Here is a 56,578-nt window from a genome sequence, read left to right as displayed (position 1 = left end):
TCTTTCCATGTCAAAAGCGGGCGCCCGGCGCATTCAGCGCGGCGCGCGCAAACGGGTGTCGAGAAGACACCTGCGTGTTTGGGGTGTCGGATGGCTTGGGAGATATGGGGCAAGCCAGAGGCCCGTAGAGGGCTTAAGAACACGCGGCTCGCAACGACCCCTTGATTCGCAAGAGGTCTCGACCGTCATATGGAACATTGAGCGGGCGCTTTCAAGGCAGGCTGGCCCTAAACGGCGATTGCAGTGCAGAAATAGTTATGCCGGAAATTTAGACAGAGGCGTCATTTTGCTCAATAAATGAACTGTCTGCCGCATTAGAATACAATTTCTTTGCACAAATCTTGAGCAATTAGCTCTCGGCGAAACTTCGATTTTTGCTAGATTATAAAGCAAAATCAATGCCTTGGTGCGTGTCTAGCCCATGGCATGGTTCTTGCGATTCCGTTAATCGCAGGCGGCCGTGGGGCCGTTTCGCAGCGTTTTCACGTCTGCGTCAGGGAGATGATACACAAATGCGCACCAAATCCACTCACGATATAGCGGCGTCATTTAGCCGCCGCGGCGTGCTCGCCGCGACCGCCGGACTGATGCTCGGTCTGGCCTCCATTTCCGGCGCGAAGGCCGCGGACGACACCATCAAGGTCGGTGTGCTTCACTCTCTCTCCGGCACCATGGCCATCAGCGAAACCACGCTGAAGGACACCATCCTCTTCCTGATCGACGAGCAGAACAAGAAGGGCGGCGTGCTCGGCAAGAAGCTCGAAGCCGTCGTCGTCGACCCCGCTTCGAACTGGCCGCTGTTCGCCGAAAAGGCGCGCGAGCTGATCACCAAGGACAAGGTCTCGGTCGTGTTCGGCTGCTGGACCTCGGTGTCGCGCAAGTCGGTGCTCCCGGTCTTCAAGGAGCTGAACAACATCCTGTTCTACCCCGTGCAGTACGAGGGCGAGGAGAGCGAGCGCAACGTGTTCTACACGGGGGCTGCGCCGAACCAGCAGGCGATCCCCGCCGTCGACTATTTGATGAAGGACGAGAAGGTAAAGCGCTGGGTGCTCGCGGGCACCGACTACGTCTATCCGCGCACCACCAACAAGATCCTGGAAGCCTATCTGAAGTCGAAGGGTGTCGCCCAGGAAGACATCATGATCAACTACACGCCGTTCGGTCACTCCGACTGGCAGACGATCGTGGCCGACATCAAGAAGTTCGGCTCGGCCGGCAAGAAGACCGCGGTGGTCTCGACCATCAACGGCGACGCCAACGTTCCCTTCTACAAGGAGCTCGGCAACCAGGGTATCAAGGCGAAGGACATCCCGGTGGTCGCGTTCTCGGTGGGTGAGGAAGAGCTCGCCGGCATCGACACCAAGCCGCTGGTCGGCCATCTCGCCGCCTGGAACTACTTCGAGTCGATCAAGACCAAGGACGGATCGAACGAGAAGTTCATCAAGGACTGGCAGGCCTACACCAAGAACCCGAAGCGTGTGACCAACGACCCGATGGAAGCGCACGTGATCGGCTTCAACATGTGGGTGAAGGCGGTCGAGAAGGTGAAGTCGACCGATCCGGACAAGGTGATCGACGCGCTTCCCGGCATCGAGGCGCCGAACCTGACCGGCGGCGTGTCGAAGATGCTGCCGAACCACCACATCACCAAGCCGGTGTTCATCGGCGAGATCAAGGGCAACGGCCAGTTCGACGTGGTCTGGAAGACCCCGGGTCTTGTCGCGGGCGATGCCTGGTCGAAGGAGCTCGACGGCTCCAAGGACCTGATCGGCGATTGGGTCGGCAAGAAGTGCGGCAACTTCAACACCAAGACCAACAAGTGCCTGGGTTCGGGCTCCTGATCCGGGCCTGACCGTATCTTGCACGCGACCGGAGAGGGCGGCGATCCCGCCGCCTTCTCCACTCATTTCTGCCGGGGTCATTCACAGTGCCAGCTAATTTGTCCGCCCGCCTCTGTTCGCTCCTGCTCTCGTTGTTCCTGATCGCGTTCGCACTGCCGGCCTTCGCCGGTCCGTTCGAGGATGCGGTCGCCAAATTCGCCAACGATGATTATTCCGACACGGAAGAGGCGATCGGCGTGGTCGCGAGCAGCGGCAATCCGCTGGCCTTCCCCATCATCAGCGCGCTCCAGGACGGCCGCCTCATGGCCGATCCCGACAGCAAGAAGGTTTACGTCACCGGCACCGACGGCAAGTCGATCGATGCCGCGACCGGCCAGGCGGTGGCCAGCGTTCCCGACAGTGCGAGCGCGGTCCGCCTCAACAACCGTCTTCGCCGCAGCGTCGATGCCGCGGTCGGCAGCCTGACGCTTCAGTCGCCGGACGTCGGAACGCGCCTCCAGGCCGCGCAATCCGTCTTCAAGTCGCATGAGGAGACCGCGCTCGACGCCGTCGATGCCGCGCTCGCCAAGGAAACCAACAAATCAGTCAAGGCTACGCTCGGCGAAGCCCGCGCGGCGATCCTGCTGTTCAAGCCGGACGCCACCGAGGTCGAGAAGCTCGAGGCCATCGCCACCCTCAGGGCGCGCGGCGACCAGGAGGCGATGGCGCTGCTCACCGGCATGGGCGACCAGCCGGCCTCGGTGTCCAAGGCCGCCGCGAGTGCGATCGGCTCGATCCAGTCTTCGCTCGCGGTCTGGTCCACGGTGCAGAATGCCTGGTACGGCCTCTCGCTCGGCTCAGTGCTGCTGCTCGCGGCGATCGGGCTCGCCATCACCTTCGGCGTGATGGGCGTCATCAACATGGCCCATGGCGAAATGGTGATGTTAGGGGCCTACACCACCTTCGTGGTGCAGGAGGTGATCCGCACCCGCTATCCCGGCCTGTTCGACTATTCCTTGCTGATCGCCGTGCCGCTGGCCTTTCTCGTCGCCGGCGCGATCGGCGTGTTGATCGAGCGCAGCATCATTCGCTTCCTCTACGGCCGTCCGCTGGAGACGCTGCTGGCGACCTGGGGCCTGTCGCTGGTGCTCCAGCAGGCGGTCCGCACCATGTTCGGCCCGACCAACCGCGAGGTCGGCAACCCCTCCTGGATGAGCGGCGCCTTCGAGCTCGGCCAGATCACCATTACCTATAACCGGCTCTGGATCCTCTGCTTCACGCTCGCCGTGTTCGCGATCCTGCTCGCGATGCTGCGCTACACCGCGCTGGGCCTGGAGATGCGCGCGGTGACGCAGAACCGGCGCATGGCGGCCTCGATGGGCATCGCCACCTCGCGCGTCGACGCGCTCACCTTCGGCCTCGGTTCGGGCATTGCCGGCATCGCCGGCGTGGCGCTGTCGCAGATCGACAATGTCAGCCCCAATCTCGGCCAGAGCTACATCATCGACAGCTTCATGGTCGTGGTGTTCGGCGGGGTCGGCAATCTCTGGGGCACGCTGGTCGGCGCCTTCACGCTCGGCATCGCCAACAAGTTCCTGGAGCCGGTCGCCGGCGCCGTGCTCGGCAAGATCGCCATCCTGGTTCTCATCATCCTTTTCATTCAAAAGCGGCCGCGCGGCCTGTTCGCGCTCAAGGGCCGTGCGGTGGAAGCATGACCCCTCACATGCTGACGCGATCGCTGGACCGCAGCGCGACGATCTTCCTGCTGGTTGTCGCCGCGCTGGGCGTGCTGATCCCGTTGTCCAACCTGCTGCTGCCCGCGGGCTCGTTCCTGCAAGTGCCGACCTATCTGGTCGCGCTCTGGGGCAAATATGTCTGCTACGCCGTCCTGGCGCTCGCGATCGACCTGATCTGGGGCTATTGCGGCATCCTCTCGCTCGGCCACGGGGCTTTCTTCGCGCTCGGCGGCTACGCGATGGGCATGTACCTGATGCGGCAGATCGGCACCCGCGGCGTCTACGGCAACCCTATCCTGCCAGACTTCATGGTGTTCCTGAACTATTCGAAGCTGCCCTGGTACTGGTACGGCTTCGACATGTTCTGGTTCGCCGCGCTGATGGTGCTGGTCGTGCCGGGCCTGCTCGCCTTCTGCTTCGGCTGGCTCGCCTTTCGCTCTCGCGTCACCGGCGTGTATCTGTCGATCATCACGCAGGCGATGACCTATGCGCTGCTGCTCGCCTTCTTCCGCAACGATTTCGGCTTCGGCGGCAACAACGGCCTGACCGACTTCAAGGACATTTTGGGCTTCAACGTGCAGGCGGAAGGGACTCGCGCCGCGCTGTTCGCGCTGAGCTGCCTGGCGCTGATCCTGGGCTTCCTGGTCTGCCGCGCCATCGTCTCGTCCAAGCTCGGCAAGGTGCTGATCGCGGTGCGTGATGCGGAATCGCGCACCCGCTTCCTCGGCTACCGGGTCGAATCCTACAAGCTGTTCGTGTTCACGGTGTCGGCCTGCATGGCCGGCGTTGCCGGCGCGCTCTACGTGCCGCAGGTCGGCATCATCAATCCGAGCGAATTCGCGCCGGGCAATTCGATCGAGGCGGTGATCTGGGTCGCGGTCGGCGGCCGCGGCACGCTGGTCGGCGCGGCGCTCGGCGCCGTCGTCGTCAACTATGCCAAGACGTTCTTCACCTCTGGCATGCTGGCGCCGTACTGGCTGTTCATGCTCGGCGCGCTGTTCATCCTGGTGACGCTGCTGCTGCCCAAGGGCATCGTCGGCACCTTCAACGCCTGGTGGGACGCGTCGAAAGAGAAACGCCCCGCCGCGACAACGGCGAGCGCCGCGGCCGAGGACGGCGTCACCGAACCCAAGATGGCGGAGTAGGCGCAATGAACGTCATGGACACCCGCGCGACCTCCGCAATGCTCTATCTCGACGGCGTGCACGTCTCCTTCGACGGCTTTCACGCCATCAACAATCTGTCGCTGACGCTCGAGCCCGGCGAGATGCGCGCCATCATCGGCCCGAACGGCGCCGGCAAGACCACGATGATGGACATCATCACCGGCAAGACCAAGCCGGACGAGGGCACCGTACTGTTCGACGGCGTCACCGACCTGACGCGACTGGATGAGACCCGGATTGCCGAGCTCGGCATCGGCCGCAAATTCCAGAAGCCCACCGTGTTCGAGAGCCAGACCGTGCAGGACAACCTGCTGCTGGCGCTCAATGTCGATCACAGCGTCAAGGGCACGCTGTTCTGGCGTGGCAGCAAGGCCGAGTCCGAGCGCATCGACAAGGTGCTGGAGACGATCCGTCTCACCGAGGCGCGCAACCGGCTGGCCGGCAGCCTCAGCCACGGCCAGAAGCAGTGGCTGGAGATCGGCATGCTGCTGGCGCAGGATCCGAAGCTCCTGCTGGTCGACGAGCCCGTCGCCGGCATGACCGACGTCGAAACGCTTCTCACGGCCGAGCTGCTGAAGGAGATCAACAAGACCCACACCGTCATGGTGGTCGAGCACGACATGACGTTCGTGCGCGAACTCGGGGTCAAGGTCACCTGCCTGCACGAAGGCTCGGTGCTCGCGGAAGGTACCATCGACCAGGTCTCGTCCAACGAGCGGGTCATCGAAGTCTATCTGGGACGCTGACCGATGCTCGAAGTCAAAGACATCAACCTGTTCTACGGCGCGGCGCAGGCGCTGCGCGGCGTCTCGATTGCGGCCGAGCCCGGCAAGGTGACCTGCGTGCTCGGGCGCAACGGCGTCGGCAAGACCTCGCTGCTGCGGGCCATGGTTGGGCAATATCCCATCTCCTCCGGCGCGATCGTGTTCGACGGCAGCGACATCACGGGCCTCAAGCCTTACGAGCGGGCGCGCAAGGGCATCGGCTTCGTGCCGCAGGGCCGCGAGATCTTTCCGCTGCTCACGGTCGAGGAGAATCTCAAGACCGGCTTCGGTCCGCTCAAGCGCGAGGACAGGCACATCCCGGACGACGTGTTCTCGCTGTTTCCGGTGCTGCAATCCATGCTCGGCCGCCGCGGCGGCGATCTCTCCGGCGGCCAGCAGCAGCAGCTCGCGATCGGGCGTGCGCTGGTGATGCGGCCGAAGCTGCTGCTGCTCGACGAGCCGACCGAGGGCATCCAGCCCTCGATCATCAAGGACATCGGCCGCGCCATCTCCTACTTGCGCAACCTCGGCAACATCGCCATCGTGCTGGTCGAACAATATCTCGACTTTGCCTGCGAACTCGGCGACAGTTTCGCCGTGATGGATCGCGGCGCGGTGAAGTTCACCTGCGACCGCACCAATCTCGACGCGAGCGAGATCAGCCGTCAGATGGCTCTGTAAGCCATTTGTGCCGCGACCGGCTGGGGAGGCGGATGCGCAGCGAACTATCAGTCACGTCCAGCATATTCGAGGCCAATCGCGCCCGCGGCGCGGTCAGGTTCGACGTGCATGCGCGGGACGGCGTAACACGGCGCGGAGTGTTGCATGAATCCGGCTCGCTGCGCGTGCGCTTTCCCTCGCCCGAGGATGAAGGTCTCTCCGGCGTGTTCGTCAACACGGCCGGTGGCGTTGCCGGCGGTGATCGCTTCGATGTCGAGATATCGGCGGCCGATGCCGCGCGGCTGACGCTGACCACGGCGGCCGCCGAAAAGGTCTATCGCGCTCAGGGCCCGGCGGCGGAGCTCAATATCGCCCTGAAGGTCGGCGCAGGCGCGCATCTGTCCTGGCTGCCGCAGGAGACCATCCTGTTTGATCGTGCCCGTGTCCATCGTCGCTTCGACATCGCGCTCGATGAGGCGGCCTCGCTCCTGCTTTGCGAGATCGTGGTGTTCGGACGCACTGCGATGGGTGAGCGGATGGAGCAGGGCGAGTTCGTCGACCGATGGCGGCTCTCTCGCGGCGGTCGGCTCGTCTTTGCTGAGACCGTCAGGCTGGGCGGTGATATCGGTGCGAAACTCGCGAGGTCCGCGGTGGCCAAGGGGGGCGCGGCAATCGGCACGGCCTTGATCGTGCCCGGCGATGAGGCACTCATCGAGCGCATTCGGGAGGCCTCGGAATCCTTCGCCGGCGAGGTCGGGATATCGGCCTGGAATGGCTTTGCAATGGCGCGGTTCTGTGCCCAAGATGCGGCGCGCTTGCGCGCCGACATGATGGCCGTGCTGGCGCGCACCGGTGCGGCGTTGCCGCGGCTGTGGTTGAATTGACGTGTTGAACGGAAGAGATTTCGCATGAACCTGTCTCCCCGCGAAAAGGACAAGCTTCTGATCTCGATGGCCGCCATCGTGGCGCGCCGCAGGCTGGACCGCGGCGTCAAGCTCAACCATCCCGAGGCGATCGCGATCATCTCCGATTTCATCCTCGAAGGTGCGCGCGACGGCCGTACCGTGGCCGAGCTGATGCAATCCGGCGCGCAGGTGCTGACCCGCGACCAGGTGATGCCGGGCATCCCCGAAATGATCCACGACATCCAGGTCGAGGCGACGTTTCCGGACGGCACCAAGCTCGTCACCGTGCACGAGCCGATCAGGTGATTTGAATTCGTCATTCCGGGGCGCGCGCAGGGCGAACCCGGAATCCAGAGATTGTTGATCGAGATTCCGGGTTCTCGTTCCGCGAGCCCCGGAATGACGGAGGAAGACAGAGATGATCCCCGGTGAACTCTTCATTCAGGACGGCGAGATCGAGCTCAATGCCGGCCGCAAGACCGTGACGCTGACGGTCGCCAACACCGGCGACCGCCCTATCCAGGTCGGCTCGCACTACCATTTCTTCGAGACCAACCCGGCCTTGAAATTCGAGCGCAAGAAGGCCCGCGGCATGCGCCTCGACATCGCCGCCGGCACCGCCGTCCGCTTCGAACCCGGCCAGACCCGCGACGTCCAGCTCGTCGCGCTCGCCGGCAAGAAGACCATCTACGGCTTCCGTGGCGACGTGATGGGGAAGCTGTGAGGCATGCTTTCCGCCGTCCGCCTCATCTCTGAAGCCGCTGACCTGGCCGCGCGCCGGCACAACGGCATGGCGCGCAAGGGGCGGGGGAACGAGCCTTACGTCAATCACCTTGCCGAGGTCGCGAACCTGCTCGCGAGGGCGACCGATGGCGCCGATGCGGAGCTGGTCGCGGCCGGCTGGCTGCATGATACGATCGAGGACACCGAGACCACGCGTGAAGAGCTCGCGCAGAAATTCTCCGAACGTATCGCATCTCTCGTCGTCGAGTGCACCGATGACATGAACCTGCCGAAAGCCGAGCGGCGCCGGCGGCAGGTGGTCGATGCGCCGAAGAAATCTGCGGGCGCAAAACTGATCAAGATCGCCGACAAGATCAGCAATGTCGGCGCACGCATTCATTCCGATCCGACCGCCGAAGAGCGTGACGATCTCGTCGACTATACCGGCTGGGCCGAGCAGGTGGTCGCCGGTTGTCGCGGCGGCAATCCGTGGCTCGATCAGAAATTCGACGACGCAGTGCGTACGGCGAGAGCTTCGCTGTGAGCACCATCAAGACATTCAAACGCAAACGGGGCCTGTGATGTCCGTCAAGATCAAACGTTCCGTCTATGCCGACATGTTCGGCCCGACCACTGGCGACAAGGTGCGGCTGGCCGACACCGATCTCATCATCGAGGTCGAGAAGGATTTCACCGTCTATGGCGAGGAGGTGAAGTTCGGCGGCGGCAAGGTGATCCGCGACGGCATGGGGCAGTCGCAGGTGACCAACAAGCAGGGCGCGGCCGACACCGTCATCACCAATGCGCTGATCGTGGACCACTGGGGCATCGTGAAGGCCGACGTCGCGATCAAGGACGGCATGATCTCCGCGATCGGCAAGGCCGGCAACCCCGACATCCAGCCGGGCGTCACCATCATCATCGGCCCCGGCACCGACGTGATCGCGGGCGAAGGCAAGATCCTCACCGCCGGCGGTTTCGACAGCCACATCCATTTCATCTGCCCGCAGCAGATCGAGCACGCGCTGATGAGCGGCGTCACCTCGATGCTGGGCGGCGGCACCGGTCCCTCGCACGGCACCTTTGCGACGACCTGCACGCCGGGCCCGTGGCACATGGGGCGGATGATCCAGTCGTTCGACGCCTTCCCGGTCAATCTCGGCATTTCCGGCAAGGGCAATGCCTCGCGTCCCGCGCCGCTGGTCGAGATGATCAAGGGCGGCGCCTGCGCGCTGAAGCTGCACGAGGATTGGGGCACCACGCCGGCCGCGATCGACAACTGCCTCTCGGTGGCCGACGATTACGACATCCAGGTCATGATCCACACCGACACGCTGAACGAATCCGGCTTCGTCGAGGATACGATCAAGGCGTTCAAGGGCCGCACCATCCACGCCTTCCACACCGAGGGTGCCGGCGGCGGTCACGCCCCCGACATCATCAAGGTCGCAGGGCTGAAGAACGTGCTGCCGTCATCGACCAATCCGACGCGCCCCTTCACCCGCAACACCATCGACGAGCATCTCGACATGCTGATGGTGTGCCACCACCTCGATCCCTCGATTGCGGAAGATCTTGCGTTCGCCGAAAGCCGTATCCGCAAGGAGACCATCGCGGCCGAGGACATCCTGCACGATCTCGGCGCGCTCTCGATGATGTCCTCGGACTCCCAGGCCATGGGCCGCCTCGGCGAAGTCATCATCCGGACCTGGCAGACCGCCGACAAGATGAAGAAGCAGCGCGGATCGCTGCCGCAGGACAAGGGCAAGGACAACGACAATTTCCGCGTCAAGCGCTACATCGCCAAATACACGATCAACCCCGCGATCGCGCATGGCGTGTCGAAGCTGATCGGATCGGTGGAGAAGGGCAAGCTTGCCGATCTCGTGCTGTGGTCGCCGGCCTTCTTCGGCGTCAAGCCGGACTGCATCGTCAAGGGCGGCACGATCGTCGCCGCGCCCATGGGCGATCCCAACGCCTCGATCCCGACGCCGCAGCCGGTGCACTACCAGCCGATGTTCGGCGCCTTCGGCAAGGCGCGCACGGCGTCTTCCGTGGTGTTCACCTCCAAGGCCGCGATTACCGGTGGGCTGGCGCGCAAGCTCGGTATCGAGAAGAAGCTCTATGCCGTCCAGAACACCCGCGGCAGGATCTCCAAGAAGAGCATGATCCACAACGACGCAACGCCCGATATCGAGGTCGATCCGGAGACCTATGAGGTCCGCGCCGACGGCGAGCTCCTGACCTGCGCGCCCGCCGAAGTGCTGCCGATGGCGCAGCGATATTTCATGTACTGAAATAGCGCCCCGGTCCCCGGAGCCTGTCCGGGGACGGTTTTACGGTGTTGCGTTCGATCCCGCCTGGTCTAATGTCCCGCCCGGTATCTTGAACCCAGAAGAAAAGCCGGGAGGATTTCTCGTGATTTACGTCGTTGCCACCTTGACCATCAAGCCCGAGACGCGCGCCGAATTCATTGCAGGCGCCACCGCCTGCATCAAGGAGACGCGGAAAGAGCCCGGCAATATCGCCTATGATATGCATGAAAGCGTCACCGATCCGACCAAAATGGTGTTCGTCGAGCAGTGGGAGAGCGCCGAGGCGCTGGTGCCGCATCGCGCCATGGAGCACATGAAGACGTTCGGCCGCATTGCGGTGAAATGCTTCATGGCGCCGCCGAAGGTCGAAATCATTACGCCCGAGAAGGTCGAGACACGGTAACAGGGTAGAAGCCAATGATCCGGGCGACGCAGGTTAGGGGACAGCACCGCTTCACCGAAGCACCAGCGGACACGGTCGTGCTCGATTTCGACGATCGGCACCGCCGCCGCATGGCGATGACGGGGACGCGGGGGCTCGAATTCCTGCTCGACCTGGAGAACGTCGTTGCACTGCGCGGCGGCGACGCGCTGGTGCTGGAGGACGGCCGGCTGGTCGAAGTGGTTGCGGCGCCCGAGCCGCTGCTCGAGATCCGCGGCCGCGATCCGCACCACCTCATCCGGGTCGGCTGGCACCTCGGCAACCGTCATCTGCCGACGCAGATCATGGCCAAGGCCCTGCGCATCCGCCGCGACCACGTCATCGAGGCCATGGTGAAGGGCCTCGGCGCGCGTGTCGTCGAGATCGAGGCGCCATTCGATCCTGAAGGTGGCGCCTATGCCGACGCCGGTCATGCGCATGGGCACGATGACCATGCGCATCATGATCACGGCCATCACCACCACGATCATGGCGACGATCATCATGATCACCACGGAAACGATCATCATGGCCATGATCATCACGGCCACGACCACCATGATCATGCCGCGCATGACCATGGGCACGATCATCATCATCACGACGAGCATTGCGACCATCCCGACCACCACCACGGCCACAAGCATGCTCATGACCACAAATGAGCCGGTCAATGCCGGTGACCTCGCCGCGCGCGAGGCGGCGGCGCTGTACCGGCTGATGACCTGGCTGTCGCCGGCGTTTCCCGTCGGCGGCTTCTCCTATTCCAGCGGGATCGAATGGGCTGTCGAGGCGGGCGATATCACCGACACGGCGACGCTCGCCGACTGGCTCGATGCGATGCTCGGCGACGGTTCGGGCTTCTGCGATGCGACGTTCCTGGTCCAGGCCTATCGCGCCACTGAGGCGGGCGAGGAGACCTCCTTGCGCGACATCGCTGAGCTCGCGAGCGCCTTCGTGCCCTCGCGCGAGCGGCAGCTTGAGACGACGTCGCAGGGCCGCGCCTTCATCGACATCGCCCGCGCCGCGTGGGATGCGGAGGGGCTGGACGCCATGGTTGCGGCATGCCGCACGCCATTGGTCTATCCCGTCGCGGTCGGTGTGGTCGCCGCGATGCACGGCGTGCCGTTGGCGCCGACGCTGCACGCCTTCCTGCACGCTGTGGTCTCGAACTGGATTTCCGCGGCCAGCCGCCTCATTCCGCTCGGCCAGACCGACAGCCAGCGCGTGCTGGTGCGGCTGGAAGCTGCCGTTGCCGCGACCGCCAACCGTGCGCTGAGCGCGACGCTGGACGATCTCGGCAGCGCGACATTCCGCGCCGATCTCGCCAGCCTGCGGCACGAGACGCAATATACGCGGCTGTTTCGGTCGTGAGCGCGTTGCATCACATTCTGCCGTCGTCCTCGCGAAAGCTAGGACCCATTACCACGAATGCCTGTGGTCATGGAGGGATGTGGCCTCAGTCCGCCGCGACAATGAACTTCGGTGGTAATGGGTCCTGGCTTTCGCCAGGACGACGATAGGAAAGAGTCAATGGCTACGTCTCACGGCCCCCTGCGTGTCGGCGTCGGCGGTCCGGTCGGATCGGGCAAGACCGCGCTGATGGATCTGCTCTGCAAGACCATGCGCGAGCGCTACGACATCGCGGCGATCACCAACGACATCTACACCAAATGGGATGCCGAATTCCTGGTGCGCTCGGGCTCGCTGACGCCGGATCGCATTGCCGGTGTCGAGACCGGCGGCTGCCCGCATACCGCGATCCGCGAAGATGCCTCGATGAACCTCGCGGCGGTCGCGGACATGCGCGCGAAATTCCCCGGCCTCGACCTCGTGCTGATCGAATCCGGCGGCGACAATCTCGCTGCCACTTTTTCCCCGGAGCTTGCCGACCTCACCATCTACGTCATCGACGTGGCGGCGGGCGACAAGATCCCGTCCAAGGGCGGCCCCGGCATCACCCGCTCCGACCTCCTGGTCATCAACAAGATCGATCTTGCGCCCCATGTCGGCGCCTCCCTGGAGAAGATGGAGACGGACGCCAGGCGCATGCGCGGCACGCGCCCCTTTGTCATGACCAACCTGAAGAAGAGCGAGGGGCTCGACCGCATCGTGGGCTTCATCGAGGCCAAAGGCGGCCTGAAACGGGCCGGCTGACGGACGCGACGACTTGGCACAGGCGTTTTCCGCCGTTAACGCCTGAGGCAGGACCGTATCCGCGGAACAAATTTCGGACACGGCGATTAATTACCTCCGGTACCCGGGGCAAATTCATTCCGGCCGGACGACCGGCCGGGCGGATTAAGCTTCTCAGGCGACCCAAGTTGCGTACTGATGCCTCCTCCTTCATTATCTCCGCCATCGGGGTTCATCCTGTTTCGGCACATGGCCGTTCGAGCTGCGTTCATATGCTCCGTGTTTATTGCCGACCTCCTGCTTCCGTCTGAGTAGTCGCGTGGTCCGGCTGGGTTTCATCATCGGCTTCATCGCTCTGCTCGGAGCCATGCTTTCCGGGCTTGCGGCCTATCGCGTCCACGACCAGGAGCTGGCGCTGGACCGGATCGCGCTCGCACGTGCGATCGACGTCCATGCGAGCCTGGTGCAGGACCGGCTGACCGAGCGCGAGCTGCTCGCGCGTGTCGCCTCAGGCCTGTTCCGCGCGCCATCGGTACTCAAGCCCAACATGCTGGAGCCGCTGCGCTCGGCGATCTACGCCTTCAAGACCGATTTCGTGGTGGCCGGCTGGGTCGCCCGGCTCCAGCCGAACGAGCTTGCTGCGGCGCAGGCCGCGATCGCGGCCGCCGGCTTCCCGAAGCCGCAGATCCGCGACTACGGCGACAAGCCGATCGATCCCGCAAGCCTCACCCAGCCGATCGACGTGCTGATGGATCTCGAGCCGCGCAGCGATGAGACCAAGGGGTTGCCCGGCCGCAGCTATGACCGGGACCCGGTGCGCAGCGCGATGCTCGCCCGGGCCAGGATCGAGAAGAGGTCGGTCGCCTCCGACCCGGTGCCGCTCCTGCGCAACAACGGGCCGGTCGGCGTCATCGTCGCGGCCCCCGTCATTCCCGAAGGCGCGACCGAGCCCGTCGGCTTCATCACATTCTCCTATGAGCTGGCATCACTGATGCTGACCAACGACGACATGTCGTTGTTCGCGGTCGCGCTCAAGGACCCGCGCAAGGACGGCGGCGAGCTCGTCGCCAACGACCAGGGTATCGTCTCCACGCGCATGACGGCGGCGGACGGGCCGGCGCCATCGGCGACGCGCACCGTGAGCTTCGGCGGCCGCGACTGGCAGCTCGGCTATTACGCAAAGACCAACTCGGCGCGACGCGCCGAGCAGACCGCGATCATCGTGGCGGCGATCGGCTTTGCGATCACCGCGATGGTGTGCGGCCTGTTTGGCTATGTCGCCTACAACAATCTGCGGCTCAGCCGGGAGATCCAGGTGCGGATCGGCTTCGAGCGCCGCCTGACCGCCGTCATCGACGAGCTCAACCACCGGGTCAAGAACATCCTGGCGGTGATCCAGTCGATCGTGACGCGCACGCTGCGCCACGGCGCGGACATCGACGTCGCGCGCGAGCTGCTGATCGGCCGCATCCACGCCATGTCCAACGTGGTCTCGCTGCTCAGCGAGAGCCAGTGGCAGGGCGTCAAGTTGAAGGGCCTGTTCGAGGCGCGCGCCATTCCGCATGCGGACCGCATCGCCGTCACCGGTCCCGACATCGCGGTGAGCGCGCGTGCGGCGCAGAGCCTGTCACTTCTGTTCTTCGAGCTCGCCTCGCATTCGGACGAAGGCCTGTCGCTGGTCGGCAAGCATCCGCACATCACCGCCAACTGGACGGTGACGGGCGAGGGGACCGACGAGGTCTTCCATTTCCGCTGGGAGGAGTTCAACACCAGCGAGGCGACGCGCCGTCCCGATTCCGATTTCGGCCTGATCCTGCTCGACCGCGTCGCGCCCGAAGCGCTCGGCGGCACCGCCAAGCGCTACTTTACCGACGTCTCCTATGTCTACGAGCTGATTGCTCCGATGGAGACGGTCGTCGACATGAGCGAGCGCGACCGCACGGACAAGCTCTCGGCCCCGGTGAGGCCTGTGCGATAAACCTCGCGCGCTTCAGCTCGAGGTCGGTCGAGCCGCGATTGCGGTCATCTCGAGCTTGACGCCTGAACCGAGATCGGCCACGCTGACGACGGCGCGTGCCGGCAGATGGGCTTCGGCAAAGTGCGCTTTCCAGGCCGCATTGAACGCAGCCTTCTCGCCGAGATTCGTAACGAAGACGGTCACCTGCAATACGTTGGCCAGGTCGGATCCAAGAGTCTTCAGCAGACGCGACAATTGGCCAAGCACGTCGTTTGCCTGACCTGACATGTCGAGGCTCGTGTCCTCGGCGACGATTCCGCCGATGTAAAGCACGCCTCCATGCTCGACCACTTCGTGGAGCAATCCTTCGTATGGCAAGATGCGTTTGATCATGATGAGACTGATGCTCCTGTGGGGAAAGACGTGAGATGTCCGCGCGTTCTAATCACCAAGGCGTAGAACTTGAGTCGGGGACGGACGGCGGGCATTTTCAGCGCCTGATCTAGCCCTTCGGCCGCAGCACGAGGTCGACCAGATTGCGCGCGTAAGCCGGCGTGATCGGCGCGATGCCGAAGACGTAGCGATAGAACAGGCCGCCATAGATCGCGTCGTAGAGGTCCTCGGGCGCCCCCTCGGCCAGGACGCTGCCGTCCTTCTGGCCTGCGGCGATCATCTCCACCAGCGCGTCGCGGCGGAATTGCAGGTAGCGTGCGTAGAACAGCTCCGCCGAGCCGGTCTTGGAGATGCATTCGGAGATGACGGCGAGCTGCACCTTGCCGAACTCGCCCTGGAGCGCCTCGGCATAGGCCGCGGCATGGCGGCGTGCGCGTGCCGCGGGCGTGCCGGAGCTCACCGGGGGCAGCGGCAGCATCTGCGCGGCATGGTGGAGAAAGGCGTCGATCAGCAGCGCCTCGCGCGACGGCCACCATTTGTAGATCGTCATCTTGGAGACGCTGGAGTGGCGCGCGACCGCGTCGATGGTGGTGGCGGCAAGGCCGGTCGCGGCCATCAGCGCATAGGCGCTTTCGAGGATGGCGTTGGTGGTCTCGATCGACCGCGGCCGGCCGCGCCGGGGCGCGCTGTCAGCCTCTTCACCCCCGCCTTTCGCCATCGCCACGCCCGGTCTCCTCACGCAGAGTCCCTCCGCATAGCGCAGCCACAGGTCTCGGCCTAGCAGAATCGCACGATTATGTTGTCAGGTCTGCTGCCGCAAGGCCGCAGGCAGGTCCTGCCGCTTCGACCAGGTGATGTAATAGGCGACCGCGGTCATCGCGGCGAAGCCAACGATGCTCACCGCGACCTGCATCGCCACCAGGTTCGGCCCGGTGATCAGGATGAGATGGCCGGCGAAGGAGAGGAACACCGCGACGCAGAACACCGCGAGCCATTCCTCGCCGCATATGATCACCGCCTGAAGCGGCCGCCATTTCAGGCCGGGATGATCGGCCGGAATGAGATGGGTTGCGATGAACGCGAGCGCGAGGAAGTGGACCACGCGATAGGGCGCGAGGTTTTCCTTGTCGGTCGGCGCGATGCTGTTGAGCAGCAGGTCCGGCAAATAGGCGGACAGTGCCGGCGAGTGGCGCATCAGGGTGACGGCCATCGCGAAGACGAGATAGGCGCCCGCGAGGATCCGCAACCAGGACATTCCGTGGAGCGCACGGCCGGGTGCGCCAGTCACGGCGAACCAGCCGCCCAGCACCATCAGCATCTGCCAGCACAGCGGATTGAAGGTCCACTCCTGGTCCGGATAGACCCGGAAATTCCAGTCGAACCAGCGCGCCGCGACGTACAGCGCGACCGATGCCGCCAGCGTCAGGTTCGGTCCTCGCAGCAGCCCCCACAGCACCAGCGGAAAGAACGCCATCAGCGGGATCATCAGTTGCAGCAGGTCGAGGTTCAGCGGCTCTTCCTGGAGCACCAGGCCGCGGACCAGGATTCGCAGAGGGTGCTCGAGAATGCCCGAGATGTTGTATTCGTGGATGATCTCCGGCGCCATCGATTGCGAGGCGACGTAGGCGATGGTGTCGATATAGATCACGAACAGCACGACATAGGCGGCGTAGAGCCGCCAGACGCGGCGAAAGATGCGTGTCGCCGCGACGACGTAGCCGCGCTCCAGCGCCATCCTGCCGTGGATGATGGCGACGCCATAGCCCACCACGAACACGAACAGGTCGGCGGCGCCGCTGAAGCCGAAATTGCGCAGCGTCAGCAGGTTGACGACGTTGTTCGGGATGTGGTCGACGAACACCGACCAGTTGGCGATGCCGAGCGTCAAATACAGCCTGGCGTCGTGATGGAATGCGGCGAGGTTCGCCTTGACGGACGGTTTCATGAGTAAAATAGCTTTGGGAATCAGGGTGATGCTTTTACCGGTAACCGCCTGCCTATCCGAGTAGCGTTTGCGTGAGGAGGGCCGGTTTGTCCCGACTGGCGAAAAATTACGCAGGGCGCGCCGGTGCGCTCGCGTGTCCGCCCTTGACCCGCCTGGCACGCAATTTTTGCAAAGACGATCTGCTTCGCAGCAGCTCGCGCTTCCGAAGCCGGCGACCTCTGGCGGTGTGAGATTCGCAGTCCGCGCGCCCGGACCGTTACTCGGCAGGTTCAGCCGATGCCTCGTCGGAGACGCTGGTCCTACTCGCCATGATTCCGAGTGCGACGCCGGCGATCGCCAGGATCGGCAACAGTCGCCTGACCCCGATGGCGCGAACGATCTGGAGTCCCGTGGCGAGCAGCATGGGATCGGCCAGCATGCTCGCGGCCGCCGACTTCGCGGCGCGCTCGGCCGCGATTTGGGCGCGCTTCTGCACCTCGCGCTTGTAGCCCCAATAGGTGCCCGCGGCGGTGAGCGTCAGCAGGAAGAAGATGCCGGCGCCGGCGAGGCAGGCCTGCACCGGGCCGTACTTATCCAGCACCGAGATGAACGCGGCCGCGCAAAGAAAGCACGTCGTGATGAAGAGCGCGAATGCGGCGGCTGCGGCGAGCGATGTCAGACGGACCGTCGTCCCGGTCGAGGCGCTGATGCCGTCGATAATGCGCTGAAACATGCCCTTGCTCCTCAATCCCCCCACAAGCCTGAGGCGGCGGCCGCGCGCCGCCGCGATCCCAGGGTAAGTCCCGCGCTTTACCGGCGCCAGGCGGCGCCGATCAGGAAGCCGATGCCGAGCGCGATACCGACGGTCGCGAGCGGCCGCGCGGTGATGGCGTCTTCCAGCGTCTCCTCGATCGAGCCATAGGCATCCTGCGCCGCGCCCATCATCGCGCTGCTGCGCTCGGACATGTCGTCGAGTGTCGAATCCATGTTCTCGCGCGCTTGCTTGTAGCCGCGCCGGGCCTGCTTTCCGGCCGAATTGGCGAAGGTATTGAGCGCGTCGGTTATCTGGTCGGTGAGGGCGGCGATATCGTTTTTCACGGCTGCTACATCCTTCTCGAGGCGTTCTGCGGTGGCTTTGTCGATCCAGTCTCTCATCCTGGTTTCGCCGTCGGCTATTGACATCGCAAACTCCGAACTGTTGGCGGTGAGATGGGCGGAAAACGTTTCGTCGTGACGGAAGTTCCGTTCGCGGGAGCCCGTCACGCCTGCGGGAGCTGCGGCGAATTCTCCGGCAACAGATGCTCCTTAAGGATGAGCCCCACGATCAGGAGTGGCGACGACAGAAACGCGCCCATTGGTCCCCACAGCCAGGTCCAGAAGGCCAGCGCGATGAAGACGGCGAGTGCGTTCAGCGACAACCTGCGACCGATGATGGTCGGCGTGACGAAGTGTCCCTCCAGGAAGGTGATGCCGCCGAAGGCGAGCCCCGCCATCAGTCCGCCGCCCAGCGTCGGGAAGGCGACGAGCCCCACCACGATCAGGACGATGAACATCGCGATCGGTCCTATGATCGGGATGAAGTTGAGCGCCGCCGCAAGTGCGCCGAGCCCGGCCGGATTTGGCATGCCGGTGATCGCGCAGATAATGCCGGTCGCGACGCCCACGCCGATATTGATGACGGTGACGGTCAACAGGTAGTTGCCGAGGTGAACCTCGATCTCGTTGAGAATCCGCAGCGTGCGCAGCCGCGCGTCGCGGTCGCCGAAATTCATGATCAGCGCCCGCCGCAGGTCGCGCCAGCTCGCGATGAACAGGATCAGGGTGGCGAAGAACAGCAGGAATTCGGCGAAGGTGGGCGAGAGGAATTCCAGCGTCGGCTGGACCCATTCGGCCTTCGGCAGCGGCAGGCTTGGCAGCCCCTCTGAGCCGCCGACCATGGTTTGCAGCTCCTTCCAGAGCGCCAGCGGCCGGTCGAAAACGTGCAGCTTCTCCTTCAACTGCGCGCCCAGCTCCGGCAGGCGCGAACTCCATTCCATTGCGGGCACGGCAATCAGCGCGACGACGAAGGCGACCACCGTCGTCACCGCGGTCACGATCAGCACGGCGCCAAGCGCGCGCGGCACGCCCCGCCGTTCCAGAAAGCTTGCGGCCGGCGAGAGCATGGTACCGGCGACGACAGCCATCACCACCGGAAGGAAGAACGCCTTGGCGAAATACAGCACCCCGATCACGGCGATCAGGAGCAGGCCGGCGAGGGCGTAGGCGACGAACTCGGTGCGGCGAATGACCGGCGGCAGCTCGCTATGGCTGTCGGGGAGTGGGGCGCCTTCGCCGTTGCCGGAAATCAGACGTTCACTGGGAAGGACGCGCACAATTTCTCTCCCGCACGGAGGTGTCCGGGCGCCCATTGGTCATCAGGAAACGCCGGAGGGGTGCTGCGGTTCCATCGCGGCTTCGTGAAGTTGCGCTCGCTTGACTGTGACGTCGACGCCGCAGAAGGCGGCGGAACTTGAGTCGGCCCGGCTGCGTTTGTTGGCAAGCCGCATCACCTGAGATGCACGCACCCAATGGGGCAGCACATGACAAAGGTCTCTTTAGTCCGTCGCAGCTTCTCGCCGCGCGCCGCCGCCGCTTTTGCCTTCGCAACCGCTCTGCTCGCGGTGTCCTTCGGCAGCGCAAATGCGCAGACGCTGGGCTATGCGCCGATGCAACCGCGGGCGTATCCGATGCAACCGCAAGCGTATCAACAAGGTCCAAGCTATTCGCAGGGCTATGTCAGCGAGCCCGCGCAGACGGCCGACGAGGATGCCCAGTTGCCCGATCGGCTACGCAAGCAGGTCGTCAGCTTCGACCGCAGCGAGCCGGCCGGCACGATCGTGATCGATACCGGCAATACATACCTCTATTACGTGCTCGGCAACGGCCGGGCGATCCGCTACGGCGTCGGCGTCGGCCGCGAGGGCTTCACCTGGTCGGGCGTCCAGAGCATCAGCCGCAAGGCGGAATGGCCGGACTGGCATCCGCCGGCCGAGATGATCGCGCGTCAGCCCTATCTGCCGCGCTTCGTCGCCGGCGGTCCCGGCAATCCGCTCGGTGCGCGCGCGATGTATCTGGGCTCGAGCGAATACCGCATCCACGGCACCAACGATCCCACCACCATCGGCAAGTTCGTCTCTTCCGGCTGCATCCGCATGACCAACGAAGACGTCACCGATCTGTTCAGCCGCGTCAATATCGGCGCCAGGGTCGTGGTGCTGCCGAAGAACGCGCCGCTGATGGCGAAGGGCGGCGACAGGGGGAGTGATTCTTGGCGCAAGCGCCCCGCGGCGACGACGCTGCCCTCGGGCCGGCAGGCCCTGAACATCTCGACGTCGGCCGTGAACTGAGAGTTGGGTGAGATCACATGAAGAGACGTTCGATCAGCAAACTGGCCGGTGGCGCCGCGGCGTTCTTCGCCGCCGCATCTTTCGGCCTCGCGCTGACGCCGGCGCATGCGGAGGATTTCTTCTCGGCGCTGTTCGGTGGCTTCCGGATGCGCCCGCCGCCGGAGATCCGGATGCCGTTTCCCAATGACGACATGCCGCGCTACGACACGCCGCGGCAGCGGGCGTCCTATGGCGGCGGCGCCGCCTATTGCGTCCGCGGCTGCGATGGCCGTTACTTCCCGGCGCAAGGAAACGATGCCGAGAGCAAGGCGCAGTCCTGCAAGAGCTTCTGCCCGACCTCGGAAACATCGCTGGTCTATGGCAGCAACATCGACGACGCCACGACCGAGGGCGGAAAATCCTATTCCGATCTGCCGAACGCGTTCCGCTATCGCAACGAGATCGTGTCGGGTTGCACCTGCAACGGCAAGGATCCGGTCGGCCTCGCCCAGATCAAGGTCGAGGACGACCCCACCCTGCGCAAGGGTGACATCGTCGCGGGCGCCGATGGCCTAGTGGTCGCCAGCCGCAACGCTGGCGATCGCCGCGGAGTCGCGATGAACTTCTCCCCGCTGCCGGACTCGGTCCGCGCCAGATTCCGCCAGGTGCCGGTGGTGGCGAAGGAGTAGCCCCTGTCGTCCTGGCGAAAGCCAGGACCCATTACCCCGAATGCGAGTTTGGCGGCACGCAGATAACCACCAGCCTGCCCATTGCGGTGGCCGGTGATTATGGGTCCTGGCTTTCGCCAGGACGACATCTCGCGTGATGCAATGCCCGTGCCCCAATCTCCGCTGTCGTCCCCGACAAGCGCGCCCAAAGCGCGCGTAGATCCGGGATCCATAGCCACAGGGCGTGGTTTGGCGAAGACTCGGAGTTGCCAGCTCGCATCCTAACTTCTCCTTGTGGCTGGGTCCCGGCCCCCCCGTGCGCGATTGCGACTAGGCCGGCACGACACCGAAGGAGCGGCTACGGCTTTCTCTCCAACCCGCAGCCCTACGCCGCGCGGATCTTGCCCAGGAAGTCGCTGACCTGCTGGCCGAGCTGGCGGCTCTGCGTCTCCAGCGTTTCCGACGCCTGCTTGACGTTGTCAGCGGCGCCGGCGGCGGTGTCGGCGTCGGCCTTCACGCCGGTGATGTTGTCGGAGACGTTCTTGGTGCCCTGCGCTGCATATTGCGTGCTGCGAGTGATCTCCTGCGTCGCCGCACCCTGCTCCTGAACGGCGGCGGCGATGGCGGTGGCGACCTCGTTGACCTCGCCGATGATGCCGCCGATGGCCTGGATCGCGTTGATGGCGTCGCCCGCGACCTTCTGGATGTCGGCGATCTGCCCGGAGATTTCTTCGGTCGCCTTCGCCGTCTGGCTCGCCAGCGACTTCACCTCGGATGCGACCACGGCAAAGCCGCGGCCGGCCTCGCCGGCACGTGCGGCCTCGATCGTGGCATTGAGCGCCAGCAAATTGGTCTGCGCCGCGATGGTGTTGATCAGCCCGACGACCTCGCCGATCCGCCCTGCGGACTGCGCCAGCCCCTGAACGGTGCCGTCGGTCTCGCGGGCCTGGTTGACGGCCCGGCTGGCGATGCCGGCGGCATGGGCCGCCTGCTGGCTGATGTCGTTGATCGAGGCTGAGAGCTCCTCGGCGGCCGCCGCGACACTGTCCACGCTGGTGGAGGCGTCGTTGGACGCCTTGCCGGCGACCTCGACGCGCTCATTGGTCTGGCGCGACACCGCGGAAAGGTCGCCCGCGGTCTTGCGCATCTCGCCGGAGGCCTCGCTCAGCTCGCCCAGCGACTTGCGCACCACGCCCTCAAACTCGCCGACATAGCTCTCCATCGCGCGCTGGCGCGCGGCGGCGCCGGCGTTGCGCTCGCGCTCCTGCTCCTCGATCTTGAGCTTGTCGATCGCCTGCTGCCTGAACGTCTCCAGCGCTCCCGCAAGCGAGCCGATCTCGTCGTGACGGTCGAGATAGCCGCTGTCGACGGCAAGGTCACCGCCGGCGACCTTGAGCATGGCGTCGCGAATCCGGTGCAACGGCGTGATCACACGGCGGCTGACCGCGAGCATCGCGGCGCCGGTCAGGACGATCGCGGCGAGGAGCAGGGCGGTATTGACGATCAGCGATTGCACCGCGGTCGCGCGCTGGGCCGCGGAATGGTCCTTGGCCGCCTCGAGCGCGGCGTCGGCGAGCTTGATCGCGCTCGCCATACGGCCAACCGAATAGGGGCTCCACTGGTTCGCCGTCATCGACGGTTTCTCGCCCTTGGCGACCGCGGCAATGATGCCGTCGCGCGTGGTGGCGTATTGCGGATCGAAATAAACCGCCTTGGCGTTCGCCATGGCCGCGGCGAGCGCCGGCGGCAATTGCATGCCGACCGTGGCGAGCTCGATCGCATTCCAGGCCGTATCGGTGCCGCCAACGAATTTGGTATAGGCGAGCTGAAGCTCGGGCGTGATCTTGCCGGTGCCGAGCGCGTTGCCGACGATCAGCGAGGACTCGCCGGCACTCAGGCGCAAGAGCCAGGCCATCTGCTTGATCATCAGGAGCTGGTCGATGACCGCGTCCTGATGATTGACGCTCGCGCCGAGCACCGGCACCAGCTTTTCGAGGATTGCCATCAGTCCATCCTCGGCGTCGGTATATTCCTTGGCGAGTGCTGCGCGGCGCGAAGCCTTGGGCTTGGCGACTTCGGTCCAGAATTCCGCCTGCTTCTCAAGCAACACCTTGTTCAGCCGGCCGAGGTCCGACACCATCGTCTCGCCCTGCGGCAAGTCGATGGAGGGAAGAATCTCGGTGGCGCGCGCCAGCGCCGGCATCAGGATGTCGCGGATTCCGCGGATATATCTTTCGATGTCCTGGTCCAACTGGACGTCCGAGGTGAGCTGGCGGCTGCTGGTCGAACGATCGGCACGGATGTTCGCCATCGCCTTGAACACTTCTGCCGATGCGGCCGAGACCGCGACGATCCGGTTGGCGGCTTGCAGCCGGCCCCATGAGCTCCATGCGCTGATCGAGAAGCCGATCACGACGACGAATGCGGTGGACAGGATTACCGCCTTCAGCAGTGCGGATACGGTCAGGCGGTTGAGCATCGGACACCCCGGTACGCGTTTCGAAGTTCGTGGCCCCGAACGGCAGCCCCCACGAACTTCGAAGGACCAAAGGGTTGCACGTGACAGAAGCACCTGCCTTGCGGCAGACGCTTGAGGCGCATTTGGCCCGAAAAGGGTAAAAACTTAGACAGTGGTGCTGCCGTAAAATTACTAGGGCATTGAGGGTTGGCACCCACCATCGTCGTCCTGGCGAAAGCCAGGACGACATAGGGGTGCGTGGTCGGCCACGCGCCTATGAAGCCTAAGCCGCGCGGATCTTGCCAAGGAAGCCGGTGACGTCCTCGCCGAGCTGTCGGCTCTGGCTCTCCAGCGTCTCGGAGGCGTGTTTGACGTTGTCCGCGGCGGCTGCGGCGGCATCCGCATCGGCTCTGACGCCGGTGATGTTGTCGGAGACGTTCCTGGTGCCCTGCGCCGCAAATTGCGTGCTGCGGGTGATCTCCTGCGTCGCCGCACCCTGCTCCTGCACGGCGGCCGCGATCGCGGTCGCGACCTCGTTCACCTCGCCGATGATGCCGCCGATGGTCTGGATTGCGTTGATGGCGTCGCCGGCCACCCGCTGGATGTCGGCGATCTGCTCGGAGATTTCCTCGGTGGCCTTGGCCGTCTGGCTCGCCAGCGACTTCACCTCGGAGGCGACCACGGCAAAGCCGCGGCCGGCTTCGCCGGCGCGCGCCGCCTCGATCGTGGCGTTGAGCGCCAGCAAATTGGTCTGCGCCGCAATGGTGTTGATGAGGCCGACGACCTCGCCGATGCGTCCGGCGGATTTTGCCAGGCCCTGCACGGTGCCGTCGGTTTCGCGCGCCTGGGTGACGGCGCGGCCGGCGATACCCGCGGCATGGGCCGCCTGCTGGCTGATGTCGTTGATCGAGGCCGAGAGCTCCTCGGCGGCGGCCGCCACGCTGTCGACGCTCATGGAGGCGTCGTTGGAGGCCTTGCCGGCGATCTGCACGCGGTCGTTGGTCTGGCGCGACACCGCGGACAGATCGCCCGAGGTCTTGCGCATCTTGCCGGAGGCCTCGCTCAATTCGCCGAGCGTCTTGCGCACCGCGCCCTCGAACTCGCCGACATAGACCTCGATCGCGCGCTGGCGGGCCGAAGCGCCCGCATTGCGCGCGCGCTCCTGCTCCTCGATCTTGAGTTTGTCGGTCGCTTGCTGCTTGAACGCCTCCAGCGCGCCGGCGAGCGCGCCGATCTCGTCCTTGCGGTCGAGATAGCCGCTGTCCACGGCAAGGTCGCCGCCGGCGACCTTTAGCATGGCATCGCGCATGGTGTTGAGCGGATGGATGACGCGGCGGTTGACCAGCATGATGGCACCGACGGCGAGGCCGACGGCGAGCGCCAGAAGTGCGAGCTGCATGACGAGTGCGCGTTGAGCTGCGGAGCGCTGTTCCAGCGTATGGTTCTTGGCGGCATCGAGAGCGGCTTCCGCCACCGCGACCGCGCTGGAGAGACGGCCGACGGTGACCGGGCTCCACTGGTTGGCGGTCATCTCGGCTTTCTCACCCTTGACCAGCGTGTCCGCGAGACGGTCTCGCAGCGCGAGATATTGCGGCTCGAAATAGGCGGTCTTCGCCGCGGCCAGGGCGGAGGCAAGCGCCGGCGGCAACTGCATGCCCGAGGTCGTCAATTCCAGCGCCTTCCACATCGCCGACGTGCCGCCGACATATTGGGTGTAGTTGTACCGGGCTTCGGGGGTGATCTTGCCGGCGGCAAGACCGGTCGAGACGATCAGCGAGGCTTCGCCCGCGGTGTTGCGCAGCAGCCAGGCATTCTGCTTGATCGACAGCAGCTGGTCGATCACGGCGTCCTGGTGGTTGACGGTGGCGGCGAGGACGTTCGAGAGCTTGTCGAGCGTCTCGAGCAGGTCCTGCGTCGTCTCCATGTATTCCTTCGGCAGGCCCGCGCGGCGCTGGTCCTTGGGCTTGGCCACGTCCTCCCAGAACTGCTTCTGCTCCTCGATCAGCAGCTTGTTGAGGCGCGCGAGCTCCGGCACCAGCGTGCCTGATTGCGAGAAGTCGATGCTCGGCAGCAGCTCCAGCGCACGTGCCATCGCTGGCATCTGCGCATCGCGCAGCGCACGCAAATACTTCTCGATCTCGGAATCCATCGGCTCGGTCGCGTTCAGGAGCCGGTTGGTGGTCGAGCGGTCGGTGCGCAGATTGTGCATCGCCTTGAACAGATCGGCGGAAGCGTCGGCGATCTGCGAAATGCGGTTGGCGGTCTTGAGGCGATCCCAGGATTCATAGGCGGTGAGCGAGAGCGCGATCACCACACAGACCGACGTGATCGCGATCACCGCCTTCAGCAGCGCGGATACGGTCAGACGATTGAGCATCGAAGTCCCCCCAAATTCCCATTGCAAATTTCGTGAAGACGCCCGGCAACATCGGCAAACGGGGGCGCGGCAGATCGGCAATCGCACGCCGTTTGCGCTTCAGGGGCTCAAACGGTTTCTGCATCTGAAAGGAAAAGGGTAAAGTTTTAGGCAGCCGGCCTGCCGGTAGAAGTACGCATTTACTAGAAGTTGCAATGGGTTGCCCGGGTGGAACCGTCGCGCGAGACAGGCGTTAGGTTATCGTTAGCAATCTGCCTGAAGGGGGCCTCGCGATGCTGGTCGGCGTACTCGTCACCTTTCTCGTCGTCATTCTCGTGCTCTATCTCATCAACATGTTGCCGATGGACGGCCGCGCCAAGCAGATCGCGCGCGTGGTCGTCATCATCATCGGTGTGGTGTCGCTGTTGAAATATCTCACGGTATTCTAGCGGACGCGTCGCTACGATGCTTCGAAATGGAAAGCCCCGGCGAAAGCCGGGGCTTGGTCTGCGTTCCCGAGCACGCTAGTGCAGCGTCTTGAGCCAGTCGTCGACGTCCTGACGAACCTGGTCCTTGGCCTTGCCGTAACGTTCCTGCAGCCGGCCTTCGAGCTGCTCGCGACGGCCCTCGATCAGTTTGAGGTCGTCGTCGGTGAGCTTGGCCCACTTCTCCTTGGCCGATCCCTTGAACTGCTTCCAGTTTCCTTCGATGCGGTTCCAGTCCATGACCATCTCCCGTTGGTTGATGGCCCGACAACGCGAGCGGTGCGCAGCCGTTCCTCCTCGCGCCGCGACGTTTCGCCCAACAAAAAAGCCCCGGCTCGCGCCGGGGCTTTTGACATTTCGGTGACCGGGCTTAGCCCGCCGCCTTCGCCTCGCGGCGGCGCGCGGTGAGGATGTACTCGGTGTAGCCGTTCGGCTGCTCGCGGCCCTTGAAGATCAGGTCGCAGGCGGCCTTGAAGGCGACGCCGTCGAAGGCGGGCGCCATCGGCTTGTAGATCGCATCGCCTGCGTTCTGCTTGTCGACGACGACGGCCATGCGCTTCAGCGATTCCATCACCTGCGCCTCGGTGATCACGCCCTGGTGCAGCCAGTTGGCGAGGTGCTGGCTGGAGATGCGCAAGGTGGCGCGGTCTTCCATCAGGCCGACGTCGTGGATGTCGGGCACCTTGGAGCAGCCGACGCCCTGGTCGATCCAGCGCACGACATAGCCGAGGATGCCCTGGCAGTTGTTGTCGATCTCCTGCTTGACGTCGTCGGGCGCCCAGTTCGACTTCGACACCGGAATGGTGAGGATGTCGGACAGCTTCGCGCGCGGTCCGCCCTTGGTCAGTTCCTCCTGGCGCGCGATGACGTTGACCTGGTGGTAGTGCAGCGCGTGCAGCGTCGCGGCGGTCGGCGAGGGGACCCAGGCGGTGGTGGCGCCGGCCTGCGGATGGGCGAGCTTCTGCGCAAGCATGTCCGCCATCTTGTCGGGCGCGGCCCACATGCCCTTGCCGATCTGGGCGTGGCCGGGAAGGCCGTCGATCAGGCCCATGTCGACGTTCCAGTCCTCGTAGGCCTTGATCCAGGCCTGCGCCTTCATCTCGTTCTTGCGGATCATGGGGCCCGCTTCCATCGAGGTGTGGATCTCGTCGCCGGTGCGGTCGAGGAAGCCGGTGTTGATGAACATGATGCGCTTGGAGGCGCGCTGGATGCAGGCCTTGAGGTTGACGGTGGTGCGCCGCTCCTCGTCCATGATGCCGACCTTGAGCGTATTCTCCGGCAGGCCGAGCATCTTCTCGACGCGGTCGAAAATCTCGCACGTGAACGACACCTCGTCCGGGCCGTGCATCTTCGGCTTGACGATATAGGCAGATCCCGTGCGGCTGTTCTTGACCTTCGAATTGCCCTTGAGGTCGTGGATCGCAAGCAGGCCGGAGACGGCGGCGTCGAGCAGGCCCTCCGGGACCTCCTCGCCCCTTTCGTCCAGCACCGCGTCGGTAAACATGTGGTGACCGCAATTGCGCATCAGCAGCAGGCTGCGGCCGTGCAATTTCACCTCGCCCTTGCCGTCCGGCGTCTTGTAGCTGCGGTCGGCGTTGAGCGAACGGGTCAGCGTCTTGCCGCCCTTCTCGAAGTCGGCCGAGAGCGTGCCATTCATCAGGCCGAGCGTGTTGCGGTAGACCAGCACCTTGTCCTCGGCGTCGACCGCGGCAACCGAGTCCTCCATGTCGAGAATGGTCGAGACCGCGGCCTCCATGACCATGTCGGCGACGCCGGCGGGATCGTCCTTGCCGATCGCGCTGTTGCGGTTGATCGTCACCTCGACATGCAGGCCGTTGTTGACGAGCAGCACCGCGCTCGGCGCGGCCGCATCGCCCTGGAAGCCGGCGAACTGCGCGGCGTTCTTCAGCGCGGTCGCATTGCCGCTCTTCAGCTTCACCGCGAGCTGGCCCGCGACGATGCTGTAGGCGGTGACGTCGGTGTGGCTGCCGGTCGCGAGCGGCACGGCGGCGTCGAGGAAGGCCTTGGCCTTCGCGATCACTTTGTCGCCGCGCGCCTTGTTGTAACCCTTGCCGCTCTCGGACGGATCGTGCGGGATCGCGTCGGTGCCGTAGAAGGCGTCATAGAGCGAGCCCCAGCGTGCGTTCGCCGCGTTCAGCGCATAGCGCGCATTGGTGAGGGGGACGACGAGCTGCGGGCCGCAGATCTTGCCGATCTCCTCGTCCACATTGGCGGTCTCGACCTTCTGCGTCGCCGGCTCCGGGACGAGATAGCCGATCTCCTTCAGGAAGGCGGTATAGGCATTGAGGTCGAACGCCTTGCCCTTGTTGGCGCGATGCCAGTCGTCGATCTTGGCCTGTAGCGCGTCGCGCAACGCCAGCAGCGCCCGGTTCTTCGGCCCAAGGTCCTTGATGATGGCGGCAACCCCGGCCCAGAACGCATCCGGCGCGATCCCCGTTTTCGGGGCCGCTTCCTTGGCGATGAAGTCAAACAGAACAGGAGCGATCTTCAATCCGTGGGCGTCGACGCGTTTCATGATGGGCTTTCTTGTTGGAAATGGCTGTTTTTTGGCTGCTTTTGACCCGACAGCAGCAAAATGCGCCCACAGGGGGCGGCTTTCGGGACCTATTAGCCCCAAAATCGGGGCGGTGAGAAGACCCCTGGGGGGTTGTCAAAATGTCAAGAAGCGGTGGGCGGGCCGGCTCGTTTTACAAACGCTTGAGCCCGGCTGGGCGCCAAGCGCACAACTGCGCTCCCTCCCCCCTTGCGGGGGAGGGCGGGGGAGAGGGGAAGCCCAGGTCGGCGAGAAGAACTTTCGCCCGCTGGAGGGAGTCCCTGTGTGGACCCCTCTCCCTAGCCCTCCCCCGCAAGGGGGGGAGGGAACGCGGGAGAGCGTGGAGACAGAGCGCGGCGTCTCGTGGAAAGCACTCGCCTCAAATATTCGCGGCGAGATCCACGACTTCGTCGAACAGCACGCCGGTGGTCTTCAGCATCTGCTCAATCTCGTCGGCGGCTTCAGTGACCGTCCGTGTCGACGTGTCGATCACGAGCTCGGCCGCTTGCGGCGTCTCGTAGTCGTTGCCGATGCCGGTGAACGACGCCAGCGCGCCGGCGCGGGCCTTCTTGTAATGGCCCTTCGGATCGCGCTCCTCGCAGACGCCGGCCGGTGTCGCGACGTGGATCTCGCGGAACGCGGTGTCGGCAATGCGGCGCGCGGTGGCGCGGTCCTCGCGGGCGGGCGAGACGGCGGCGACGATCGCGATGTGGCCGTTGCGGGCGAGATGCGTCGCGACCTCGGCGAGACGGCGGATGTTCTCGCTGCGGTCGGACGCGGAGAAGCCGAGATCGTTGTTGAGTCCAGCCCGCAGCGTGTCGCCGTCGAGCAGGATCGGCGAGCCGCCATTGGTGAACAGCCGCCGCTCCAGCGCCTTCGCCAGCGTCGACTTGCCGGAGGCCGGCAGGCCGGTGAGCCAGACCACGGCGCCGTTGTGCTGATAGCGCGCAGAGCGCTCGTCGGGGCGGAGCGCCGATTCCACCGGCACGATGTCGACCGGCACGGCGCGCTGGCCGGCATCGACCGACAGCACGAGACCGCCGCCGGCGATGCGCCCGGAGACCTCGATCACCAGACGTCCGGTGCGCGGATTCTCGGTGTAGGGATCGGTGGCGATCGGATTCGAAAAAGAGATGTCGATCTCGCCCACATGGTTGCGGCCGATCGCCTTGTTCTCGACGCTCGACAATTCGCCCGGGTCGACCGCCTTCTCGATCGCCACCACGGTGGCGCGGCTTTCCTTCGGCCCGCAGCGGACCAGGAGCTGGTCGCCCTTGGCCAGCGGCTTGTCGTGCAGCCAGAAGATGCGCGCGCGCAAGCGGCGCGTCTCGCGCGGGGCACTGCCCGCATGCGCGACGATGTCGCCGCGCTCGATGAACAATTCGCGGTCGAGCGTGATGCCGACCGAGCGGCCCGCGCCCTGCCGTCCGGCAATCGGCGTCGCCGGCCAGCTCTCGACCGTCTTGATCTTGGCGATCTTGCCGGCCGGCATGATCACAATCTCATCCCCGGCAACCAGGCTGCCGGATTCGATGCGGCCCGCCACGATGCGGCGGTCGTCGAACTTGTAGATCGCCTGCACCGGCAGCCGCAGCGCCAGCGCTTCCAGCGGGCGCGCCGGCTCGAGCTGGTCCAGCGCCTCGACCACGGTCGGTCCCTTGTACCAGCCGATGCGGTCGGTGCGCGTCGCGACGCCATCACCGTCGCGTGCGGAGATCGGGATCACGGCCGTCGGCGTCACGCCGAGGCCGTTGAGATGCGCGGAAATCTCGTCGCTGATCGCCTGGAAGCGATCGGCGGAGAAATCCACGCGGTCCATCTTGTTGACGACGATCGCAACCTGCTTCACGCCGAGCAGATGCAGGAGATAGCCGTGCCGCCTTGTCTGGTCGCGCACGCCCTCGAGCGCGTCGATGATCAGCACCGCGCCGTCGGCCTGCGAGGCGCCGGTGATCATGTTGCGCAGGAATTCGGCATGGCCGGGCGCGTCGATCAGCACGATGTCGCGCGAATTGGTGCGGAAGCGGATCTGCGTGGTGTCGATGGTGATGCCCTGGTCGCGCTCGGTCTGGAGCGCGTCGAGCAGAAACGACCATTCGAACGGCATGCCGCGCCGCGCGCTGACGGCTTTCAGCATCTCCAGCTTGCCGTCGGGCAGGCTGCCGGTCTCGTGCAGGAGGCGGCCGACCAGCGTCGACTTGCCGTGGTCGACATGGCCCACGATGACGATGCGGACCTGCGGGCGCGTGGTGCCGTTCGGGGTCGCGGGCGAAGCGGGGGTGACGATCATGTTCATGGCCGCGTTGCGTCCTGAGGTCAGAGATAGCCGGCGACGCGCAGACGCTCGAAGGCGTCTTCGGTCTCGTGGTCGAGCGCGCGTCCCGCGCGCTCCGGCACCTTGGTCTGCTCGAGCTCGACCAGGATCTCGTCGATGGTCGACGCAGTCGAGTGCACCGGGTTGGTGATATCCTGATCGCCCAGCGAGCGGTAGCGCTTGCCGTTCTGCGACAGATAGAGCGGGATGATCGGGATGTTCTCGCGCTTGGTGTAGGCCCAGATGTCGGCTTCGGTCCAATGCAGGATCGGATGGATGCGCAAATGCGCGCCCTGCGGCGGCGAGGCGTTGAAATGATCCCAGAACTCGGGCGGCTGGTCGCGCACGTCCCAATTGCCTTCGAGACCGCGCGGCGAGAACACGCGCTCCTTGGCGCGGGTGGCCTCCTCGTCGCGGCGGATGCCGGCGATCAGGCCGTCGAAGCCGTATTTGCCGAGTGCCATCTTGAGGCCTTCGGTCTTGCGCGCGGCGGAACGGGCGGCCGGCGGCAGCGTTGGGTCGACGGCATCGATGGGCGGGCAGGGCTCGACCCGCAGGTCGAGATCCCACTCCTTCCCGTAATGATCGCGGAAGCGATACATCTCCGGAAACTTCTTGCCGGTGTCGACATGGAGGGCCGGGAACGGCATGCGGCCGAAGAACGCCTTGCGCGCCAGCCAGATCATGACATTGGAGTCCTTGCCGAGCGACCACAGCAGGGCGATCTTCTTCAGACGGGCAAAGGCCTCGCGGAAAATGTAGATGCTCTGCGCCTCGAGCTGGTCCAGATGGTCCATGCTGGGCGCAACATCAGCAGAAAATTCTTGCGAGCCCGAGCGCCTGGTGAGGGCGGGGCTGCTCACTCCGACAGCTGCGGAATCGTCCTTGAGAAGATGCATCTCTGCCACTTTGCGTTTGGAGGCGAAAATTCTATAGTTGCAGCGCAGGAGAGAAGAAAAAATTTTCTCTTTGCGCGCTTGAAACGACACATATATAGAAAATAATTCCAGTCAACCCCGGATGTGGGGGAAGCGAGTATCGTATGCGGTTCTTGCCGGTGTTCCTCGATCTCAAGGCCGGTCCGGTGGTCCTCATCGGTGCGGGTGAGCTTTTGCGCGCCAAGCTGCGCGTGCTCACTGCGGCCGGTGCGCGCATCCGCGTGCACGCGATCGACGGCAATCAGGACATGGGCCTTAGCTCCGAGCACGCGGCGCGCGTCGACATCGCGACCGGCGATCCGCTCACCGCCGACCTCTCAGGCGTCATCGCGATCGTCTGCGCCGGGGCGGGCGATGTCGGCGTTGCGATGTCGGCGCGGGCGAAGGCGCTCGGCCTGCCGGTCAACGTCATGGACGATCTCGAGCATTCCAGCTTCATCTTCCCGGCCATCGTCGATCGCGGCGATGTCGTGGTCGCGGTCGGCACCGGCGGCACCTCTCCGGTGGTGGCGCGACGCGTGCGCGAGAAGATCGAGGCGCTGCTGCCCGCGCGCATCGGCGAGCTCGCCGAGTTCATCGGCGGCTTCCGCAAATCCATCAACGAGCGCATTGCCGAGTTTCCGCTGCGCCGCCGCTTCTGGGAGCGCGTCATCGACGGCCCGATCGGTGGTGCCGTGCTCGCCGGCCGTAAGGGCGAGGCGGACGCGGCGCTCAAGGCCATTGCCGATCCCGCCGCGTTCGCCCGTGCCGACAAGCCGGAAGGCTCCGTTGCGCTGGTCGGCGCCGGCCCGGGCGATCCCGATCTTCTCACTATCAAGGCGCTGCGCGCGCTCCAGGACGCCGACATCGTCTTCCATGACGAGCTGGTCTCGCCCGAAATCCTCGATCGCATCCGCCGCGACACGACGCGCGTTGCGGTCGGCCGCCGCGTCGGCAAGCCCGGCATCGGCCAGGACGCCATCAACACGCGCATGATCGAGGCCGCGCAGTCAGGTCAGCGCGTGGTGCGGCTGAAGGGCGGCGATCCCTTCGTGTTCGGCCGCGGCGGCGAAGAGGTCGAAGCGTTGCGCTCGGCGGGCGTTGCCTATTCGATCATTCCCGGCATCACCGCCGGGCTCGGCGGCGCCGCCGATTTCGAGGTGCCGCTCACCTATCGTCATGAAGCGACCCGCATCACCTTCCTCACCGCGCACAAGGCGCGCGATGCGGAAGCCGTGGACTGGTCGACGCTCACCGACACCAAGATGACCGTCGTGGTCTATATGGGCATGACCGCGGCGCCGGCCGTGCGCGCAGGCCTGTTCGCCGCGGGGCGTTCGCCCGAAACGCCGGTCGGTGTGTTCGCCCGCGTCACGCGGCCCGATGCGCAGGGCGCCATCGGCACGCTGCGCGACCTGCCCGAGCTCGTGCGGCGGATCCATGGCGGTCCTGCCATCCTCATCATCGGCGACGTGGTCCGGCATGCCGGCTCGCTTCGCCGCCAGACACCCAAGCAAATCATCTCCGACCTATTGGATGCTGCCGAATGACCTCTCCTCTGCAACAAAAGCTTAAAATTACGGGTCCCTCCGTTGTGACCGCCAACCGCACCTGGGACGGCGTCGTCGTCTATCGCACGGCTGCCAGGGGCTGGTCCGTGGAACTGACGGATGCCGCGATCGTGCGAAACTCGGACGAAGCGAAAGCGTTGCTCGCCGAGGCCGTGGCCGATGACGTCGGCGCGATCGGCCCCTATATCGCGCCGGTGCAGGTCGACGAGGCCGGCAAGATCCTGCCGGGTAATCTGCGTGAGCAGATTCGCCGCGATGGCGTGACGATCGGCTTGCCCGTCTGAATGTTGGCAGAGCTGTAAGGCATTCTTCATGTACGCTTACGACGAAATCGACCGCACGCTGGTCAACGAGCGCGTCTCGGAATTCCGCGACCAGGTGCAGCGCCGTCTCTCGGGCGAGCTCACCGAAGACGAATTCAAGATGCTGCGCTTGCAGAACGGCGTCTATCTGCAACTCCACGCCTACATGTTTCGCGTCGCGATTCCCTACGGCACGCTGGCGTCGAACCAGTTGCGGGCGCTTGCCCATGTCGCGCGCAAATACGACCGCGGCTACGGCCATTTTACCACGCGCCAGAACATCCAGTTCAACTGGATCAAGCTGTCGGACCTGCCGGACGCGCTGGCCGATCTCGCCGAGGTCGGCATCCACGCGATGCAGACCTCCGGCAACAACATGCGCAACGTCACCTCGGACCAGTGGGCCGGCGTCGCGCCCGGTGAGATCGAGGATCCCCGCATCTGGTCGGAGCTGATCCGCCAGCACACCACGCTGCATCCGGAATTCTCGTTCCTGCCGCGCAAGTTCAAGATCGCGATCACCGCGTCGGACCACGACCGTGCCGCGATCAAGGTTCACGATATCGGACTGCGCCTGATCAAGAACGAGAAGGGCGAAACCGGCTTCGAGGTCCTGGTCGGCGGCGGTCTCGGCCGTACGCCGTTCATCGGCAAGACCATCAAGCACTTCGTGCACGGCCGCGATCTCCTGAGCTACATCGAGGCCATCCTGCGCGTCTACAATCAGTACGGACGCCGCGACAACATCTACAAGGCCCGGATCAAGATCCTGGTGCACGAGCTCGGCATCGAGAAGTTCTCCCGCGAGGTCGAGGACGAGTGGCAGCACATCCGCAACTCCTCGCTCCAGATCGACGACGAGGTGATCGAGGACATCCGCTCGCGCTTCATCTATCCGGCGTACGAGAAGCTGCCGCACATGCCGGACGAGCTGCGGCAGGCCGCGGCCGACCCCGAGTTCGAGGCGTGGCGCAAGAACTCCGTCGCCCCGCACAAGAACCCGGGCTATTCCATCGTCACGATCTCGCTGAAGCCGATCGGCGCGCCTCCGGGTGATGCCACCGCCGAGCAGATGGATGCGCTCGCCGATCTCGCCGACAGATATTCGTTCGGCGAAATCCGCGTCGGTCACGAGCAGAACTTGGCGCTGCCGCATGTCGCCAAGCGCGACCTGCCGGCGCTGTGGAAGGCGCTCGACAAGCTTGGGCTGGCGACGCCCAACGTCAACCTGATCACCGACATCATCGCCTGCCCGGGCCTCGACTATTGCTCGCTGGCGAATGCGCGCTCGATCCCGATCGCGCAGGAGCTGACGCGGCGCTTCGCCAATCACGAGCTGGCCAATTTGATCGGCCGGCTCCACATCAACATCTCCGGCTGCATCAATGCCTGCGGCCACCACCATGTCGGCCATATCGGCATTCTCGGCGTCGAGAAGAACGGCGAGGAGGTCTATCAGATCACCATCGGCGGCCGCGCCGACGAGGGCGCCGCGCTCGGCAATCTGATCGGCCCCGGCGTCAAGTTCGACGAGGTCGCCGACGTCGTCGAGGACATCGTGGAAGCCTATCTCGCGCTGCGCGAGCGCCCGGAGGAGCTGTTCATCGACACGGTGAAGCGCCTTGGCGTCGAACCCTTCAAGGAGCGTGTCTATGCCACTCGTTAATGGCGGAAAAATCGTCGACGACAGCTTCGTCAAGCTGGCGGTCGACACGCCGCTGCCGGAGGGCGGCGACATCCTGGTGCCGGCCGAGCGTTTCGTCGGTGAGGCCGATGCGTTGCTCAAGCGTGCCGGCAAGGTCGGCGTGATCTGGCCGAACAATCGCGACATCGACGAGCTCGTGCCGTATCTCGGCAAGGTCGCCGCCGTTGCGCTGGTGTTCCCGAGCTTCCGCGACGGACGCGCCTACAGTCAGGCGCGTCTGCTGCGCGAGCGCTACAACTATCGCGGCGAGCTGCGTGCCACCGGGCAGGTGCTGCGCGACCAGTTCGTGTTCATGCTGCGTGCGGGCTTCGATTCCTTCGAGGTCAAGAAGCAGGCCGACGCGGAAGCCTTCATGCAGACCGCAAAGCGCTATTCGGTGTTCTACCAGCCGACCGGCGACGGCCGGATCACGGCGCTGCACCGGCGCATGCAGTTGCGTCATTCAGAAGGTGTCGGCACGTGAACGCAATCGCGCCTCAGGTATCTCCGGTGTCCGTTTCCGCGCTGCCCTCGGCCGCGGAACTCGATCGCGCCTTGCGCGATGCCTCGCCCGCAGAGGTCATCGCCGCGGCCCTGAAGGCGGTCGGCCGCGACAAGCTTGCGCTGGTGTCGTCCTTCGGCACGGAATCGGCGACGCTTCTGAAGGTGATGGCGGACGTCGATCCGTCGATCCCCGTGATCTTCCTCGACACCGGCTGGCTGTTCGAGGAGACGCTCGCCTATCGCGACATGCTGATCGCGACGCTGGGGCTCAAGGACGTCCGCTCGATCAAGCCGGCGGAGGAGACGCTGTCGCGCGAGGATCCCGATCGCGACCTCTGGTTCTCCGATCCCGACGCCTGCTGCCGCATCCGCAAGGTGGAGCCGCTGGCGCGCGCGCTGAAGCCGTTCGATGCCTGGATCAATGGCCGCAAGCGCTTCCAGGGCAATGCGCGGGCCGACATTCCGGTGGTCGAGGACGACGGCGCGCGGTTGAAGTTCAACCCCTTCGCCAACGTTTCGCGCGAGGAACTCGAGGCGATTTTCGTCCGCGCCAAATTGCCGCGTCATCCACTGGCCGCCTCCGGTTTCCTGTCGGTTGGGTGTATGCCTTGCACCAGCAGAACGGCCGAAGGCGAGGATGCGCGCGCCGGTCGCTGGCGCGGCCGGGCCAAGACAGAATGCGGCATCCACACGATGAAGACTTCGTAGCACAGTCAGGCTGCGACGCCGCGAACAAGAAAATCCGGTTCCGTTGACTTAGGAGCGGTTTGTCCCGAGTTATGCCCGTGTGCCATCGGCGACATCGACGTCGCTGAGGTGAATGGAGATGGACATGATGCGCCGTATCGTTCTGCTCGCGGCAGGCCTCCTGGCGACAGGCTTCTTGGCAAGCTCGGCTCTCGCTGCTGACATCAATCTTTTGAACGTGTCGTACGATCCGACGCGCGAGCTCTATGGCGAGTTCAACAAGGCGTTCGTGAACGCCTATCAGAAGGAAACCGGCAAGAGCGTCGAGATCAAGCAGTCGCATGGCGGCAGCGGATCGCAGGCGCGCGCGGTGATCGACGGATTGCAGGCCGATGTGGTGACGCTCGCGCTCGCCTATGACATCAATGCGATCGCGAGCAAGGGCCTCATTACGGCCGACTGGCAGAAGCGTCTGCCGCAGAATTCATCACCCTACACGTCCACCATCGTGTTCCTGGTGCGCAAGGGCAATCCGAAGGGCATCAAGGACTGGGACGACCTGCTCAAGCCGGGCGTCGCCGTGATCACGCCCAATCCGAAGACGTCGGGCGGCGCGCGCTGGAATTATCTGGCGGCCTGGGGCTTTGCGCAAAAGAAATACGGATCAACCGACAAGGCCAAGGACTTCGTCGGAAAGCTCTACCAGCAGGTGCCGGTGCTCGATACCGGCGCGCGCGGCGCCACCGTGACCTTCGTCGAGCGCGGCGTCGGCGACGTGCTGCTCGCCTGGGAGAACGAGGCCTATCTCGCGCTCAAGGAATTCGGTCCGGAAAAATTCGAGATCGTGGCGCCGCCGCTATCGATCCTGGCCGAGCCGCCGGTCGCGATCGTCGACAAGGTTGCCGACAAAAAAGGCACCCGCAACGCCGCCGATGCCTACCTTCAGTACTGGTACACCAGAGAAGGCCAGGAGATCGCCGCGCGCAATTTCTACCGTCCGCGCGATGCCGCGATCGCCAAAAAGTATGAAAACTCGTTCGCCAAGGTCGAGCTGTTCACGATCGACGACGTTTTCGGCGGCTGGACCAAGGCGCAGAAGGAACATTTTGCCGACGGCGGCATTTTCGATCAGATCTACAAGAACTGATCGGGCGCTGTCTTAGGAGGCTGTAGCAGGGGGCCTGGTGAGCGCAGTTGTAGCAGCACGACGCCGGACATTGCCGGGCTTCGGTCTCACCATGGGGCTGACGCTTTCCTGGCTATCCATCATCATCCTGATTCCACTCGCCGGCCTGTTCCTGAAATCGCTCGAGCTGAGCCCCGAGCAGTTCTGGAACATCCTCTCCAGCCGCCGCACCCTGAATGCGCTGCGGGTCTCGTTTGGGCTCGCCTTCGCGGCGGCCTGCGTCAATCTGGTCATGGGCAGCATCATCGTCTGGGCGTTGGTGCGCTACCGGTTTCCCGGCCGGCGCCTGTTCGACGCCATCGTCGACGTGCCGTTCGCGCTGCCGACGGCAGTCGCCGGCGTCGCGCTGACCGCGCTGTTTGCCGAGAAGGGCTGGCTGGGCGCGCCGCTCGCCGCGCTCGGCATCAAGGTGGCGTTCACGCCGGTCGGCATCTTTGTCGCCATGATCTTCATCGGCATCCCCTTCGTGGTGCGCACCGTGCAGCCGGTGCTCCAGGATCTCGACCCCGAGATCGAGGAGGCCGCGGGCAGCCTGGGCGCGAGCCGCTGGCAGACCATCATCCGCGTGATCCTGCCCTCGCTCGCGCCGGCGCTGCTCACGGGCCTCGCGCTCGCCTTCGCCCGCGCGGTCGGTGAATACGGTTCGGTGATCTTCATCGCCGGCAATCTGCCGAACGTCTCCGAGATCGCGCCATTGCTGATCGTGATCCGGCTCTCCGAATTCCGCTACGCCGATGCGACCGCCATTGCGGTGGTCATGCTCGTCGTCTCCTTCGTCATTATCTTCGCCGTCAACCGGCTCCAGCGCTGGGCGCAGAGCCGGATCCCGGCGCGCTGAGGGCGGATGCGATGACGATGCAGATGGCAGATTCCGTCTCGCTCTCGGCCTCGGACGCCAGGGCGCGCGCGCATGCGGCCGCCGCGCAGGACAACCTTCGCACCGAACCGCGCGCGGTGCGCATCGCCATCATCACGCTGGCGGTGCTGTTCCTCTCCGTCTTCGTCGTGCTGCCGCTGGTCGTCGTGTTCGCGCAGGCGTTCTCGAGAGGCATTCTGGCCTATCTTTCCGCGCTCGCCGACCCGGAGGCGTTGTCAGCGATCAAGCTGACGCTGCTGGTCGCCGCGATCTCGGTCGGCCTCAATCTCGTATTCGGCCTCGTCGCCGCCTGGGCCATCGCCAAGTTCGAGTTCAACGGCAAGACCTTCCTGATCACGCTGATCGACCTGCCGTTCTCGGTGAGCCCGGTGATCTCGGGTCTCGTCTTCGTGCTGCTGTTCGGCGCGCAGGGCTATTTCGGCGGCTGGCTTAGGGATCACGACATCCAGATCCTGTTCGCTGTGCCCGGCATTGCGCTCGCGACCACCTTCGTGACCTTCCCCTTCGTGGCGCGCGCGCTGATCCCCCTGATGCAGGAGCAGGGCACGCAGGAAGAGGAAGCCGCGATCTCGCTCGGCGCCTCGGGCCTGCAAACCTTCTTCCGCGTCACGCTGCCGAACATCAAATGGGGCGTGCTCTACGGCGTCCTGCTCTGCAACGCGCGCGCGATGGGCGAGTTCGGTGCGGTGTCGGTCGTGTCGGGCCACATTCGCGGCGAGACCAACACCATGCCGCTGCTGGTCGAGATCCTCTACAACGAGTACCAGTTCGTCGCCGCATTCGCGATCGCCTCGCTGCTGGCGATGCTGGCGCTGATCACGCTGATCGCAAAAACCGTTCTCGAACGTCATCTGGACGAAGGACAGGACGCAAGTGACCATTGAAGTCAGGAATCTCGTCAAGAAGTTCGGCAGCTTTGCCGCCCTCGACGGCGTCAACCTCAAGGTCGACAATGGCGAGCTGCTGGCGCTGCTCGGGCCTTCGGGCTCCGGCAAGACCACGCTGCTGCGCATCATCGCCGGCCTCGACTGGCCCGACTCGGGCGAGGTCTCCTTCAACGGCGAGGACGCGCTGGCGCAGGGCGCGCGTGAGCGGCACGTCGGCTTCGTGTTCCAGCATTACGCACTGTTCCGCCACATGACGGTGTTCGAGAACGTCGCCTTCGGCCTGCGCGTGCAGCCGCGCGCGGTCCGGAAAGAGGAAGCCAGGATCCGCGCCCGGGTGAAGGAGCTGCTCGATCTCGTGCAGCTCGACTGGCTTGCCGACCGCTACCCGAGCCAGCTCTCCGGCGGCCAGCGCCAGCGCATCGCGCTCGCCCGCGCGCTCGCGATCGAGCCGCGCATCCTGTTGCTCGACGAGCCGTTCGGCGCGCTCGATGCGAAGGTGCGGAAAGAACTGCGCAAATGGCTGCGCTCGCTGCATCACGAGATCAACGTCACCTCGATCTTCGTCACCCACGACCAGGAGGAAGCGCTGGAAGTCGCCAACCGCGTCGTGGTGATGGACAAGGGCAGGATCGAGCAGATCGGCTCGCCCGAAGACGTCTATGAAAGCCCGGCGACTGCTTTTGTCCACGGCTTCATCGGCGAATCCATCGAGCTCCCGGTCAGGATTGACGACGGCGTGGTCCGGCTCGGCGAGCGGCCGCTCCGGCTTGCGGCGGACGGACTTGCGCCTGGCGCGTCGCGACTGTTCGTGCGGCGACATGACATGCTGGTCGGTCCGCCCGGCAGTGGCGCCTTCGAGGGCGCCGTGCGGCATGTCCGGAATTTCGGCCCGGTGCAGCGGGCCGAGGTGGCGCTGTTCGGCGGCGAAACCATCGAGATCGACGCTCCCCGCGACAAGGAACTCCGCGCCGGAGACAGGGTCGGCCTCGAGCCCCGCCGCTACCGGATATTCGCGGGTTAACGCCCCGTCATTCCGGGGCGCGCGTCAGCGCGAACCCGGAATCTCGAGATGATAGAGCGAGCTTCCGGGTTCAGTGCCGCGCACTGCCCCGGCATGATGGGCACGATTTTCCTCAAAATTCACCTTTCAGCCACGGTTGGTATGCAACAACGGCCCTTCATTTGGGGGCCCCGATTCATGCGCGCTGCGGCCGCAATACTCGTTACTTTGCTGCTCGCCGGCTGTGCCGGCAACGAAGCGCCGGTCCAGCAGCCGTCGATGTATGTCGATATGGCGGTCCCGGGCGCCAAGCTCGACGCGCCGGCGGCCGCGGTGATGATCTCGCAATACCGCCAGAACAATGGGCTCGGCACCGTCGTGATCGACCCCGACCTGATGCGGCTCGCCGAATCCCAGTCCCAGGCGATGGCGGCGGCCAACAAGATGGACCATGACGTTCGCGCGCCCCTGGCCAAGCGCCTCAGTGCCGGCGGCTATCCGGCCAGCGTGGCGGTCGAGAACGTCTCGGCCGGCTATCATACGTTGGCGGAAGCGTTTTCCGGCTGGCGCGACTCGCCCCCGCACCGGGCGAACATGCTCAAGAGCGGTGTCACAAAATTGGGCATCGCGGCGGGCTATGCTCCAGGCACCAAGTACAAGGTGTTCTGGACCATGATCCTGGCCTCGACGGATCCCCGATAAGCCAGACTTGATCCCGGGATGCATTGACGCCGCGGCGAACTGTCGCCACGGTCGCTCGCCATCTGCTATTGTTCCCGCATGACAGATCATACCAGCCCGGAAACCGCCAGCGTCCCCGCAAATGCGCAACGTGTCCTGGTGTTGCAGGGCGGCGGTGCGCTCGGCTCCTATCAGGCCGGCGCCTATCAGGCGCTGTGCGGCTATGGCTTCGAGCCCGAATGGGTCGCCGGCATCTCCATCGGGGCGGTCAACGCCGCCATCATCGCCGGCAATGAGGGCCACACCCGCGTCAAGCGGATGAAGGAATTCTGGGAGATGGTCTCGGCGCCGGTGCCGTGGAAGCCGATCGGCAAGAGCGACCACAGCCGCGAGCTGTTCAACTCTACCAGCGCCGCGCTGATCGCGACCTTCGGCGTCCCCGGCTTCTTCGTCCCGCGCGTCCCGCCCGCGCCGATGTGGCCGCCGGGCCATCCCGAGGCGGAAAGCTACTACGATACGTCGCCCCTGAAGAAGACGCTGGAGCGTCTGGTCGATTTCGACCGCATCAACGACCTCAAGACGCGCTTCTCCGTCGGCGCCGTCGGCGTCACCTCCGGCAACTTCAAATATTTCGACAATTACGAGTTCAAGAAACTCGGCAAGAAGATCGGTCCCGAGCACATCATGGCCTCCGGCGCGCTGCCGCCGGGCTTTCCGTCCGTCGTCATCGACGGCGAGCATTACTGGGACGGCGGCATCGCCTCCAACACGCCGCTCGACTACGTGCTCGATGCCGAATTGGCTCGCGACATGCTGATCTTCCAGGTGGATCTGTTCAGCGCCCGCGGCGACCTGCCGAATTCGCTGTTAGAGGCCACCGAGCGCGAGAAGGACATCCGCTTCTCCAGCCGCACGCGGATGAACACCGACAAGAACAAGCAGATCCACAACGCCCGCAGGGCGGTGCGCGACCTGATTTCCAAATTGCCCGATTATCTCAAGAACGACCCTTCCGTCGAATTTCTTGCGAAGGCATCTCGTGAGAGCACGGTCACCGTGGTGCACCTGATCTACCGCAGCAAGAACTACGAATCCTCGTCCAAGGACTATGATTTCTCGCACGTGGCCATGGTCGAGCATTGGGAAGCCGGCGTGCGCGACGTGCATCTCTCGATGCGCCACAAGGACAGGCTCGATCAGCCGCAATCCGGCGAGACCATGGTGACCTACGATCTCACGGGGGACGTCTCCGCGCCCCCGGCAAAAAGGAGCGAATAGAATGGGTAGTCTGTCAGGCAAGAACGCCGTCGTGACCGGATCGACCAGCGGTATCGGGCTCGCCTATGCGCGTGCCTTCGCGGCGGCCGGTGCCAACGTCGTCATCAACGGCTTCGGCTCGGCCGAGGACATCGAGAAGGAACGTGCGAAGATCGAGGCGGACTTCGGCGGGAAGGCGATCTACTCGCCCGCCGACATGACCAAGCCGGCCGAGATCGCCGGGATGATCGCGCTCGGCGAGAAGACCTTCGGCTCGGTCGACGTCCTCGTCAACAATGCCGGCATCCAGTTCGTCTCGCCGATCGAGGAATTCCCGCCGGAGAAATGGGACCAGATCATCGCGATCAACCTGTCCTCGGCCTTCCATGCCATTCGCGCCGCGGTGCCCGGCATGAAGAAGAAGGGCTGGGGTCGCATCATCAACACGGCGTCGGCGCACTCGCTGGTCGCCTCGCCCTTCAAGTCGGCCTACGTCTCGGCCAAGCACGGCATCGCCGGTCTTACCAAGACCGTGGCGCTGGAAGTCGCGACCCACAAGATCACCTGCAACTGCATCAGCCCCGGCTATGTCTGGACGCCGCTGGTCGAGAAGCAGATCCCCGACACGATGAAGGCGCGCAATCTCACGCGTGAGCAGGTCATCAACGACGTGCTGCTCGACGCCCAGCCGACCAAGGAGTTCGTCACCTCCGAGCAGGTCGCCGCACTGGCGCTGTTCCTGTGCAGCGACGATGCCGCGCAGATCACCGGCACCAACCTCTCGATCGACGGCGGCTGGACGGCGGAGTAGGCACTCGATGCCGTAGGGTGGGCAAAGGCGCGTCAGCGCCGTGCCCGCCATACTTTCTCAGATTGACGAAAGGCGGTGGGCACGCTTCGCTTTGCCCACCCTACGACTTCTCGCACGACGTTTCCGTTCAATGCGTCCAGGCCAGCGCCGTCACGAACGCGGATGACAGGTTCAGCTCCGCAAACATGATCTTGCCGGCGACCACGAACAGCACGCTGGCAAGCGTCAGGCGCAGCACCGTCTCGGGGACTCGCGTCGCGCTGAAGCTGCCGACGATGATGCCGGGCAGCGAGCCCAGCAGCAGCACCCCCATCAGCCCCCAATCGACGTCACCAAGCGCCCAATGTCCGATGCCCGCGACCAGCGTCAGCGGCACCGCATGGGCGATGTCGGAGCCGACGATGGTCGCCATCGGCAGGCGCGGGTAGAGCAGCAGCAGCACGGTCACGCCGACCGCGCCGGCGCCGACGGACGAAATCGACACCAGCACACCGAGCACGATTCCCGTGACCACGGTCGCAATCGCCGTGGTGCGCTCGTCGACGCGCTCCCGCTTCCTGCGGTAGCGTTCCATGATCGCCTTGCGGAAGATCAGGGACGTTGCGGTCAGCAGCAGGGCGAAGCACAGCACCAGATTGACGAGGCTGCGCTCGGCATCGCTCCTGAGATCGAGCTGCCACAGCACGAGCAGCGTCAGCGCGCTTGCCGGAAGGCTGCCGCAGGCGAGCCGAAGCACCGCCGGCCAGTGCACGCTGCGCGACCAGCCATGCACCACGCTGCCGCCGGTCTTGGTGGCGGCGGCATAAAGCAGGTCGGTGCCGACAGCGGTGGACGGATGGACGCCGAACAGCAGGATCAGCAGCGGTGTCATCAACGAGCCGCCACCCACGCCGGTCATCCCGACAAGCAGGCCGACGCCAAAACCCGAGGCGACGTAAAGCGGATCAATCATGGTCTGGGGAATCTTAGGTTTATCTCGTCAGTTGGGCAATATGACGTAGAATAAATTTTCCCTGGGAGGCAACCTCTTGGACCAAATAAGAAAAATCATGCTACCGGCCGGCGAATGGCAGTCGTTTCGCCTCGTTTCCGAGCCTGTCACGCAATAGGCGTTCCCCAAGGGGCAGGGCAGGCGAGCGGTTATTTTCCAAACGCCAGAACATGCAGGCCGAGGCGCTGCCGCACGATCCAGAACAGCAGCACCGTCTCGAAGCTGAGCGAGATCGAGGTCGCGGCCGCGGCGCCATGGCCGCCGAAGCGCGGCACCAGCGCGACGCAGAGCACGACGTTCATCACGAAGGCCAGCGCATAGGCCAGCGCGCAGATCTTCTGCTGCCCGAGCATGTTGAGCAGCCGCTCCACCGGGCCGATGGCGGCGCGCACGACCAGCCCGATCGCGGCGACGAACATGATGTCGTAGCCGACCGTGAATTGCGGCCCGAACAGCCAGAGCAGCGGCTTGCCGAACGCGAGCAGCACGATGGTCGCCGCCAGCGACGGCCAGAACGTCCAATTGATGGCATGTGCGACATAGGCCGACAGGCGCGCTTTGTCCCCCAGCGCATTGTATTCGGCGAAGCGGTGCGCGGTCGTCGCCGACATCGCGTAGTGGATGAACGAGACCAGCGCCAGCGTCTTCACCACCGCGAAGTAGACGCCGACCTCGTCGGAGGGGCGGAACTGCTGAAGCACCAGCACGTCGGTGTAGGACAGCAGCAGATAGAAGCTCTCCACCAGCAGGATCGGCAGCGAGACGGCGAGCCAGCCGCTGATGTCATAGGCCTTCGGCCCGGGCTCGATATGGCCGGCGAGCTTACGGTTCAGCACCACCATCTGCCCGGTCATTGCGATCCACACCGCACCCAGGCTCGCGACCATCGCGGCGACCGCGCCGATATGATAGCCGAGCAGGAAGGCAGAAGCCGTGATGCCGATGATCAGCGCCTGGCGGATGATGAATTGCGGCATCAGGCCGAGCTGCATCCAGTCATGCGAGCGGGCGATGCCGTCCTGGGTGTTGGCGACGACGAAGGCGGGCAGCGTCATGCAGCCGATATAAAGCGGCAGCGCCTCGGCCGGATCGATCCAGGGCGACAGCAGCCTGACGATGCCGGCGAGGCCGAGCGACACCAGCGCGGAGACGGCAAAGGTCAGCCAGCGGCTGCCGGAGAGAAAGCCGCGCAGCAGCGCATGCTCGCCGTCGGTGCGATACTCCGGAATGATCTTCTGTGCGGAGGCCGAGATGCCGAAATCCATCATGCTGCCGAGCAGCAGCACCCAGGTCCAGACATAGACGTAGATGCCGTAGTCGGACGTGCCCATCCAGCGCGCGAGCAGAACCTGCGAAAAATAGGCAAGGCCCGCGCTGATGACGCGGATGATGAAGATGGTGCCGGCCAGCCGCCGCGTCAGCGACGCTTCGCTCGATCCGCCCGAGAGCCTAGCCCGCAGCCGCGCGATCAGCCCGTCCGGTCCGGTCGTTGCGGGTTGTGCATCCATCACGGCCAATTCGAAAATCCCCAGGGCGTTCCGCATGCCACGGCAGCCTTGCTGCAGCAGCCTTGGGAATTAGCAACCATTCGTTAAGATTCGGTTGGGTGCTTTCCGTCGTCGTCCTGGCGAAAGCCAGGACCCATTACCCCAGGGAGAAGTTTGGCGAAGGCCCGGGGTTAGCAGCTTCGCGTCACGACTGCTCCCAGGGGTAATGGGTCCTGGATCGGCGCTCCGCTTCGCTACGCTTGTCCAGGACGACCATCACTCCAAATTCGTGTTGAACTCATACGACTTCTCCGGCCCGACTAGCGTGAACTTCAGCGCCGCCCCGTCGGGCTTGGCGCCCGGCGGCAGCCCGTCGAGCTCGAAGGAGAAGCGCTTCACGCCGGGCGGGCTGGGCTCGACCGGCGCGGGAATCGGCAGCGACCAATCCGGCGTCGGCCCTTCGACGAACAGATTGACCTTGCGCGCATCCGCCGGCGCGACGACGTCGACCACCACGTTCTTGGGCCCGTCGCGCTTGACGTCGCGGATCGTCAACGGATTGGGGTCGCCGATATTGGCGGGCTTCGGCACGGTGTCGAGCGCTGCACGCAGGTTGGCGTCCTCGGTCGAGGCGACGCTGTTGAAGCCGAGCTCGGCGCTGGCCTCGACGGGAATGCAGAGCTTTTCGCACACCGCGTAGTTGATCTCGGCGCGCAAGGTCACCGGCTTGTCGGCGGCCTTGGCGACGATGCGCAAGGGCAGCACGATCTGGTCGTGATAGCCGATCGAATGGCCGCCCGCGCCGTCGTCGAACTTCAGCGGCGCCGGCCACATGATCGTCACAGCCTCGACATTCTCCGATTTCGAGAAGTCGAACCGCGGCGGTACGCCGGAATCCCCGGGCGTACGCCAGTACGTCTTCCAGCCCGGCTGGAGCTGGAAGGCGATACCGCCGAGCAGCACGGCGCCGCTGCGTGATCCCGCCAATAGGCGCACCGCGGAATGTCCGTCGTGCTGCCAGGGCGAGGCGTCGTCGGCGCGGGCTGCGAGGGCCAGTGACGACGCAAGCAGGGTTGTCGCGACGCCGATCGCCGCACGCAGGGGAACTCTTGTGAGCATGGTACGTCTTTACAGGGGCAACCCGGGTCAAACCATTGAATTGCTTGTGATGGATGCACTCGAATCAAGTCTCTGCAAGCCTTGATTTGACAGCGGCCGGGCCCAACATCAGGATAGGAATTGAAACCGGAGTGCTTCACCGATGGCTCCCACAGGCAAGAGGACGGGCGAAAGCACCCGCAGCACGGGTCCCGCGCCCCCCAGTTCGGCCGGCTACCTCGACGGCCGCCTCCTGATCGCCATGCCCGTGATGGGCGATGCGCGCTTCGAGCGCTCGGTGATCTATCTCTGCGCCCATTCGGCCGAAGGCGCGATGGGCATCATCGTCAACCATCCCGCCGGCAGCATCGACTTCCCCGAGCTGTTGGAGCAGCTCGGCATCATCAGGAAGGGCGAGCACATCAAGCTGCCGGAGAACGCCGAAAGCATGAAGGTGCTGCGCGGCGGCCCGGTCGATACCGGGCGCGGCTTCGTGCTGCATTCCAGCGATTTCTACATCGAGAACGCGACGCTCCGGATCGACGACGGCGTCTGCCTCACCGCAACCGTCGATATCCTGCGCGCGATCGCCAACGGCTCCGGCCCCAAGCACGCCATCCTCGCGCTCGGCTATGCCGGCTGGGCGCCGGGCCAGCTCGAGACCGAGATCCAGAGCAACGGCTGGCTGCATTGCGATGCGGATGCGGACCTGATCTTCGGCGACGACGTCGACGAAAAATACGGCCGCGCGCTTCGCAAGATCGGCATCGATCCCGGCATGCTCTCGAACGAGGCAGGGCACGCGTAGCTGGTGTGCCGTCGTCGGCTGTCGTGCCTCAGCCTCCGCTGTCATGCCCCGGCTTGACCGGGGCATTCGGTACGCCGCAGCTTCTCGATTCTTTCACTGCTGCCTCTGGAATACTGGATCGCCCGGTCAAGCCGGGCGACGACACCGATTGCTGAGTAGCGCCTACTCCGCCGCCTGCCGCTGCACCGTCGGCTCCGTCCCCGCCACCGTCGCGCGGCGCATGTCGCGGGGCTGGGACTGGTCGTAGCGGCGGACGCGGTGCATGGTCTGGCGGTTGTCCCACATCACAAGGTCATGCAGCTTCCATTTGTGGACGTAGACGAACTCGGCCTGTGTCGCGTGCTCGTTGAGATCGCGCAACAGCAGCCGTCCCTCCGGCACGCTCATGCTGACGATCTTGCCGGCATGCGATGAGAGGTACAGCGACTTGCGGCGGTGGACGGGATGGGTGCGCACGAGGCGTTGCAGGACCGGCTTGAACATCTGCTTCTCTTCGTCGCTGTACTCGGTGAAGCCGAGCGAGCCGCGCGAATACATCAGCGAATGCTCGCAGACGAGGTCCTCGATTTCCGCCTTGGTCTCGTCGTCGAGCGCGTCATAGGCGGCGCGCATGTCCGCGAATTCGGTGTTGCCGCCCGTCGGGTTCACCACGCGCGCCGACAGCAGCGAGAATTTTGCGGGAATGGGACGGAACGAGCTGTCGGAGTGCCAGAGGCAGTTGCCGAGATTGAACAGGTGCGTGCGGCTGTCCTTGGCCAGCGGCTTGCCGTCCTTGCCGAGATTGGAGACGTCGTTCAGGCCGGATTGCAGCCGGTAGTCCTTCTCCTTGGTGACCGTGCCGCCGCGCGCGTCCTCGCGCTGGCCGAAGTTCAGCGCGAAAGCCATCTGCTGCTCGTCGGTGATGTCCTGGTCGTGGAAAACGAGCACCGCGTATTTGTCCATGGCGGACTCGACCTCGCGGGCCTCGCCCGGCGTGAGCGGCTTTCGCAAATCGAGGCCGGAAACCTCGCCGACAAAATGCGTCTGAAGCTGCCGGATGGCGATCGTCATGGCGTTTTCTCCCGCGGACCGCGAGCGGTTGCTCCCGCTCTGTTGACAAAAAAGCTACTCCGGCAACCGCAGATGTCAACGCTTGCTCAGCATACCTCTTACGCGTTGCGCGCCATCAGGCCGCCGTCGACCGGGATCACCGCGCCGGTCAGGAACGACGCGGCCGGTAGGCACAGGCTCAGCGTCATGTGCGCGACCTCCTCGGGATCGCCGTAGCGGCCGAGTGCCGTCCGGCGCTTGGCGTAGATGGTCTTGTGCTCCTCCGAGATGCGGTCGGTGATCGCGGTGTGGATCGGACCCGGGCAGATGCAGTTGACGGTGATGCCTTCGCGGCCGAGCTCGACCGCGAGCGAGCGGGTCAGGCTCGCCACGCCGCCCTTCGCCGCCGAATAGGGACTGTGCAGCGCGGTGGCGCCGAGCGCCTCGGTCGAGGCAATGTTGACGATGCGCGGGCTCTTCGATTTGCGCAAGTGAGGCAGCGCGGCGCGGATGATGCGCGGATGCGCCGTCAGCATCACGGCGATGCCCTTGGCCCAGGCATCTTCGTACGTCTCGTCATCGATCGCGACACGCACGGAGATGCCGGCATTGTTGACGACGATGTCGAGCCCGCCGAAATGCGCTGCAACGTCATGGACCACGCGCTTGATCTCGCCGCCGTCGGCGACATCGAGCTTCCAGGCCTTCGCCGACCCGCCGCTCGCTGCGATCTCCCTCGCGACGGCTATCGCGCCTTGCTCGTCGTAATCGGTCACCGCGACGTTCGCGCCCTCGGCGGCGAACACGCGCGCCGTCGCGCGTCCCATGCCGCTGGCGGCGCCGGTGACGAGAACGGTCAGGCCCTTCACGGACCGGCTCAGCTGTTTGAATTCGGACATGCTGTTTCCTCGCGTCCTTCTGTTTCTTGTTATGAGATTGACAAGGCTGGCATCGATCCGCAGACAGGTCAAACAAGCAAAATAAAAGGGGAGGTCGCGATGGCGAACGAGCTCGATTTCACAGGCAAGCAGGTGCTGGTCGTCGGCGGCTCCAGCGGCATCGGCAACGGCATCGCGCAGGCCTTTCGCGCCAGGGGCGCGCATGTCGCGGTCTGCGGCACGCGTGCTCACGCAACGGAATATTCGGCTGAGGAAGGCTCCGATCTCACCGGCCTTGCTTACGCGCAACTCGACGTCAGCAATCCCGCTGCGATCGAAGCCTTCAAGCCGTCCTTCGACTGGCTCGACATCCTCGTGCTTGCGCAAGGCGCTGTGATCTATCGCCGGGGCGAATTTGAAATGACCGGCTTCCGCAAGGTCGTCGAGGTCAATCTGATGAGCCTGATGGCGTGCGCGACGCGGTTTCATTCCATGTTGCGGGATGCGAAGGGCGCGCTGATCATGGTGTCCTCGACCGCGGCCTATCATTCCACCATGGGCAATCCCGCCTACAACGCCTCGAAGACCGGTGCGGTCGGATTGACGCGCACGCTAGGGGAGGCCTGGGCCGAGGACGGCATTCGCGTCAACGGTATCGCGCCCGGCCTCGTCGATACCAAAATGACGAAGGTCACGACCGACAATCCCAAGCGGCTCGAAGGTGCCTTGTCGCGCATTCCCCTGCGGCGATTGGGCACGCCGGCTGACATGGCGGGCGCGGCGCTGTTTCTGGCATCGCCGCTGTCGTCCTACATCATCGGCCAGACGCTGGTCGTCGATGGCGGACTCATTCTCTAGGCGATTGCTCTAGGCGATTGGAACTGCGCTGCGCCTGATCGGTTACTCCGGCTGACCCCCGAGGAGGACCACATGGACAAGGATCGAATTGTTGGATCGGCCAAGGAATTCGCTGGCCGCGCGGAAGGCGCAGTCGGAGATCTGGCGGGCGATGCGCAGACACAGGCGTCGGGCAAGGCGCGCGAGGCTGCCGGCACCGTGCAGAATCTCTACGGCCAGGCCAAGGACGCCGTGCGTGAGGCCAGCGAGACCGCGGCCGGCTACGCCAAGGATGCCTACGACAACAGCGGCGAGACCTTCCGCGATGGTTCGCAGGCGATTGCCAGGAAGGTGCAGGACAATCCGCTCGGCGCACTGCTCGTCGCTGGCGGCATCGGCTTCGCGCTCGCGCTGCTGATGTCACGGCCGGCACGCCGCCCGCCGCCGCGCTGGCGCTATTACGGCTGAGCCACCCCGCCTCGTCATTCCGGGCTCGCGCTTCGCGCGCCCGGAATCGCATTACATCAGAAATCCAGCTACCGGATCACTTCCGCCGATCGGCCGACATTGCCCGGCGGACGCGGGATCGCGGGGTTTTGAGCCGGATTGCGCGGCCCTGGTGCCGGCGCCAGCTGACGCGGTGCCGGCTGCGGCGAGCCGAAGCCGAAGAAATCACGGAACGACGGCGGTGCCTGTGCCGGCTGCTGCACCACCGGCGGCTTCTTCGGTGCGAGCTTTGGCGGCGCGATCGCGGCCGCCGCGCCCGGCGCGCTGGGAGCAGGAGCGCCGCCGTCGGGCGTCGTCGTGGCCATCGGCGTATCGCCCTTGGCCTGCTCGCGGCCGACTTCGCGGCGCGGCCAGGCATAATCGTCGGCACGGCCTGCGGGGGCCGTCAGCGGCTCGCCTTTCACCATCGTCTTGGCAGCGAGCGCATCGACGGCGGCGGGACGCGAGCCCGGGCCGCCCAGCAATTGATCGGTCGAGATCGAGGCCGCGACCAGCGGCACGATCGGGCCGGCGAGCGGGCGCGGCGCGGGCTTGCCGGGCTCGACGCTGGTGTCGGGCGTCGCCGGCTCGCTCGGCAGCGCGATCGGGCCGGAGCGGCCTGCGAGCAGGCGCGTGATCTCGCGCTCGACATAGTGCGCCAGCTTGCGCGCGCCGGGCTTGGTGAAAAAGACGCCGTCATAGGTGCGGAGCTGACGGATCTGGCCCTCGAAGTCGGGACCCTTCTGGAGGAAGCGGCCGGCTTCGTCGACGAAGCCGTCCCAGACATCGACATAGGTGATGCCGGCCTTGGCCGCGCCCTCGCGATAGAGCGAATCCAGGAACAGCATGTCCGCCGTGCCCTTGGGGCCGCGGATCGCGGGCAGGCCGACCCAGAGCACCGGCACGCCCTTGGCCTTCAGGACGTTGGCCAGCTCCTCGATCTTCTTGCCGTAGAGCTCGACCCAGCGGTCGTCGCGGAATTCGTAGAGGCCGTTCGGGTTGCGTGCGGTCTTCTCGGGAGCAGCGACCTGCGGCGCGTCGGCGTTGTCGGCGTCATCCTGAGGCAGGTCGGCATCGGCCGGCTTGTCGTCCGGCTTCGCCGCGGTGTCGGGCTTGGCGTCGCCGGGTTTCGCGTCAGGCTTTCCTTGCGGCTTGGCGCGCGCGCCCTTGTCGTTCTTCTTGTCCTTGTCCGAAGCCTTGTCGGATTTCTCAGCCACCGGCTCGCGGATCGAGATGCGATCGTTGAGGCCGAGCATGACGACGATGACGTCAGGCTTCTCGGTCTCGAGGATGCCCTTGGCCGCCGCCGCCCAATCCGAAGGTTCGCCCTTGGGCTGGTACTTGATCAGGCCGGACGTGGTCTTGTGCTTGCGGATCACGCCCATGTCGGGCTGCTCGCTGTAGGCATCTTCCAGGCCGTAGGCGAGCCAGTCCGCCATGGCGTCGCCGATCACCAGTACGTTCTTGTCGGCAATGGTGTCACGCTTGCTAGGTGCCGGCGCGCGCGAAAAATCCTGGCGCGGGGCCTGCGGCTGTTGCTGCTGGAACGGCGCGAAGAAGTCGCCGCCGAACCAGCCGCCACCACCGCCGCCTTGGCGCGGCGGCGGGGCCGAACGTTGCGGCGGGCCGCCGAAGCCGGGGAAGTTGAAGAATTGCGCCGAGGCGGGCCCCGCGACCGATACCAGAATCGCAAGCGCCGTCCCCAGCGCGATCAGCGGGCCGGTCTCGGTCAGCGCCTTGAACAGGGACTTCTTCGACATCTCGGGCACCCGCAACGGGTCTGGAAGTGGCTCGATATAATAACGGAATCAGGCGCCAAACGGGCAGATTCTCTCGCAGATTCTTTGGCCATACACCGGGGAACCGCCGCCCCCGTCAAGGCCGGCACGCAAAATCCCTGTTCAGGGTTACTTTCGGCGCGATTTCACCGTCCGCGCAGCCGTTCCAGCACGTCGGAGGACGCAAAACCGTCCGCGGGGACCCCGATCGAGGCCTGGAAGTTGCGCAAGGCCTCCCGGGTCTGGCCGCCGAACTGGCCGTCCGGGGTGCCTTTGTAGAAGCCGCGCTGGGCCAACAATTGCTGGAGTTCCAGCCGTTCCGTGCGGGCCAGCTCGCGTTCCTGCCGCGGCCAGGGCTGCACGAAGGGCTGCCCGCCACGCAGGCGGTCGGCGAAATGGCCGATCGCCAGCGCATAGGCCTCGGCCGGGTTGTACTTCATGATGACCCGGTAGTTCTGAAGCATCAGGAAGCCCGGCCCCTGCGCGCCCGCCGGCGCCAGCAGATAGGCTTTCTCCGCCGGGTGCGGGAACGGCTGGCCCGTCGCGCGCTTGAGGCCGAGCTTTTCCCACTGCGCGATCGTCATCGCCTTGGCGCGGTCCGCCAGCATGTAGTTGAATCCCTGGGGCACCACGACCTCAAAGCCCCAGGTCTGGCCGGCCTGCCAGCCGTCCTTCTTCAGGTTGTTGGCGGTGGAAGCGATCAGGTCGGTGGGATTGTCGACGACGTCGCGCCGTCCGTCGCCATCGCCGTCCACGGCAAAGCGCTTGAAGGCGGTCGGCATGAACTGGGTCGGGCCGAAGGCGCCGGCCCAGGAGCCGCGCATCTGCTCGGGCCTGAGATCGCCGCGGTTGAGTATCTCCAGCGCGGAGAGGAATTCGTCCTTGAAATAAGCCTGGCGGCGGCCGATGCAGGCGAGCGTCGCGGTCGATTGCAGCACGCTGCGGTCGCCCATCTGCGTCGAGTAATTGGACTCGATGCCCCAGATCGAGGCGATGATGTAGCGATCGACGCCGGTGGCCTTTTCGGTGGCGTCGAACTGCGCCTTGTACTTGGCGAGCACCTCGCGGCCCTTGGCGAGGCGGTTGTCGTTCACGAGAATGTCGAGATAGTCCCAGATCGACTTGGTGAACTCCGGCTGCGAGTCCATCAGGTCCATGATGCGCAGGTCGGGCGCGAGCCCTGCGGTGAAGCGCTGAAAATTTTCCTGGGTGATGTTGCGGCGTGCGGCATCGGGCCACATCCCCGCAACGCAATTGTTGAAATTGGAGGCGGCCTCGCGGATCGCGGCCGCCGTCATCAGCGGATGACCGGAAGCGCCGTCCTCGCCGCTCCAGGGTTGCGCGCCGCCGGGACCTGGCGGGGCTTGCGAGGGAGCAGGGTTCGAGCCGGAGAAAATACCGCCGAACAGGTTCGACAGGCCGTTCTGCGCCTGTGCCTGCGCGCAAGCCGGCAGCAGCAAGGCAGCCGCAACCAACGCCACGCTGGTCACGGATCCAGCACGTTTTGCCAGTCCTGCCACTGATTGCATCATGTCCCACCTGTCAGGCCAAAAATCCGCCATCAGGAGGCCCGGTTGCGGTTGCCAATAGCTTAACAAAGATGAAATTTTGGTGTCGGCCTTTTTCTCAACTCTGTAACGGCGAGGCCCCACATCCGCCTTTGTTAGCGGCTGCAAACAAGCTAGCAAGATCACATTGCTCCGTTCACGTCCTCAGGTATTCGATCGATCCCATGAAAATCCGCAAAGCCGTATTCCCCGTCGCCGGCCTCGGCACCCGCGTCCTGCCCGCCACCAAGGCGATGCCGAAGGAAATGCTGACCATCGTCGATAAGCCGCTGATCCAGTACGTCTATGACGAGGCGAGGGAAGCCGGCATCGAGCACTTCATCTTCGTCACCGGCCGCAACAAGAATGTCATCGAAGATCATTTCGACAAGATGTTCGAGCTCGACGCGACGCTGGCTGCGCGCGGCAAGAAGGCCGAGCAGGAGATCCTGGCGCAGAACCAGCCGGAAGCCGGCGCCGTCAGCTTCACCCGCCAGCAGGCGCCGCTCGGTCTCGGCCACGCGGTCTGGTGCGCCCGCGACATCGTCGGCAACGAGCCGTTCGCGGTCGTGCTGCCGGACGAGCTCGTGCTCAACACGCCCGGCTGCCTGAAGCAGATGATCGAAACCGCGTCCTCGCTCGGCGAGAAATCCAACCTGATCGCGGTCGAGGCGGTGCCCGACCATCTCACCCATCAATACGGCATCTGCGGCGTCGGCAAGCGCACCGGCAAGATGTTCGAGGTCGACGGCATGGTGGAGAAGCCGGCCAAGGGCACCGCGCCCTCCAACCTTTCCATCACCGGCCGCTACATCCTCCAGCCGGAGATCTTCAAGATCCTGGAGACCCAGGAGCGCGGCGCCGGCGGCGAGATCCAGCTCACCGACGCCATGATCGGCCTCGCCAGGTCGCAAAAATTCTACGGCGTCGAGTTCGAGGGCGAGCGCCATGATTGCGGCTCCAAGCCCGGCTTCCTCCGCGCCAACATCGCCTACGGCCTGAAGCGCCCCGAGCTGCGCGACGGGTTGATCGCGGAGATGAAGAAGTATCTGGGGCAGTGACATCGAAGGCGGACGCCTTCGATGTCATCCCGGGATGGTCCGAAGGACCAGACCTCAGGTGCGCAATTGCGCACCGGGGGATCTCGAGATTCCGGGTTCGGCTCTTCGAGCCGCCCCGGAATGACAGCCTAGATCACGCCACCAGCGACAGCTTCGGCAAGCTCGCGACCACGGACTGGTTACGCCCGCCCGCCTTCGCGGCATAGAGCGCCTTGTCGGCGGCGGCGACCAGGATCGACCAGTCCATGCCGGCGGCGGGGACGAGACTGGCGATGCCGCAGGAGACCGTCGAGGTCGCCGCATCGTCGGACCAGCCCTGCACCTTGCCGCGGATCGCCTCGGCGATCCCGAAGGCCTCGGTGGCGGAGGTGTTCGGCAGCAGCACGGCGAATTCCTCGCCGCCATAGCGCGCGGCGCAGTCGCCGGCGCGGCTCACCGAATCGGAAATGCAGATGGCGATGCCGACCAGCAGCTGGTCGCCGGCCTGGTGGCCGAACGTGTCGTTGTAGGCCTTGAAGTGATCGGCATCGATCATCAGGAGCGCGACCGGCGTCTTCTGGCGCATCGCGCGCCGCCATTCGACATCGATGACAGCATCGAACTTGCGGCGGTTCTTCAGGCCGGTGAGCGCGTCGGTTGTTGCCATCTCCTCGAGCTTGCGCTCGGCCTCGGCGCGTCGGTCGATCTCGCGTGCGAGCACGAGCGTCGATCCCAGCACGAACAGTGCAAGCGCCAGCACCACGGCGCCGATGCGATAAGCTTCCTTCTGCCACAGCGCGAACACGGCGCTCAGCGGCTTGCCGGCCACCACGAACAGCGGACTGGACCCGCCGCTGCGGACATAGAGCCGCGGGGTGGCGTCGACCGGGCCCTTGCCCGCAAAGGAGCCTCCGACCTGGAGGTTTTCCGGTTTCCAGTCCGGTCGCGTGCCGAGGTTCTTGCCAATGACGTCGAGATCGAACGGCCGCCGCATGATGATGGTGCGGTCGCGCCTGAGCACGGTGATGGTGTCTTCAGGGTCGAGGCTCAGGCGCTCGAACAATTCGTGGAAATAGCTGAAGCGGATCGAGCCGGCGACGACGCCAAGGAAGCCG

55 protein-coding genes (2 of these 55 only partly in view) are annotated in these 56,578 nt (G+C 65.0%); 34 read left to right on the top strand and 21 right to left on the bottom strand.

Annotated features, from left to right (window positions below; translation table 11 throughout):
- Positions 1-33 carry the 5' portion of a DEAD/DEAH box helicase gene (locus AAFG50_RS38070; protein WP_011084264.1) on the bottom strand. The gene continues 1,560 nt to the left of window position 1, outside the view, so the window shows 33 of its 1,593 coding nt (coding positions 1-33); its start codon is at positions 31-33; its stop codon lies off the left edge, out of view.
- A gap of 479 nt (positions 34-512) precedes the next feature.
- On the opposite strand from AAFG50_RS38070, the gene urtA reads away from it, so the two are divergent.
- From urtA to AAFG50_RS37995, 15 genes are all read left to right on the top strand, one after another.
- Positions 513-1,841, top strand: coding sequence for an urea ABC transporter substrate-binding protein (urtA, locus tag AAFG50_RS38065; protein ID WP_028173500.1), 1,329 nt, complete (start codon positions 513-515; stop codon positions 1,839-1,841).
- 86 nt (positions 1,842-1,927) lie between these two features.
- Positions 1,928-3,535 carry an urea ABC transporter permease subunit UrtB gene (gene urtB, locus AAFG50_RS38060; RefSeq protein WP_028173499.1) on the top strand — a complete coding sequence of 536 codons (1,608 nt, stop codon included), beginning with the start codon at positions 1,928-1,930 and terminating at the stop codon, positions 3,533-3,535.
- On the top strand, positions 3,532-4,701 hold the full coding sequence (gene urtC / locus AAFG50_RS38055) for an urea ABC transporter permease subunit UrtC (protein WP_028173498.1): 1,170 nt from the start codon (positions 3,532-3,534) through the stop codon (positions 4,699-4,701). Before urtB ends, urtC begins: the two co-directional genes overlap by 4 nt.
- 5 nt (positions 4,702-4,706) lie before the next feature.
- Positions 4,707-5,468 carry an urea ABC transporter ATP-binding protein UrtD gene (gene urtD / locus AAFG50_RS38050; RefSeq protein WP_028173497.1) on the top strand — a complete coding sequence of 254 codons (762 nt, stop codon included), beginning with the start codon at positions 4,707-4,709 and terminating at the stop codon, positions 5,466-5,468.
- Between the two features lie 3 nt (positions 5,469-5,471).
- Entirely contained in the window at positions 5,472-6,167 is a 696-nt protein-coding gene (urtE, locus tag AAFG50_RS38045; RefSeq protein WP_011084269.1) for an urea ABC transporter ATP-binding subunit UrtE, read from the top strand.
- 32 nt (positions 6,168-6,199) lie between these two features.
- Positions 6,200-7,030: an urease accessory protein UreD gene (locus AAFG50_RS38040; RefSeq protein ID WP_028173496.1), complete on the top strand. Its 831-nt coding sequence runs from the start codon at positions 6,200-6,202 to the stop codon at positions 7,028-7,030.
- 24 nt (positions 7,031-7,054) lie between these two features.
- Positions 7,055-7,357 (top strand): urease subunit gamma, encoded by a 303-nt coding sequence (locus tag AAFG50_RS38035; RefSeq protein WP_007605424.1) that lies wholly within the window; start codon positions 7,055-7,057, stop codon positions 7,355-7,357.
- Positions 7,358-7,469: 112 nt separating this feature from the next.
- The gene (locus AAFG50_RS38030) at positions 7,470-7,775 is read left to right on the top strand and encodes an urease subunit beta (RefSeq protein ID WP_011084271.1); all 306 of its coding nucleotides are present in this window, start codon (positions 7,470-7,472) and stop codon (positions 7,773-7,775) included.
- Between the two features lie 3 nt (positions 7,776-7,778).
- Positions 7,779-8,318, top strand: coding sequence for an HD domain-containing protein (locus AAFG50_RS38025; protein ID WP_028173495.1), 540 nt, complete (start codon positions 7,779-7,781; stop codon positions 8,316-8,318).
- A gap of 37 nt (positions 8,319-8,355) precedes the next feature.
- Positions 8,356-10,071, top strand: a complete 1,716-nt coding sequence (gene ureC / locus AAFG50_RS38020) for an urease subunit alpha (protein ID WP_028173494.1) — start codon at positions 8,356-8,358, stop codon at positions 10,069-10,071.
- 121 nt (positions 10,072-10,192) lie between these two features.
- Complete coding sequence (locus AAFG50_RS38015) at positions 10,193-10,492, top strand: putative quinol monooxygenase (RefSeq protein ID WP_011084274.1); 300 nt, start codon at positions 10,193-10,195, stop codon at positions 10,490-10,492.
- Between the two features lie 14 nt (positions 10,493-10,506).
- Complete coding sequence (locus AAFG50_RS38010; RefSeq protein WP_028173493.1) at positions 10,507-11,175, top strand: urease accessory protein UreE; 669 nt, start codon at positions 10,507-10,509, stop codon at positions 11,173-11,175.
- Positions 11,156-11,884 carry an urease accessory protein UreF gene (locus tag AAFG50_RS38005; protein ID WP_074076579.1) on the top strand — a complete coding sequence of 243 codons (729 nt, stop codon included), beginning with the start codon at positions 11,156-11,158 and terminating at the stop codon, positions 11,882-11,884. Before AAFG50_RS38010 ends, AAFG50_RS38005 begins: the two co-directional genes overlap by 20 nt.
- Positions 11,885-12,043: 159 nt before the next feature.
- Complete coding sequence (ureG, locus tag AAFG50_RS38000; protein ID WP_028173491.1) at positions 12,044-12,667, top strand: urease accessory protein UreG; 624 nt, start codon at positions 12,044-12,046, stop codon at positions 12,665-12,667.
- Positions 12,668-12,965: 298 nt separating this feature from the next.
- Positions 12,966-14,624: an HWE histidine kinase domain-containing protein gene (locus AAFG50_RS37995; RefSeq protein ID WP_028173490.1), complete on the top strand. Its 1,659-nt coding sequence runs from the start codon at positions 12,966-12,968 to the stop codon at positions 14,622-14,624.
- 12 nt (positions 14,625-14,636) lie between these two features.
- Here AAFG50_RS37995 and AAFG50_RS37990 read toward each other — a convergent pair whose 3' ends face one another.
- The 6 genes from AAFG50_RS37990 to AAFG50_RS37965 all read right to left on the bottom strand — a co-directional run bounded on the left by AAFG50_RS37990 (position 14,637) and on the right by AAFG50_RS37965 (position 19,292).
- Complete coding sequence (locus AAFG50_RS37990) at positions 14,637-14,996, bottom strand: RidA family protein (protein ID WP_049832489.1); 360 nt, start codon at positions 14,994-14,996, stop codon at positions 14,637-14,639.
- A 109-nt stretch (positions 14,997-15,105) separates the two neighbouring features.
- Positions 15,106-15,714, bottom strand: a complete 609-nt coding sequence (locus AAFG50_RS37985) for a TetR/AcrR family transcriptional regulator (protein ID WP_039186837.1) — start codon at positions 15,712-15,714, stop codon at positions 15,106-15,108.
- Positions 15,715-15,798: 84 nt separating this feature from the next.
- A complete protein-coding gene (locus AAFG50_RS37980) occupies positions 15,799-16,941 on the bottom strand; it encodes an OpgC domain-containing protein (protein WP_028173487.1) in 1,143 nt (380 codons plus the stop codon).
- A gap of 256 nt (positions 16,942-17,197) precedes the next feature.
- Positions 17,198-17,653: a hypothetical protein gene (locus AAFG50_RS37975; protein WP_028173486.1), complete on the bottom strand. Its 456-nt coding sequence runs from the start codon at positions 17,651-17,653 to the stop codon at positions 17,198-17,200.
- A 77-nt stretch (positions 17,654-17,730) separates the two neighbouring features.
- Positions 17,731-18,102, bottom strand: coding sequence for a DUF883 family protein (locus tag AAFG50_RS37970; protein WP_028173485.1), 372 nt, complete (start codon positions 18,100-18,102; stop codon positions 17,731-17,733).
- A 77-nt stretch (positions 18,103-18,179) separates the two neighbouring features.
- A complete protein-coding gene (locus AAFG50_RS37965) occupies positions 18,180-19,292 on the bottom strand; it encodes an AI-2E family transporter (protein ID WP_028173484.1) in 1,113 nt (370 codons plus the stop codon).
- 207 nt (positions 19,293-19,499) lie between these two features.
- Between AAFG50_RS37965 and AAFG50_RS37960 the strand changes: the two genes are divergently transcribed.
- Together AAFG50_RS37960 and AAFG50_RS37955 are read left to right on the top strand one after the other, a co-directional pair.
- Positions 19,500-20,306, top strand: a complete 807-nt coding sequence (locus AAFG50_RS37960) for a L,D-transpeptidase (RefSeq protein WP_028173483.1) — start codon at positions 19,500-19,502, stop codon at positions 20,304-20,306.
- A 17-nt stretch (positions 20,307-20,323) separates the two neighbouring features.
- On the top strand, positions 20,324-20,974 hold the full coding sequence (locus tag AAFG50_RS37955) for a DUF2865 domain-containing protein (protein ID WP_028173482.1): 651 nt from the start codon (positions 20,324-20,326) through the stop codon (positions 20,972-20,974).
- Between the two features lie 364 nt (positions 20,975-21,338).
- Here the strand turns inward: AAFG50_RS37955 and AAFG50_RS37950 are convergent, their stop codons facing one another.
- Both AAFG50_RS37950 and AAFG50_RS37945 read right to left on the bottom strand, forming a co-directional pair.
- The gene (locus AAFG50_RS37950) at positions 21,339-23,432 is read right to left on the bottom strand and encodes a methyl-accepting chemotaxis protein (protein WP_028173481.1); all 2,094 of its coding nucleotides are present in this window, start codon (positions 23,430-23,432) and stop codon (positions 21,339-21,341) included.
- Between the two features lie 262 nt (positions 23,433-23,694).
- Entirely contained in the window at positions 23,695-25,788 is a 2,094-nt protein-coding gene (locus tag AAFG50_RS37945) for a HAMP domain-containing methyl-accepting chemotaxis protein (protein WP_028173480.1), read from the bottom strand.
- Positions 25,789-26,060: 272 nt separating this feature from the next.
- Between AAFG50_RS37945 and AAFG50_RS37940 the strand changes: the two genes are divergently transcribed.
- Positions 26,061-26,216, top strand: coding sequence for a Thivi_2564 family membrane protein (locus AAFG50_RS37940; protein ID WP_011084288.1), 156 nt, complete (start codon positions 26,061-26,063; stop codon positions 26,214-26,216).
- Between the two features lie 75 nt (positions 26,217-26,291).
- Here AAFG50_RS37940 and AAFG50_RS37935 read toward each other — a convergent pair whose 3' ends face one another.
- The 4 genes from AAFG50_RS37935 to cysD form a co-directional block, all read right to left on the bottom strand.
- Positions 26,292-26,492, bottom strand: a complete 201-nt coding sequence (locus tag AAFG50_RS37935) for a CsbD family protein (protein ID WP_027544225.1) — start codon at positions 26,490-26,492, stop codon at positions 26,292-26,294.
- A gap of 130 nt (positions 26,493-26,622) precedes the next feature.
- Positions 26,623-28,788 (bottom strand): malate synthase G, encoded by a 2,166-nt coding sequence (locus AAFG50_RS37930; RefSeq protein ID WP_011084290.1) that lies wholly within the window; start codon positions 28,786-28,788, stop codon positions 26,623-26,625.
- Positions 28,789-29,185: 397 nt separating this feature from the next.
- Entirely contained in the window at positions 29,186-31,102 is a 1,917-nt protein-coding gene (gene cysC, locus AAFG50_RS37925; RefSeq protein WP_028173479.1) for an adenylyl-sulfate kinase, read from the bottom strand.
- Between the two features lie 20 nt (positions 31,103-31,122).
- Entirely contained in the window at positions 31,123-31,917 is a 795-nt protein-coding gene (gene cysD, locus AAFG50_RS37920; RefSeq protein ID WP_028173478.1) for a sulfate adenylyltransferase subunit CysD, read from the bottom strand.
- Between the two features lie 245 nt (positions 31,918-32,162).
- Here cysD and cysG point away from each other — a divergent pair, with 245 nt between their 5' ends.
- From cysG to AAFG50_RS37860, 12 genes are all read left to right on the top strand, one after another.
- Entirely contained in the window at positions 32,163-33,587 is a 1,425-nt protein-coding gene (gene cysG / locus AAFG50_RS37915) for a siroheme synthase CysG (RefSeq protein WP_028173477.1), read from the top strand.
- On the top strand, positions 33,584-33,892 hold the full coding sequence (locus AAFG50_RS37910; protein WP_011084294.1) for a DUF2849 domain-containing protein: 309 nt from the start codon (positions 33,584-33,586) through the stop codon (positions 33,890-33,892). Before cysG ends, AAFG50_RS37910 begins: the two co-directional genes overlap by 4 nt.
- A 28-nt stretch (positions 33,893-33,920) precedes the next feature.
- The gene (locus AAFG50_RS37905; RefSeq protein ID WP_028173476.1) at positions 33,921-35,576 is read left to right on the top strand and encodes a nitrite/sulfite reductase; all 1,656 of its coding nucleotides are present in this window, start codon (positions 33,921-33,923) and stop codon (positions 35,574-35,576) included.
- A complete protein-coding gene (locus AAFG50_RS37900) occupies positions 35,563-36,078 on the top strand; it encodes a DUF934 domain-containing protein (RefSeq protein ID WP_011084296.1) in 516 nt (171 codons plus the stop codon). The genes AAFG50_RS37905 and AAFG50_RS37900 overlap by 14 nt, the downstream gene beginning before the upstream one ends.
- Positions 36,075-36,806: a phosphoadenylyl-sulfate reductase gene (locus AAFG50_RS37895; protein ID WP_028173475.1), complete on the top strand. Its 732-nt coding sequence runs from the start codon at positions 36,075-36,077 to the stop codon at positions 36,804-36,806. The genes AAFG50_RS37900 and AAFG50_RS37895 overlap by 4 nt, the downstream gene beginning before the upstream one ends.
- Positions 36,807-36,930: 124 nt before the next feature.
- Positions 36,931-37,932 (top strand): sulfate ABC transporter substrate-binding protein, encoded by a 1,002-nt coding sequence (locus AAFG50_RS37890; protein ID WP_028173474.1) that lies wholly within the window; start codon positions 36,931-36,933, stop codon positions 37,930-37,932.
- 91 nt (positions 37,933-38,023) lie between these two features.
- A complete protein-coding gene (gene cysT, locus AAFG50_RS37885) occupies positions 38,024-38,809 on the top strand; it encodes a sulfate ABC transporter permease subunit CysT (RefSeq protein WP_039186662.1) in 786 nt (261 codons plus the stop codon).
- Between the two features lie 11 nt (positions 38,810-38,820).
- Complete coding sequence (cysW, locus tag AAFG50_RS37880; protein ID WP_028173472.1) at positions 38,821-39,732, top strand: sulfate ABC transporter permease subunit CysW; 912 nt, start codon at positions 38,821-38,823, stop codon at positions 39,730-39,732.
- A complete protein-coding gene (locus tag AAFG50_RS37875; RefSeq protein WP_028173471.1) occupies positions 39,722-40,756 on the top strand; it encodes a sulfate ABC transporter ATP-binding protein in 1,035 nt (344 codons plus the stop codon). The genes cysW and AAFG50_RS37875 overlap by 11 nt, the downstream gene beginning before the upstream one ends.
- A gap of 177 nt (positions 40,757-40,933) precedes the next feature.
- Positions 40,934-41,437 (top strand): CAP domain-containing protein, encoded by a 504-nt coding sequence (locus AAFG50_RS37870; RefSeq protein ID WP_028173470.1) that lies wholly within the window; start codon positions 40,934-40,936, stop codon positions 41,435-41,437.
- A gap of 78 nt (positions 41,438-41,515) precedes the next feature.
- Complete coding sequence (locus AAFG50_RS37865; protein WP_028173469.1) at positions 41,516-42,694, top strand: patatin-like phospholipase family protein; 1,179 nt, start codon at positions 41,516-41,518, stop codon at positions 42,692-42,694.
- 1 nt (position 42,695) lies between these two features.
- On the top strand, positions 42,696-43,484 hold the full coding sequence (locus AAFG50_RS37860; RefSeq protein ID WP_011084304.1) for a 3-hydroxybutyrate dehydrogenase: 789 nt from the start codon (positions 42,696-42,698) through the stop codon (positions 43,482-43,484).
- Positions 43,485-43,611: 127 nt separating this feature from the next.
- Here AAFG50_RS37860 and AAFG50_RS37855 read toward each other — a convergent pair whose 3' ends face one another.
- The 3 genes from AAFG50_RS37855 to AAFG50_RS37845 form a co-directional block, all read right to left on the bottom strand.
- Positions 43,612-44,436, bottom strand: a complete 825-nt coding sequence (locus AAFG50_RS37855) for a sulfite exporter TauE/SafE family protein (protein ID WP_028173468.1) — start codon at positions 44,434-44,436, stop codon at positions 43,612-43,614.
- Between the two features lie 188 nt (positions 44,437-44,624).
- The gene (locus tag AAFG50_RS37850) at positions 44,625-45,992 is read right to left on the bottom strand and encodes a flippase (RefSeq protein ID WP_028173467.1); all 1,368 of its coding nucleotides are present in this window, start codon (positions 45,990-45,992) and stop codon (positions 44,625-44,627) included.
- A 246-nt stretch (positions 45,993-46,238) separates the two neighbouring features.
- Positions 46,239-47,081, bottom strand: a complete 843-nt coding sequence (locus tag AAFG50_RS37845; protein ID WP_028173466.1) for a protein-disulfide reductase DsbD domain-containing protein — start codon at positions 47,079-47,081, stop codon at positions 46,239-46,241.
- Between the two features lie 142 nt (positions 47,082-47,223).
- Between AAFG50_RS37845 and AAFG50_RS37840 the strand changes: the two genes are divergently transcribed.
- Positions 47,224-47,868, top strand: coding sequence for a YqgE/AlgH family protein (locus AAFG50_RS37840; RefSeq protein ID WP_011084308.1), 645 nt, complete (start codon positions 47,224-47,226; stop codon positions 47,866-47,868).
- Between the two features lie 162 nt (positions 47,869-48,030).
- Here AAFG50_RS37840 and AAFG50_RS37835 read toward each other — a convergent pair whose 3' ends face one another.
- Together AAFG50_RS37835 and AAFG50_RS37830 are read right to left on the bottom strand one after the other, a co-directional pair.
- The gene (locus AAFG50_RS37835; protein WP_028173465.1) at positions 48,031-48,918 is read right to left on the bottom strand and encodes a TauD/TfdA family dioxygenase; all 888 of its coding nucleotides are present in this window, start codon (positions 48,916-48,918) and stop codon (positions 48,031-48,033) included.
- A gap of 98 nt (positions 48,919-49,016) precedes the next feature.
- A complete protein-coding gene (locus AAFG50_RS37830) occupies positions 49,017-49,796 on the bottom strand; it encodes an SDR family NAD(P)-dependent oxidoreductase (RefSeq protein WP_028173464.1) in 780 nt (259 codons plus the stop codon).
- A gap of 99 nt (positions 49,797-49,895) precedes the next feature.
- Here AAFG50_RS37830 and AAFG50_RS37825 point away from each other — a divergent pair, with 99 nt between their 5' ends.
- Positions 49,896-50,633, top strand: coding sequence for an SDR family oxidoreductase (locus AAFG50_RS37825; protein WP_028173463.1), 738 nt, complete (start codon positions 49,896-49,898; stop codon positions 50,631-50,633).
- Between the two features lie 72 nt (positions 50,634-50,705).
- Entirely contained in the window at positions 50,706-51,080 is a 375-nt protein-coding gene (locus AAFG50_RS37820) for a CsbD family protein (protein ID WP_011084312.1), read from the top strand.
- A gap of 68 nt (positions 51,081-51,148) precedes the next feature.
- Here the strand turns inward: AAFG50_RS37820 and AAFG50_RS37815 are convergent, their stop codons facing one another.
- Both AAFG50_RS37815 and AAFG50_RS37810 read right to left on the bottom strand, forming a co-directional pair.
- Positions 51,149-52,858, bottom strand: a complete 1,710-nt coding sequence (locus AAFG50_RS37815) for a DUF459 domain-containing protein (protein ID WP_028173462.1) — start codon at positions 52,856-52,858, stop codon at positions 51,149-51,151.
- 164 nt (positions 52,859-53,022) lie between these two features.
- On the bottom strand, positions 53,023-54,408 hold the full coding sequence (locus tag AAFG50_RS37810) for a lytic murein transglycosylase (RefSeq protein ID WP_186363040.1): 1,386 nt from the start codon (positions 54,406-54,408) through the stop codon (positions 53,023-53,025).
- Between the two features lie 200 nt (positions 54,409-54,608).
- On the opposite strand from AAFG50_RS37810, the gene AAFG50_RS37805 reads away from it, so the two are divergent.
- On the top strand, positions 54,609-55,484 hold the full coding sequence (locus tag AAFG50_RS37805) for a UTP--glucose-1-phosphate uridylyltransferase (RefSeq protein WP_028173460.1): 876 nt from the start codon (positions 54,609-54,611) through the stop codon (positions 55,482-55,484).
- A gap of 133 nt (positions 55,485-55,617) precedes the next feature.
- Here AAFG50_RS37805 and AAFG50_RS37800 read toward each other — a convergent pair whose 3' ends face one another.
- Positions 55,618-56,578: the 3' portion of a diguanylate cyclase gene (locus tag AAFG50_RS37800; RefSeq protein ID WP_028173459.1), read on the bottom strand. Its footprint extends 536 nt past the window's final position; the window shows 961 of its 1,497 coding nt (coding positions 537-1,497); its start codon lies off the right edge, out of view; it ends in the stop codon at positions 55,618-55,620.

The organism is Bradyrhizobium sp. B039, from assembly GCF_038965675.1.
Classification (GTDB): domain Bacteria; phylum Pseudomonadota; class Alphaproteobacteria; order Rhizobiales; family Xanthobacteraceae; genus Bradyrhizobium; species Bradyrhizobium diazoefficiens.
This window is presented reverse-complemented; position numbering and strand designations above follow the sequence as displayed.

Excerpts from the sequence above, each read along its gene's own strand:
- urtA (WP_028173500.1), top strand. The coding sequence starts at position 513 with ATGCGCACCAAATCCACTCACGATATAGCGGCGTCATTTAGCCGCCGC.
- urtC (WP_028173498.1), top strand. The coding sequence starts at position 3,532 with ATGACCCCTCACATGCTGACGCGATCGCTGGACCGCAGCGCGACGATC.
- urtD (WP_028173497.1), top strand. The coding sequence starts at position 4,707 with ATGAACGTCATGGACACCCGCGCGACCTCCGCAATGCTCTATCTCGAC.
- urtE (WP_011084269.1), top strand. The coding sequence starts at position 5,472 with ATGCTCGAAGTCAAAGACATCAACCTGTTCTACGGCGCGGCGCAGGCG.
- AAFG50_RS38040 (WP_028173496.1), top strand. The coding sequence starts at position 6,200 with ATGCGCAGCGAACTATCAGTCACGTCCAGCATATTCGAGGCCAATCGC.
- AAFG50_RS38035 (WP_007605424.1), top strand. The coding sequence starts at position 7,055 with ATGAACCTGTCTCCCCGCGAAAAGGACAAGCTTCTGATCTCGATGGCC.
- AAFG50_RS38030 (WP_011084271.1), top strand. The coding sequence starts at position 7,470 with ATGATCCCCGGTGAACTCTTCATTCAGGACGGCGAGATCGAGCTCAAT.
- AAFG50_RS38025 (WP_028173495.1), top strand. The coding sequence starts at position 7,779 with ATGCTTTCCGCCGTCCGCCTCATCTCTGAAGCCGCTGACCTGGCCGCG.
- ureC (WP_028173494.1), top strand. The coding sequence starts at position 8,356 with ATGTCCGTCAAGATCAAACGTTCCGTCTATGCCGACATGTTCGGCCCG.
- AAFG50_RS38010 (WP_028173493.1), top strand. The coding sequence starts at position 10,507 with ATGATCCGGGCGACGCAGGTTAGGGGACAGCACCGCTTCACCGAAGCA.
- AAFG50_RS38005 (WP_074076579.1), top strand. The coding sequence starts at position 11,156 with ATGCTCATGACCACAAATGAGCCGGTCAATGCCGGTGACCTCGCCGCG.
- ureG (WP_028173491.1), top strand. The coding sequence starts at position 12,044 with ATGGCTACGTCTCACGGCCCCCTGCGTGTCGGCGTCGGCGGTCCGGTC.
- AAFG50_RS37990 (WP_049832489.1), bottom strand. The coding sequence starts at position 14,996 with ATGATCAAACGCATCTTGCCATACGAAGGATTGCTCCACGAAGTGGTC.
- AAFG50_RS37985 (WP_039186837.1), bottom strand. The coding sequence starts at position 15,714 with ATGGCGAAAGGCGGGGGTGAAGAGGCTGACAGCGCGCCCCGGCGCGGC.
- AAFG50_RS37980 (WP_028173487.1), bottom strand. The coding sequence starts at position 16,941 with ATGAAACCGTCCGTCAAGGCGAACCTCGCCGCATTCCATCACGACGCC.
- AAFG50_RS37975 (WP_028173486.1), bottom strand. The coding sequence starts at position 17,653 with ATGTTTCAGCGCATTATCGACGGCATCAGCGCCTCGACCGGGACGACG.
- AAFG50_RS37970 (WP_028173485.1), bottom strand. The coding sequence starts at position 18,102 with ATGTCAATAGCCGACGGCGAAACCAGGATGAGAGACTGGATCGACAAA.
- AAFG50_RS37960 (WP_028173483.1), top strand. The coding sequence starts at position 19,500 with ATGACAAAGGTCTCTTTAGTCCGTCGCAGCTTCTCGCCGCGCGCCGCC.
- AAFG50_RS37955 (WP_028173482.1), top strand. The coding sequence starts at position 20,324 with ATGAAGAGACGTTCGATCAGCAAACTGGCCGGTGGCGCCGCGGCGTTC.
- AAFG50_RS37950 (WP_028173481.1), bottom strand. The coding sequence starts at position 23,432 with ATGCTCAACCGCCTGACCGTATCCGCACTGCTGAAGGCGGTAATCCTG.
- AAFG50_RS37945 (WP_028173480.1), bottom strand. The coding sequence starts at position 25,788 with ATGCTCAATCGTCTGACCGTATCCGCGCTGCTGAAGGCGGTGATCGCG.
- AAFG50_RS37940 (WP_011084288.1), top strand. The coding sequence starts at position 26,061 with ATGCTGGTCGGCGTACTCGTCACCTTTCTCGTCGTCATTCTCGTGCTC.
- AAFG50_RS37935 (WP_027544225.1), bottom strand. The coding sequence starts at position 26,492 with ATGGACTGGAACCGCATCGAAGGAAACTGGAAGCAGTTCAAGGGATCG.
- AAFG50_RS37930 (WP_011084290.1), bottom strand. The coding sequence starts at position 28,788 with ATGAAACGCGTCGACGCCCACGGATTGAAGATCGCTCCTGTTCTGTTT.
- cysC (WP_028173479.1), bottom strand. The coding sequence starts at position 31,102 with ATGAACATGATCGTCACCCCCGCTTCGCCCGCGACCCCGAACGGCACC.
- cysD (WP_028173478.1), bottom strand. The coding sequence starts at position 31,917 with ATGGACCATCTGGACCAGCTCGAGGCGCAGAGCATCTACATTTTCCGC.
- cysG (WP_028173477.1), top strand. The coding sequence starts at position 32,163 with ATGCGGTTCTTGCCGGTGTTCCTCGATCTCAAGGCCGGTCCGGTGGTC.
- AAFG50_RS37910 (WP_011084294.1), top strand. The coding sequence starts at position 33,584 with ATGACCTCTCCTCTGCAACAAAAGCTTAAAATTACGGGTCCCTCCGTT.
- AAFG50_RS37905 (WP_028173476.1), top strand. The coding sequence starts at position 33,921 with ATGTACGCTTACGACGAAATCGACCGCACGCTGGTCAACGAGCGCGTC.
- AAFG50_RS37900 (WP_011084296.1), top strand. The coding sequence starts at position 35,563 with ATGCCACTCGTTAATGGCGGAAAAATCGTCGACGACAGCTTCGTCAAG.
- AAFG50_RS37890 (WP_028173474.1), top strand. The coding sequence starts at position 36,931 with ATGATGCGCCGTATCGTTCTGCTCGCGGCAGGCCTCCTGGCGACAGGC.
- cysT (WP_039186662.1), top strand. The coding sequence starts at position 38,024 with ATGGGGCTGACGCTTTCCTGGCTATCCATCATCATCCTGATTCCACTC.
- cysW (WP_028173472.1), top strand. The coding sequence starts at position 38,821 with ATGACGATGCAGATGGCAGATTCCGTCTCGCTCTCGGCCTCGGACGCC.
- AAFG50_RS37870 (WP_028173470.1), top strand. The coding sequence starts at position 40,934 with ATGCGCGCTGCGGCCGCAATACTCGTTACTTTGCTGCTCGCCGGCTGT.
- AAFG50_RS37865 (WP_028173469.1), top strand. The coding sequence starts at position 41,516 with ATGACAGATCATACCAGCCCGGAAACCGCCAGCGTCCCCGCAAATGCG.
- AAFG50_RS37860 (WP_011084304.1), top strand. The coding sequence starts at position 42,696 with ATGGGTAGTCTGTCAGGCAAGAACGCCGTCGTGACCGGATCGACCAGC.
- AAFG50_RS37855 (WP_028173468.1), bottom strand. The coding sequence starts at position 44,436 with ATGATTGATCCGCTTTACGTCGCCTCGGGTTTTGGCGTCGGCCTGCTT.
- AAFG50_RS37845 (WP_028173466.1), bottom strand. The coding sequence starts at position 47,081 with ATGCTCACAAGAGTTCCCCTGCGTGCGGCGATCGGCGTCGCGACAACC.
- AAFG50_RS37840 (WP_011084308.1), top strand. The coding sequence starts at position 47,224 with ATGGCTCCCACAGGCAAGAGGACGGGCGAAAGCACCCGCAGCACGGGT.
- AAFG50_RS37835 (WP_028173465.1), bottom strand. The coding sequence starts at position 48,918 with ATGACGATCGCCATCCGGCAGCTTCAGACGCATTTTGTCGGCGAGGTT.
- AAFG50_RS37830 (WP_028173464.1), bottom strand. The coding sequence starts at position 49,796 with ATGTCCGAATTCAAACAGCTGAGCCGGTCCGTGAAGGGCCTGACCGTT.
- AAFG50_RS37825 (WP_028173463.1), top strand. The coding sequence starts at position 49,896 with ATGGCGAACGAGCTCGATTTCACAGGCAAGCAGGTGCTGGTCGTCGGC.
- AAFG50_RS37820 (WP_011084312.1), top strand. The coding sequence starts at position 50,706 with ATGGACAAGGATCGAATTGTTGGATCGGCCAAGGAATTCGCTGGCCGC.
- AAFG50_RS37815 (WP_028173462.1), bottom strand. The coding sequence starts at position 52,858 with ATGTCGAAGAAGTCCCTGTTCAAGGCGCTGACCGAGACCGGCCCGCTG.
- AAFG50_RS37810 (WP_186363040.1), bottom strand. The coding sequence starts at position 54,408 with ATGATGCAATCAGTGGCAGGACTGGCAAAACGTGCTGGATCCGTGACC.
- AAFG50_RS37805 (WP_028173460.1), top strand. The coding sequence starts at position 54,609 with ATGAAAATCCGCAAAGCCGTATTCCCCGTCGCCGGCCTCGGCACCCGC.